Here is a 53375-nt window from a genome sequence, read left to right on the forward strand (position 1 = left end):
TTCCGCAATGATCTGCTCAGGGGTCTTGAGGCCAACGCCGTTCGCATCAACCCAGTTGCGGGCCGAGCCGGTGCCATTGTCAGGCGAAAGCGTCGGGGTCACACCGGCCATATTGGCAAGACCGCCCCAGCCGTGGTGCCCCGCACCGTACAGCGCCGTTTCGGCACAGAAGATGTCAGCGGACTGACGGGCAGCGATTGCTTTGCGAGCCGTGAGAGGCACGCCGGCAAACTGCGCCTTGCCGACCTCTTCCACATTGTAGCGGTAGCCAACGGCATACATCGCGAACTGGGACGTGACATTGATCAGCTTCACGTCAGCAAGCGGAACGTCCTTGCTGTAGCCCGACTGCCACTGTGCGGCGCCGGTCATGTCACCGATCTGGAAGTCAACGCCGGTAGCCCACTCGGGATAGTCGGTGTTAACCGGCACAAGCTCACGCCAGTTGATCAGGTCGTATTCCTGCTCAAAGGCGCGGCTGGATAGCACATGGGTCTGCTGGCGAAGATAGGCCAGGCCCTGTGCGTCTGTGATCTGCATGTTCATCGCAGAATGTCTCCTTTCAGGGACTGGTTAAGCCGCCGCAGCAACGGGGTCGTTGCCGGGGACGATACGGAGGCGCATGGGAACCGCCTGATCAGCCACGCCGTCCTGATCGAACTCGCAGTTCGGGAGAGGCAGACGACCGGTTGCAGAACCGCCGTAAAACTTGTTGTTGGACGGGTCGAAATAGACCTTCTGACCCTTGGTGACGGCTGCACCTGCAAGAACGAAGATGACACCCTCGTCAGCAACGCCGAGCACGTCGCCATCTGCATAGGTCGTGGTGCTGGCTGCATCGCCCGTGGTGATGTTCTCACGGGTGATGCCGGCAAACACTTCGCCGTCTGCAAGAGCCTTCACGGTTGCCGTGCCGTCACCGGCCTGACCGTTGATGGACACAGGATGACCGAAGCCAATGGCCTTGGTCGCGGTATCGGAAGCGAACGCGGTGAAGGCGTTCCACTCTTCCATGTTCTGGAACTGACCCGGCAGGCCAGCCACAGGCTTTGTCTTGGGAGCGGGCATAAGAGCCATGATGGTTCTCCTTTCGTGCCGCTGGTTAAGCCGAACGCTTGGTCATGCGGTCCACGTAGGACTGCTGAGCCTTGCTGGAATCGGTGGTGACAGGCTTGAGATGCGAGATTGCTTCACGGACCTGCTCGGAACCCGCTGCATCCTCGACGAGAATGTCAAAGCGAGCATCGATATAGGCTTCCGCCTTGTCCTTCATGGCGTCACCGAGCTTGGCGACAACCACAGCCTTGCGGATTTCCGCATCGGACAGGCCGTCCGTTTTCACATCAGCCACGATGGACTTGGCCTTGGCGATCAGGTCGCCGCGGGCCTGCACACGTTCATCGAGTGCCGCGGTGTCGAGAACCTTGGACTTGAGATCATCAATCTCTGCATCCTTCTTGGCGATCTCGGCATCCTTGGCCTTGATGGCGTCGTTATGCTCGGACTTGGCGTCTGCCAGCTTGGCAGCAAGATCAGCCTTGTCCTTGGTCAGCTTTTCGATGGCCTGGGCACCTGCATCGGTCGTTTCGACCTGGAGCCCATCCACCATTACCTTGCGCAGAGTGTCAGCCATTGGGCTTCCTTTCGTGTCTGCAATGGAGGGAGTTACAGGGCTCACGCCCCATGTAGACGCACCGTCACCGATGCGAGCTTGTGAACCGGCGCGGCCGTTCTTCACGATTGCCACGTGGTTGATCTTGATATCCTTCTGGATGGCGTCGTATGGCTCGCCGTCCGGCGTCACACCGTCCTCGAAGGCAAGGTCGCAGGTGTAGCCAGCCGAAAGTTCCCGCTTGCCAGCCTCAACGGCCTTGATGGCCGCTGCATCCATGACAATGAGCGGAACGCGGACATATTCGCCGTCGCGGGCGATCTCGTCGCCGATCTGGCCCACCGCATAGTCACGCCAGTTGTCAGCCGTCACGGACTCGTCTGGATGGTCATTCGTAACAGGGCGATGCGCATAGGAGGCGAGGCTGTCCTTGGCGAATACCTGTTCCGCAGGACGGTAGACGCGCACAACCTGCTTTTCCGGCTTTCCAACCTCCCATCCGGCATAGTCCTGAAGGCCAGTGCGGGCGGTGCGGACCTCGGCCACAAGATAGCCGTCAGCGGTCCGTCGCGTTCCCGCGACAGATGCCGTGTCTAAGAATTTCATGGTGTCTATCCCTTTCGGACAGCGATCCTGACCGCGTTGGCGACCTTCTGGCCGACCTTCTTTCGGTTCTTTTCGGTGGCCGGCCTCATGAACGGGCGAGCGGCCATTTTGCTTGTGCCGTACTCCAAGGCGGCGCTGTAGGGCGCATGGCTCGTCACATGAACCGTTGGCGGGTTCTGCGCCACCACGCTTGTCTCGATGTTCGTATCCAGATGCCGCGTGTCTGCATTCGGGGGTTGACCGGGCAAGGAAGGCACATGCCCTGCCCCACTGATTGCCCCCTCCGTAATGGACTGTTCCGCGTCGATCTCGATATCCTGCCCGGCGCTGTAGAGCGCGGCGACGACCTGCTTTGATGACTTCGCCATGTTGCGCAGGCGCTTGGTGTGCCTGTCAGCGCCTTTGATCTTCGCCATGGCTAAAGCTCCAACACGCCCTTTGCCTTGCAACCACAGAAGGGCTGGAAGCCTGGCGGGTCTTTCTTGCCGATCTCACTGTTCCACGGGATCACCTTCCCGTTGCGGGCCAGATGCTCCGGGCGGTAATGGATCTTGCCGCTGTGAACCCACTCGAATTTCTTCATGCCAAGCTGCAATTGCCGGTCGCGGTCGAGCGATGCAGACAGCTTTTGCGTCTGGTCCATGGCGATACGCAGTGACCGTTTCCGACCCAGCTGCAGCGCCGCGTTGATCTCCTTGGCGACCTCGCGGGCTGGTGTCCGGCTCTGCAAGCCCCGGAAAACAATGTCCGCGATGCGACCCCGCGTCTGGTCGCTGACATTGCGCACCAAGGCGACATTGCGAGCAACCACGTCTTCCATGGTCTCCTGCACATCACCGGCGTGCATCTGCGTCGACAGGTCAACATTCGTCGCATAGCTCAACTGGCTGATGACCTTGCTCATGTGCCAGCGTTGAAGCGTATCGGCCCATGCCTGAAACAGACCGCGAAACGTGAAGATCGAACGGACGGCTTCACTCTCCACCGCCTCAATCTCGACTTCCACGTCTCCGGCTCTGTCGATGGTCAGCCCGTCAGATGCCCGCTGTTCGGCCAGAGAGCGGCTGTAGGCGGGCAGAATGCGTTCCTTGGCTCCATTGGCCCACACGCGAACAATCGCCACATAGAGCCTAGCCAAGTCCTTTTCCTGCGCCGTTGTCGGCTCTATGGCCTGCATGGTGATGCGATCAGCCTTCACACCGGCAGCGCGGGCCTGTGCGGCAAGGTTGATCTTCATCACTCGGCCTCAGCAATAGCGCTGGGGTCTTCCTCGCCTTCCTCAAGGTCAGGCACGTCAAGCGCAGCTTCAGAAGCGTCATAAGCCGTATCGGCGCCTGGCCATGATCCACTCTCGACCAGACGGTTCTGGACCATCTCTGCCAATGCGTCCTGTGGCACCAAACCAGAGCGGGCATAGATATCCGCAGCCTCGGCTTCCAGCTTATCCACTTCAGCCTGGGCCTTTTCATCCAGCGTCCAGAGCGGGTTCCAGCGATACCAGATTTCCGGAGGGCGCTGTCCAAGAGCCGAGCGGATCAGCATTTCATCCAGTGTCTGGAGGGCTGGCGTATATTCGAGCTCCTGAATGGTGCGGATGCTGTCGTAATAATGCCTCAGCGAACCGTCATCATTGCCGCTCAGGCCGGTTTGCTGCTCCATGAGCAAGCGCGTAACCGGGATATCAGCCGCACCTGCCATGATCGTGATAAGCGTTTGCGCAACGTCCGGCAGGCCCGTGAAGGTCTGTGTCTTCTGGCTCCACTCGTCTTCGCCATCCAGCATTAAGACATTGCTGATGCTTTTGAGGGCGGCAACCATGGTCCATCGACGGATGTAATCGCTCTCTGCCGCACCGGAGGCCATCTGTGCGACCATATTCTTGATGCGCACAACGTCGATCTTGGCTTCATGCAACAGCGCGTCGATCACGCCGGCAGCGTTGTCAGCAGATCGAATCGAGTCCGCCATCTGCAGCCAGATGCTGTCACCCCAGAACTGACTGCCATTGCGGTTCGTGATTCCGGGAACAGTGCGCCCATTGATGACCACGACGCGGGACGGGTGAATATCTACCGTCACGCCATCTGCATTGATGTTCCACTTCTCCGGCTGGCCACGCCACTCTGAAAGCGGATCGCGAATGATCTGCCCCGGCGTGATTTCATCGCGCCCTAGGATGGTCAGGAACTTGATAGAGCCCTTGCCGATACGGTCCAGATTGAGCGGCTGCGAGGGAAGGCCAGGAAGCCCGCCCGGAACAATCACAGCGCCGCCTGTATGACGGGCAGCCAGAAGCGCCTGATAGACCATCACGCGGACCTTGAGGCGCTGTTCCTCGGCTTCGATAGCCTCGATCTGGTCTTTCTCAGCCTGCCATGCGCGCCATTCCCGCACCGCATCAGCGGCAGGGATGCGAACAATCTTGCCGTACCACGTCGAAGCCCGGTAGGCGTTATCGCGCTCCACCGGGTCTGTTTCGACCACGTAGCGCGTTGCAGCGCTCTTGACGTTGGCACGGCCCAGGCCAGTGATGACATTGGACATGCCGTCCACCATCAGGCCATTGATCGCCGTAATCTCGCCTTTCTGGTCAACCCTGATGCGGGGCTTGTCAGTCATGTGAATGCCTTTCGCATCTGGTCGAGGGTGTAGGCGGCATGAACCATATTCACGTTGTCCGCCGCGATTACCGCATCTGCGAGGTTGTGCGATTTCACGCCCAGATCCTTTTTGAGCTTAAGCTTGGGCACAACACGTTTTTTGCCCTCGCTCGCTAACCACCATGGCACGCAAAGCTCGGTGAACAGGGCGTCCAGCTTCGCCTCACCCATTTCGGACGAGAACGACAAGACATCTTCTGGCTTGATCGACTGGCCACGCGTGACCGCATTGAACGTCAGCATCGCCTTTCGGGCCGTGTTTGCCCAAGCCTGCGCCTTAAGGTTCAGATACTCGTCTTTGTTCAGCGGGCTGTTGCTGTTCTGCGGATCGCTCGGCTTGTCTCCATCCATGACGCCGCCGCCTGCATGAAAGGCGAAGTGCTGCACTTCGGCACCGTTTAGCTCGTTCTGCTCATCTATATAGCCGCCGACAAAGGCACCCACGCCGATGGTGTCGTATGAGACCAGCGCGTTACGGTGCTTCGCCTTCGCCCAGACCCTCCTGGCGTTCTGGACCAGTTCGTCCTTGCCTGACGCCCAGTCCTCGGCGTCTTCGAACACGCCCGCAATCTTGTCAGCCGTGGCGCACCTGTCCTCGCCGTCATCTGCCGGATCGAAACCGATAACGTTCCGGCCAACCAGATTGAGGCCAAGAACCTTGTGTGCATCGACACAGGCATCCAGCCAGCGGCGCTTGAAGATAGAAAGTTCACTATCACCCAGAGGCACGCCCAGATAGACATGCTCGAACATCTCCGGGTCGCGTTCCTGCATCAGGGCGATATCACGCAACGCCTTCTGCGATAGGAATGGGTTTTCGGTGTAATTGATGCGCCTGACTACCGTGTTGGGCGGCACATTGACCACGAAATTGCGCCAAACATAATCTGTCACAAACTTCGGGTTGAAAAGTAGGATCGCGAGGCTGTCTTCCTTTCGGATCGTTGGGCCGATGATCACCCACTGTTCCTCAGTGAGCTTTTCCGCCTCCTCGACCCAAAGGATGTCGATGTCCGAGGTGCCTTTGATCTCATCAATGTTGCGCTCGATACCGTAGAAGATGAATTCCGACCCGGTCGCGCGGTGGATGATCGTTGTCTTCTGGATATCGAACGCGTCATTCAATCCGAGGTGGCTGATCGCCCACTTCAACTCGGTGTAGACAGACTCCTGAATGCGGTTCTGATAGCGCCGGACACACATCACGCGCATCCGAACCGGGATATGATCAACCAGCCGGACGAGCTGGCAGGCCGTGTCTCTGGTCTTCGAACTGGACCGGCCACCGTGAAGAACGGCGGTGTCGGCCTGCCCTAGGAATACCTGCTCCCAGAAATCATAAAGGGCCGGGTTTGTGAGAGCGACATGCACATTCACTCGCCACCCTCTTCCCTCAACACCTCACGCCAGGTTTTGGTTTCGGTCTGGATAGGCCCGCCATCCCTGCCTGTGTGCTCGATGCGATCGATGAACATGCCGAGATGCTTGGCCATCTTCTCCAGAGCGCTGTTCTTGTCCCAGACCTTGATCTTGTGGATGTGCTCGACCTCGCCATCTCCAATGCTACGCTTGACCACCTCGATGGAGGAAACTGCCGCTGCGAAGTCATCATCCCAATCCTCGGGACGTTTCAGGTTCCCGTTCTCATCGAAGGCCTTGCGCATGTCGGAGAACCCGAGCCGGCGCATCTCTTCAAGAACGCGCGCAACGGTCGCCTCAGCCTTCACAGCCCCTCGCCCAACGATCTCATCAACTCTGGCCCGAATGCTTTCATTTGCTTTCAAGCGCGTGGCATTCCCCCGGTTCGGGCTGTATCCGGCCTTGTGGTACGCCTCATCCGCAGACAGGCCCTTTGCCAGCCCCTGCGCGAAGGCTTCATGCTTGACGTTCTTCAGGACGGGCATGGGAAGGCCTCAGAATATCAATGCCCAAACGAGCCAAGCCAGAAGCGATCCGATCACAGCTGCACCGAAGCGAAACAGTGGCATGATGTCGAAGCCGTAGTCTCCGCTGGGCTTCATTGGCGTGAAGACCGCCCACGAGAGCGACACAGCAGTGATCAGGGCCGGGATAGCCCACCATGCGAATGTGACTGTCATCTGCATCACCCTTTGATCAGATCGAGCGCCTGCACCAGTTCGCGGATATTATCGTCCGAGAGGCCAGACATGCGTTCGCCCTCGTCGCGCTGGTCCATCGGTTCGCTGCGAATGTCCCACACCGTCTTGCCGTCATAGGTGTGCTTTCGGGTGGCGGTTACACGCCTGCCGTATGCGTCCCGGCCGATATCCACCTTTTGTTCGACAAGCTGCGGCATCTCAGGTCTCCACATACGAGAAGCCCCAGCGCATGGCCGGGGCGTTCTGTGCATTATTTGCAAATTGCTCAGGACGGAACGGCCGGGATATCCCAACCTTCTCGACTTGCGCCGCCGTCCTGATCTGATCCCCCGCCTAACAGTCTTGTCGCTCGGCGGATAAGGATGCCTCTTCCTGCGTGTGTCGCTGAACCTAAGTCGCCCCGCCAACGCTTGTCGCTGAGCGCCATGTGTGCTTACCTTCCAACTTCGTCGGGTGGTCAAATCAAGAGGAACACAATGGTTCGGAATATGCTTGTCGTTGCGGTAGCGGCCATTGCCCTAGCTGGATGCACCACTACAGAACGGGACCTCAGTGTCGGAACGGCCGCAGGAGCAGTTGTAGGTGGACTGGCCGGAGGTGGTCGAGGTGCACTTATCGGCGCCGGTGCAGGAGCGCTTGGCGGCCTTCTCGTTCGTAACCTGCGCAATGGCTACTGTGAGTACCGTGGCCGCAACGGTCGGATATACAGGGCTCGGTGCCGCAGGTAGATTGCTGGCAGCAAGCGTTATTGATTGTGGTTGCAGGCCGAGGATTTGAACCTCGCAAGCTTGGCTTATGAGACCAAGCGGGGCACCAGCCCAGCCTGCCTTGAGAGAATTTTAACCGCGCTGCCCGACCATCCGAGCATGAGGGATAACGTCTACAAATTCCGCACCCTCAAGTGGGGTGATCCCAAGAAGTTCAAGGTGCTCGCAGAAGACCTTGAGCCGAAACGGCGGCCAATTGCGTTCATCGCCTTGGTCATAGTCGCTGCGATTGCGGCCTTCGGGGCCGCCTACCTCTATTTCTAAGCCGCTTCCTGCTTCCGCTTCTTGGCTTCCCTCTGCCTCCGGCGCTCGTTGCGCCGTTCAGCCCAGGAGAAGTCCGCTGGATCGTTTGAGAAGTAGCTGGTGAATGCCTCGTCTGAGGCCCATGACGTGACGCCTCTTTCTTCAGCGCGCTCGTCTTCGATGTTGGGCTCAATATGCCCGTTTTCCGGGGGAACAGGGAACCCCTCACATTCAGGGTTATTGCAATTCTGCACACTCCTGCGAGCCAGATGTGCAAGAATTGATGCCAGAGCGCGATTTTTCCGCGCCCTCCCCGTCTTCGGCGTGATGTCCTGACCGGCGCACCAGTCCTTGAAGAACAGCCGCTTGTGGTCGGCCATGCAGCGTACCCAGGCGGCGAGCGCGGCTCTATTGGCCTCGTTGTCGACCAGCGCATACCAGCCCTGCGCCTCTTCGGCCTCCGAGATGTCTCGTGCAGTGTATTCAGTCTTCTCGAAGAACTCCCGCCGATAGAGCGCATGTGCGTCCTGATCTTCAAGGTGAAGGCGGCAGGCATCGGCCCGAGGATCGCGGCTGCGGCGCTCCCCTCGCCTGTGGCCCCAATTCCTCATGTCGTCGTCGGAATGGACGTAAGGGAGCTGCTGGGCGCGCAGCGGGGCCGGTCCCACGCGGTTGCCGACGCTCTCGATCTCTGCCGCCCGGATAAGGCGCTCTGCGATCTGAGAAGGAGTCATTTTCATTCTCCCTGATCCTTGCCTTCTGGTCTTCCGCCAAACCCCTTGACCACCCAGAGAGCTGCCAAACCCAACAACAGTGTGATCACGGGCACTGCGACTATGCGAAAAAGCAGTTCTGAATAGTACCGCCAGGGTTCGGCATTTTGAAAAGCACACCACGGGCCAGCACCCGTTTCGATACCAACAAACTCAAGCGGACAGGATAGGTCGCTTCCCCAGAGTTGATAGAGCGCCCAAACAACCGAGGAGACAATCCAAAGTCGAAGTAACCCACTCTTCCAGTTCACCTTCATGGCCTCCCAAGTTGTCTACGGTCATCCAGCAGATCCAGTTGATCCGCATGCGGTCCAAGCTTACGGAATATCCGCTCGTAGACCATCCCACCGAGGGCAAATCGTGTCGGGACAACACTCCTTAGTTCCTGCGCCACAAACTGCAGTTCACCGCCGGGGATCATGTCCCAGGTCTCAAGCCATGCGCTTGCGTCACGTTCGATGATGCCCTGACAGGCCCTCACCATGTCCGAAACCATCCAGAAGCCCTCCTTATCCAAGAGTAGCTTGTTGTTGCCGGCCTCGATGATCGTGGTCATCACCATGCGGGCATGCCCGATGCCGTAGCGGTCGATGATGCGTCGAAGGGTGTCCGGCGCACGGGTCTGGCCGACCTCCGGGTATCTGGTACCGGGGATGATCTCGACGTTGAATTCCCGGCAGAGCTCTATGACGCGCGGATCGATCATGCCTTGACCACCTCCACAGGCCGCTTTCCGGCTCGAAACAGCTTTCCGGCTTCCCAACGGTGCTCCGCCTTGGCGCGCTCGCTGGTGTAGTTGCCGTTCATGTAGGCTATCAGGGCAGCATGAGCACCCTCCCTCGCCTCTCTGGCATTCCGGAATGGCTTGATCTCGCCATTCTCCATCACGGGCTTGTAGGCGCCGTGTTCGCCGGCTCGGAATTCACCGATCCAGATAAAGCCATTGTGCCGGGCGCGGGCGTCGAAAGCGTTCAAAGCATTGCCTCCTGAAGCTCTGCATCGTTTTGCCGTTCCGATTTGTAGCGAGTGAACCGCGCTTCGAAGATCAGGTTATTCTTCACCGCGGCATTCCCGAAGCGAACCTTGATCGCGCCGATCTGGGCAATGTCCTCACCCTCGATTACCGCGGACGGGAAAGCTTTGTGAATCTTCTTCCAGTCAGAGTCCGACGCGGCGACGGCTTTCCGCTCCTCTAGGAATTTGATGTAGCGATAGACATAAAAGATCGCATCATAGGCCTGCTTGGCCGGATCGCCGCCAAACAGATCGGCCGAGATAGGCCGTGGATTGTCCCGCTTCATGCCGTAGCTGTTGCGCTGGTTCAGAACGAGCCATGCCGCGCCGGTTTGCTCCGCGCCGGCCTTGAAGACCTTGTTGATATCCTTGGCCTTTGTGCCCTCATCCGAGAGCCGCTCCTGTGGCGTCACGGCTCCAATGTGGTCAACCACCACCAGCGGGACATTCCCGTTGCCGTAGCGCTTCACGAATGAGCGGGCAAAGGAAAGCAGTTGGGGCGCGGTCTGGTCCGTGCATTTGACGACCTCGAAAGGCTGCCGGTCGATCCAGGTGGCAAAGTCGACCACCTTTCTCATTTCCTTCTCGGACACATCGCCGGCCCGTTGGCGCCGCGCTTCGATGTCGTGCTCCTGTGCGATCATCTGCCGGATGCACTGCTCACCCGACTGATCGTAGCTCATGAACAGGACCGGGTGCCCGCGTTTCAGGGCATGCGTGATCATCTGGAGCGTGAGGCTTGTCTTGCCTTCTCCTGAGCTGGAAAGCAGCCCGTAGAGGTTCCCGGCCTCGAAACAGGGTTCGGAGATAACTTCTGCGATTTCATCCAGGCAGATCGGAACGCCCGCGATGCTCTTGCGCTGTTGGGCGGCGGTCATGGCTTCCAGGTACTGGTGTCCAAGATTACCCGAACCACCACCGATGTGGTCGCCACGAAGCTTGGCAAGATGATCCTCCAGCGCCGCGGAGGCTGAAAAAGGATCCACATCAGGAGACCGTGCATAAACGCCAGCAATGGTTTCCTCGCAGCCGGCGATGATCTGGCGATCGATCCAGTGGTGCAGGACACCAAGGGCATAATCGCGGGCCTGAACCGGTGCCACGGCCTCCACGGCAAGCCGAACCAGGTATTCCCCCAGTGTGATCTCGCCGACGCGCTCGCCCTCAGGCAGGTAGCTCTTGACGGTCTTCGGATCGGCCTTCCGCCCGACAGAGACCATTTTGCCGATCACCTCAAACACCTTGCCATGCAGAGGCTCGAAGAAGTGGTGAGGCTGGATCACCTTGGATACGAGGTCAAAGCAGTTGTTGTTGACCAGCACCGCGCCAAGGATGGCTTGCTCGAGCTCGATGTTGTGAGGGAGTGGCTTCTGGATATCGGTCATGCTGCGGCTCCTGTCCGGCGCGCCTGAACGATCTTGAACGTCTGGCAGGACGGTCCAGCGAACGCCAATCCAACCGCGTCTGCCTGATCGTCATTGGTGACAGTGATGCGAAGCTGCCGGCATCGATCCCGCGCCGCCTTCTTCCAGTCCTTCCGGCTCCAGCCCGGCCGCCGTCCAAATCCAAGGAACTGCTTGCGCCAAGTTTCCGGCGCAACGATCTCGAACGGGATCTGATAGGCCCGAACGATGGCTGAGGCTGCGCCCGTAAGCTGGTTCAGGAGGAGTGCCGTCCCGGCGTTGATCGTCATCTCTTCATGCTCGCCGGCGAAGTCGTTTGTTTTCTTCCGATGCTGCATGACGTTTCGTGCCGGACGCTCGATCACCACGAAATCCGGGCGGGTTTGCTTCACCATCTTGATGATGCGTTGGCCCATCTCGCCGGCGCGAACCTCGTAGCATTCACCGTCGATCTTGAACGATCCGGGCCTTACAGCTGACAGAGATGCATCTGTGTCGTACCAGGCGAAGCCAGTCGTCGTGGCGATATCCAGTCCGAGAATGAGTGCCATCTACGCTGCCTCCCCAAATTTGCCTGCTTCATCGCCCCAGACTGTCCAGCCCGGCCGGTTGGTGCGGCTGAAAAGCTCGATCCGGCGCGCGCGGGGCATCAACTGCTCGGCAGCCCGGTAAGCTTCTTCCGGTTTGCGGGAATGCTCTCTGGCCTGCCCCATGATCAGCGACCGGACGGACTTGGTGGTCTTTGGCTCACCCCTCGTTCCGATCAGAACGGGTTCGTGTGCGCTGCGGAAGATGTAGCCGGTGCCGAAGGCGAGTTTGCCGTTGACCGTCGTCTTGCCCCACGCCCCGGCAGTCTTAAAGGTGAAGCCCCAGGCATTCAGGACATCGAGCGCCTGCGGCAGCATTGGATTGGTGGCCCAGAGCCACAGGAGCGCGTCTGGTGCGGCCAAATCGAGAACCGGCAGCGCTTTGATCTCGTCAAGGCTCTGGCACCGGTACTGCGCCTGCGCAGACTTGCCCTCGCCCTTCTCCGAACGAAGCTCGAATGACCAAGCAGGGTCTGCCATAATTAGATCGAAGGAATGCGGGTTGATGTCGCCAAATGGCCAGTCGAACAATCGCATCACTCCCCTCCCCACATAGCCGCGCCAAGGATGAGAATGCCCGCAATGGCGATGGCCCAGTTGATGATCAGAAAACGGGTGCGCTCGGTCATGCTGCGGCTTCCTTTAACGAAGAAGAAGGCAGGTTTTGCTTTGCTGCGATGAAGACAGATCGGGAGGGAGCCATATGACCTGGGGATATGAGGCTGGACGCGTCTATAATCGAACCAACGACATTCATGGACGGTTCAAGGGCGAAGGCAGCCGGCAAAGCGGGATCATCACGTTCGCTACTCATCCAGTCGTAGTGATAATCTCTGGAAAAACCGGCATCGCACACGGATATGCCGATCGATGGCGAACAGATGGAGCATTCGAGTACTTTGGTGCAGGCCAGATCGGTGACATGGTCATGTTGCGCGGCAACAGGGCCATTGCTGACCATTCCGCTGACGGAAAAAGCCTTCTGCTCTTCTTCGACACCGGAAATGGTCTTCGCTTCCATGGCGAGATGGTATGCGAAGGATACCATATTGAACGCGCGCCCGATCAGAACGGAGACAAACGCGATGCAATCGTGTTTGAACTTCGCGACCTGGAGGCGGTTGCCATAAAAGCAGTGGACGCGGACCTTCCGACCGATGTTTCCCTGGATGAGCTGCGAAAGCGCGCGTTGGCAGCAGTGGAGACCCCGACTTCGACGAGCGAATCCAAAGCCCGCACCGTCTATCAGCGCAGCCGCGATGTCAGAGCCTACGTTTTGGCTCGTGCGAATGGTGTTTGCGAAGGTTGTGAAAAAGAGGCGCCGTTTATCCGGGTTGACGGGACACCCTACCTGGAACCGCACCATCTGCGACGTATCAGCGATGGTGGACCTGATGATCCGCGGTTCGTCATTGGGATATGCCCGAACTGCCACCGCCAGGTGCATCACGGCATCGACGGGGTCGAATACAACACCGCACTGCTCAAAAAGATGAAATCGATCGAACCGACAACTTGATTTGCGGCGATGCATCGGAACCTCCAAGGAACGAGTTGAGCGGCTAAGCGGCCGCTTCGGGCTCTTCGTCGGGAAACTCGGGATCGCCCTCATTCAGGACGTGCGACAGATCCTTGTTGGCGAATGCGTGCCCGTCATTCAGGCCGCGCTGCCACTCCTGCCCTGCCTTGCTGTCGGCGCCATATGGGTTCGTCGCATCCTTGCGAAGCTTGCCGGCCGCAAGGCCTTCCTCGTATGCGCGCTCTTCAATGGGAGTGCGGTCCTCGTCGAACATGTCAAACTGGCGGGCAAGACCGTGGCCGAACATGCGAGCAATGCGCAGGCGGCGCTTCATCGTAGCGACGATCTCACCAGCGTCCTTATCCTCGAGCTCCTTTGCCCACTTCACGTCGGCTTTTGTGAAACCCAGGTTCTTGATCCGGTCGTAGATGCCGGCCATCTCGCCTTTGAGACCGGCCATGTCGGAGTCGTGCTCCTTGATCTGCCGGAAGGCATTTAGGAACTGCTGTTCCTCAAACTGCTCGCGTTCGGAGTTGTGTCCTATTTCAGTCATAGCTGGTCCCTTTCCGCGCTTTGCGGCGGCGTCTGATTGCCTTCCAGAGCCGCTTGATCCCGCGACATAGCCGCATTGCTTTCCTCGATTGATTGGGCTTCCCGCTCGATGCGGTCGGCGGTGTTTTCGATCAGTGCGCAAAGGTGGCCGTAGGTGTTTCGAAGCCCGCGATAGACGTCAGCGTTCATCGATTTCATCTCATGCCAGCGCTTCCACACACGTTCGGCTTGAGCCGGTGTAATCCCGGCTTTTCTTGCCGCCCTGTCACGCGCCGCGGTCTGAGTGTCACCCCAGCCGCGATACTCTTGTCTCGTTGCAGCGTTCAGCATCCGGAACGCCTCCTGAGCAGCCATACTCGTACTCATTGGCTCGTCCTCAATGGGTGCGGATCCGCACCGTTTCGGGTCACACATGACCTCTCTCCGTCGCTACATTCACACTCGTAGCAACGGGGATTTCCGGGCCTGTAGGGCTCGATCTCGAAAGGAAGGAAAGGAACGACGAATGAGCAGGACGACGCGCAAACATCAGCCTGGTCAGCTCGATTTGTTCCCTGAAACATTGCGGAGGTCATTTGCGCCTCCGCTGAAACGGGCTCATGGCAATGGCGGCTGCAACCGCCAGAGGCCAGACAACGCAAACTGCCCATTCACGGAGGCCCGCGGGCGCTTCCCGCTTTACGGCAGCAATCGCGCCTATGACGCCCAGCCCGTATAGGGTGATAGCGAGGATCGTCATGCTGAGCTCTCCAGAACCGGAACTCTGGCATTCCTTAGAACGCGCTCAACCTCACAGGGAGCGCAGGGCTTGCCGGTCACATTCCGGACGGTCTTCGCAATTTGAGGAAGAGACTGACCGCGCCGCGCTGCCGCAAGCATCAGGTCGGTGTCGGCAACGGTCCACTTGAAGTTCCACAAAGGGCGCTGGGTCATGCCGCCTCCGAAAGGATCGGCGCCAAGCCTTCGGCGGTGCGGAACTCATCAACCAGTTCCAGCACCTGCCGCCATGCAACGACCTTGGGGCGCCCGCGCCCGTTGCTGATGCTGTACTTGGCCCTCTGGAAATTCAGCCGATAGCCCCATTCCTCCAGGTAGGCCTTGATCGAGAGGTAATCCGTGTTGGCGCCTCTCTCGAACCTGCGAGGCTCGCCATGCTTTGCCTTCCAGTCTGCAATCATTTCCTCGAGCGAGTGCGCCGGCCGGACTTCACCACTGCGATTTTCCAATTTGTCATCGAGAGGACGCGAGATGCCGGCCGGCTGGCCCTTGGATACCGTCTCGCACCCGAAGATCGTGCTGGAAGCCGAAGCCCCGCCACACCCAAGGGTTTTTGTGAATTCGTTGGCGGCTTGCAGCGATTTGCGGTGATGGCTAACGCCTTCGGCGTCCCGGCCTCTGACGGAAATTCCGGTCCCGCCAAATTTTTGCGCCCGCAGAGCATCGCTGCTTGTTGTGCTCGGTATGCCGCCGGATACCGCCGAAGTGCGCGGGCCGGGGAAATTCGTGTCATTGCCGCTCGTCATCCCGCCAGCCTCTCAATCCATTCTGCCACACCGGAGATCGCCAGGAGCATCACCCACCAGCCTGCGAGGGAGGTGAGAAGAAGCGAGACCAAAAAGGCCCAGACCAGGATGATCTTGCCGGTGCTGAGATGAAGGGTTGCCGGAGAGGATACGGGAGGAGGTGCACCCTCCCCGGCTTCCGCCGCGCGAGGGTGGGATGGGACGCGGCGTTCTTGTGTCTGGTGGGAGGTCATGCGGCGCTCTCCCGTTCTGGGGTGGGGGATGGGGTGCGGGCAGATGCTTCCATCTCAGCTACACGCCGCTGCAAATCCTTCCGCAGCGTCTCAAGGCGCTTCACGTATTCCTCGGTCGCGCTGCCATGATTCTCAGGGAAAAACACGTCGCGCAGCGCGTTCGCGCATTCAACCAGCCGCTCAGGGCCACCGGGGAGTGTCATCACGTCCCTGCCCTTGCCGTCCAAGATGCGGGTAACTTCACCGATCTGGCCGACATGGTAGCGGCCCTTGGGATAGGTCTTGGCTTCGCTCATGCCGCTGTCTCAGCGTTATCGTTCGGGAGAAAGTCGTCAGCGGAAAGCGCGACGTTCTTCTCCTTCGCTGCCGCCAGAAGAGCCGGAACGTGCTTGAACGGGATAATGCCGCCCGTGCCGCCCTTTTCTTTGGCGCGAGACCAATTGGAAACACGGGTGCGATGAACGCCGGCGATTTCAGCGACCGCGCTCGGTCCACCCAGGTTCTTGATGATTGACTGTGCAGGTTCCATGGCCGTGATTGTAGCGATTATAGAAACATCTGCAAGTGATTTTGTAGCGAATACAGAAAATGCACCCATTCGCCGTTCGCGCTATGGCTTCTGGATGTTGTCCAGATGGCTACAAGAGGCGCTTGAAGCGTCAGGGGTTTCGCAGTCCGAGCTTTCGCGTCGTCTGACCGAAATGCTTGGCCGGTCTATTGATCGTGCTGCGGTGAATAAGATGGTGAAAGGTGCGCGGGCTATAGCTGGCGACGAGTTGATTGCCATTCAGACGATTACAGGAATGGAAGCTCCGTCCGAAATCCTTGTCCCGCTGAAGGGGCGCGTCGGAGCCGGTCAGCAGGTCGAAGCAATCGACAACGGTGACGTGGATAGCGTCCCGGCGCCAAGGGATTCGCGACCGGGAACGGTTGCCGTTGAAGTGTCAGGTACATCGATGTTCCCTGCGCTGGAGGACGGCTACCTGCTCTACTACTCGAAACACCTGCCGCCTGCCGAAATGGTGAACCGCCGAGCTGTGGTGCAGTTGGCCGATGGCCGAATATTCGTGAAGATTATCCGACCTGGGTCGGCTCCCGATCTTTGGACGCTCCAAAGCGTGAACGCCATGTTCGAAGATATGATCGATCAGGTTGTTGAATGGGCCGCACCTATCGACTGGATACGGCCACGTTAAAAGGGGGAGCTCTATGCGGGGGATTTTCGTCGGTGCGGTCGTTCTGACTACGACTTGCGCGCCGGGGTTCGCGGCCGGAGAAGGCTGCATCCAGATTTCGAACGATCTGGATCGATTGGCTTGCTACGACAAAGCGCTTGGACGGACACCAGAACAGAAGACGGAGCCGACTGCAAAAGGCAATTGGTCGGTCACGTCTGAAACGTCCAAACTCACCGACCAAACGAATGTTTTCCTCCGCGTGGAGTCTGACGAAACGGTCAATTGCGGATGGAACAGAGGCGGGAAAGTCACGCTCTACGTGCGCTGCGTTGAAAACAAGACCGGACTGATTTTCGCCACCGGCTGCCACATGACTTCCAGCCAATACAACGACTATGGTGACGTAACCTATCGCTTGGATGACGAGAAGGCGAAGACTGTTGGAATGCAGGAATCAACCAACAATCGATCGCTGGGCCTTTGGAGTGGCGGGCGCTCAATCCCGGTCATCAAGCAGATGTTCGGCAAGTCACAGATCGTTGTGAGGATGACGCCATACGGCGAAAACCCTTTCACCGCGACCTTCGACATCACTGGCTTGGAAGAATCCATCAATCCATTGCGGGAAGCCTGCCACTGGTAGCAGCATACCGAGACAACTCAAACTGAGGGCATAAAGGGGTAATTCATGCGGGGGGAAATCATCGCGGCAATGTTGGTTGTCAGTTTGGCAGGTTGCGCCAAAAATCCGGAATCTATCGCCGCCTCAACCATGCCAATGAACGCGTATTCTGGTCTCTCCTGCAATCAGTTGGCCATGGAGCACCAACGCAGCTCGCTCGCGCTCCAGCAAGCCGAGGCAGCACAAAGACAGGCAGTTCAAGGCGATGCAGTTGGCGTATTCCTGATCGGCGTGCCAGTAAGCAGCCTCAGCGGCGCCGACAAGGAAGGCATGGTCGCACAACACAAGGGTGAGATCATCGCCATCAATGCAATGCGCAGAAACAAGGGCTGCTGAACATCCGGACATAGGAGGCAGGCATGACGCCGCCGAGATTTCTGGAATGCCTCGCATATCTGTTTTGGACGTGAGAAACACTCGCTGAGGTGCTGGAATGCGATCCAGCGCTTATCAATGCTTGGGCGACCGGTCGGGAGGAAATCCCGGCTGGGCTGGCAACATGGCTCGAGACATTAGCCAAGGCACACGAAGCGGCCGGCATACCCACCACCTATCGGAAAGCGCGGTTCAGCGCTGAGCAGTGGAAAGATCGGGAAGAAAACGACCAGTAGCGGAACCGCGTTCGCATGTATCGGCGAATTCTCACCGTGTGCGTGGTCGGGTGTGCAGTAAACATCGGCGGGATGTATGCGGAAATATTTGCGTGCTGACGTGATATGACCGTCAACTTCACGCTCAAAGACTCGGCTGCCGGGATGGGAATCTGGGCCAGGAGCGCGTTTTGATTATGAACATACAATTGCGCCCAACAAAGGTCACAGATCCACTTCCCCCTGCTCTTGAAGAAGCTCAAACTCCCGCGGGAAGAATGCCTTTTCGGCTGCTGCGACAGTCCGTCCGCAAACAATAGCGGCCGAAACCTCGAATCCCCTCTCTTCAAGCCGTTGCTTCGCGGCGAGGATGGTACCGCCGGTTGTGATTATGTCGTCGATCAGCACAACGGGGCGCGGTTTGAAATGTTCCGAGACCATCAGATGCGGATAGACCGCGTCGACTCCCCTTAAACCGCCTTGCGAAGCAGGCAGGAGATTGCTGACAAACCGTACCGCTGGGACTATCGGGTTATCCAAATCATCAGGTACCGCACTCTGCAACATCGTCAGAGATCGGAAGTCATCCTGACTGAATGAGTCCTTTGAGGGCACCGGTACGAGGGCGTTGCCTTGGTAGTGCAATCGAACCGTTTCAGCGATGAACCGCCCAAAGATCAGTCGTGTCTTCGCGGCATCCTGCTCATTGATGCGTTGTGGCCCCTTCTTAAACGGAACTGTGAGATAGCCGTTCATCTTTCCATGCTTCACGGCTCCGCAGAATTTGTAGGATTGCCAAAGCTCATTCGGCCGCGGAGCTAGATTGATGTGCGCCCATTGGCTGTAGTATGCGCAAAGGTAGTGGATCTTCACCGCTCACCCAATCGCGCTGAGGATATCGCCAACATCCGATAACACTTTGACCTTTGGCTCTTTCAAAAATTTCTGCGGCCATTGCAAGTCGGGGTTCTCAGCCACAGAACGCATGATGAAAAGCCATCGTCCTAGACGGACGCACTCAGTGGCTTGGTGCAGTGTACCCGACGTGTCGGATGCTTCGACAATAACACTCGCATCGGTGAGCGCAGCCATAAGTTTATTGCGCTTTGGGAAGTCGGACGGGAATGTTCTTTGGCCCGGTCGGAACTGAGAGATCAGAAGATGATCGCTATAAATTTCCTCTTGGACCTCGGCGTGCTCAATCGGATAGGCTTTGTTGATAGGTGTCCCAATGACAGCGATTGTATTGCCGCCAGCGCCCATAGCGCCTAGGTGCGCAGAGATGTCGACACCTTTGGCCAAGCCGCTTGTGACAACGACACCTGCATCGCTGAGTTCGCGCGCCACTCTTCGTGCGCGCGCTCTGCCAGCTTCTGAAACTGAACGTGCGCCGATTACACAAACGCATTTACCTTTGAGCAGTGTCAGGTCACCGGAGTAGTAGATCTCGTGATCGGTGTCGGGCTGATCGCGGAACAAGCTTGCCTGGGTCTCTGAAAATGGGCGTTCAGTGTATTTCAGGAGTTCATTCAGCCTTATTGTCGTCACGCTCGCTGGTGGAGTATACCGTGCGCGCCGGGTCATCGATTTGTCGTTGCTGTCCATGCGTAGCAACACCGGCTCCATCTCCACCTCCCCTATCAATTGACGAATATCGCGATTCGTTCTCAACCGAGAACCCAAGCCAGCCGACACCTGTGGAAAATAAGCCAAATTCCGGCAACTTGAAATGTTCTCTTTGCCACAACTGTCGCTTCCCTTCTACGTTTGAGAGGTAGGGCTTCGGAGATATAATACTCCCTCTCAGAGCCCTATATCCTCCAATCATAAACTACCGTTATTATGTTCTACCGTTATTAGGGGTATCACTGGTGACACCCAGTCTAAGTGTCACTGGTGACACCTAGGACTGCCATGGAAAGACCAGCCAGTAGTGATTCACGGCCCGGTTTCGGCGTCCTCGCGTGATCTGATCTCGGTCAATCAGCCCTTCCTCTCGCAGCTTCTTTGCCGACCGCTTCACGGTCTCGATGCTGAGGTTCAAATCCTTGGCTATCGTCTTCTGCTGATGCTTCGTGTGGTTATCCCGCCGGTTCATGTGCATGGCGATGAAGATCGCGACCCGCTGGCAATCGGCGGTCAGATAATCCCTCCCAAGAACATGCCTGATCCATTCATCCCGGTTTCGATACCACTGCCCGGCCGGCGATAATTCCGTCTCGTCGTTCATTGATTTTCCCTGAAATCCTGCCGCTCGCGCCATCGCGAGACACGCCCATTTGTACGGCGCGCGGGCGGCACTGTCAAAAAATGTTTCTTATATCGCTACAATCCAATTGACAGGCTGTAGCGATTACCGCTACATTCCCCTCACACACCGAGCACGAAGACGGCCCTGCCAGATCTGCCGGACACAATGGAGAGGAAGAGAACGATGAGCCGATATGACTTCTGCCATACGATCCATGACGAGAAGCTTGGAATTGGCGTCGTCTATGACCTGGAATGCGAGGTTGAGCTGTCCGTCGAACTGGATGCAGGCGTCCCGTTGATCTCGGTGGATGCCGTCTACATGGACGGAAGGAACCTGTTTGACGGGACTGCGCTCACTAAATCCATTGCTGCCGAAATTGCGAACGCGGCCGAGAACGATGAGGTCTTGAAGGCGCTTGCCGTTGCCGATGAAGGATTCGTCTACCGCGGTCTTGGCGGGAACGATCCTGAAGGCCGGTTTGTGAGGGCACTGTGATGCTCTCCTTCGAATTCTCACGCCAGCGCGCCGATTTGGAGCACGAATACCGCAAGGCCATGCGCCGCGCCCTCGTGCTGATCGATGCCGGCGAACTCTCTCACGCAGAAGCGGAGATCAGAGCCGCGAACGACTTCCGGGCAGCGATCAATGCGCTTGAGGCAGAAAGGAAGGCCGCGTGATGCTCGCCCTCCTCCCATTCCCCGAACACCCGACGGCCCGCACTCTGGCTCTGATCGTCATCGGCGCCCTGCTCGTCGGGTTCTTTGAAACGCCCCACTGAGAATTGAACCATGACCGATCTCGACACAGATGCGATGCAGTCCATCGGTGACCTTGCCTCGCGGATCGTTGGAGGCCTTTCCCAGGAGAGACAGTGGGACGGCAAGACGATCACCGAACCGGGTGTCTATTCCGGCATCACGCTCGACCAGTATCACCAGAAGCGCGATTTGCTGGATGGACCGTCTATCTCGAAATCTGCCCTGAAATGGCTCTTGCCGGCTTACGGCGGCTCTCCCAAGGCATTCTGGGGCCGGTGGGCGTGGAACCCCGATCACGTCCGGCAGAATAGCACCAAGGCTATGGATTTCGGCAAGGCTGCTCATGCACTCCTGCTTGGCGATGAAGTGTTCTCGGCGAAGTTCGCGGTGCGGCCAGAGAAAGCCCCGGACGGCAGGAACTGGAACGCCAACAATTCATCGTGCGCCGCATGGATGGACGAACACAAGCACCTGACAGTCATCACATCAGACCAGATCGAACGCATCAAGCGCATCGCCGAAGACGCTCAGAATTATCCGCTCATTCAGATGGGTGTCCTCAATGGCCGCGTTGAGCGATCGATGTTCTGGAAGGATGAGGAAACCGGAATCTGGCTGCGCAGTCGCCCCGATGCGATGCCGAACGCAGATGGTGTGTTCGCGGACCTAAAGACCGCATCGAAGTTTGACGAGGATTTTCTGGAGCGCCAGATCTTCGACGCCGGCTATTTCCTCCAGGCAGCCATGACGCGGATGATTTGCCGTTCGCTCGGGATCCCCTTTGAGACGTTCGTGCTCGTCTACGTGCTGAACGACGACGTTCCGGACACGGCACATGTCGAAATCTCAGCCCATGACATCGACCGTGGCGAACGCGTCATCCGGTGGTGCCTGAACACAATCCGTCATTGCCTTGATGCCGACAACTGGCCGGGCGCGCGTCCGTTCGCGGGCGGTGAGCGGCACATCCAGATGAAGCCGTGGGCCAAATCCCGGCTCGATGACTTCCTCGACCATCAAGACCAGATCGCCCAGCAGGAGGCCGCATGAAGCGCAAATACCAGCGCGGGTCGGTCATCCGCGACCCCGATCTCGTCATTCACATCATCCGCCAAGGGCGCCATCTCTACTGGAGGGACAAGGTACAGAACGCCGGATGGATGCAGAACCAGACAATTCGGTCAATCGAAGCGCATGCCCGCGCCGGCTACTTCGCCTTCGCCCATCCGATCAGGGAAAGGAAATCCGCATGATCATCGATCCAGACTTCCGCAAGGTCGATGAACCCGTCGTCACGCTCGAATTAAGCATGCAGCAGGCCGAGTGGGTCTCCAACGGCCTGTCTGACCTTCTTTGTTGGGCGCGGGGCTTCAACGCAGCCCTTTCACAAGACGACCACGACCGCAGCCCAATGGGCGTTTCTCAGGCACGCGAAATGAACATCGCCCTGAAGCGGGCAATTGAAAGGGCCGAAAAATGAACCAACTCGTCTCGCAACAGAACACTTCAATCAACCAGGTCGGCATCGCGTCTGGCAATGGCTCTAAGATCGCGCCGCAAACGCTTGGCGAGGTCGTTCGCTTCGCAGAGGTCATGTGCAAAGCAGACATTGCGCTGCCGAAGCACCTGCGCGGCAACGCCGGGGCATGTATGGCCGTGGCGCTTCAGGCTCTCGAATGGGAGATGAGCCCGTTTGCGGTCGCGTCGAAGTCCTATTCGGTCAATGGCCAGATTGCATATGAAGCCCAGCTCATCATGGCTGTGATCAACACACGATCCGGCATTGAGGGGCGCTTGAAGTTCCGCTTTGAGGGCGAAGGTCCGGAACGGGTCTGCATCGCCCACGGGAAAATAGACGGCGAAGAGCTTGAGGTTCGCTCTCCGAAGTTCAAGGACATCACTCCGAAGAACTCCCCGCTCTGGAAGTCCGATCCCGATCAGCAGCACTGCTACTACACCGCTCGGGCGTGGGGCCGGCGACACACGCCAGAGGTGATCCTTGGCGTCTACGACCGGGACGAAGCAGATCAGTTCCGCGGGCCCGACAACGCCAAGGACGTAACGCCTCCGTCGCTCATGTCACGCTTGCAGGCTCAGAAACCGTCTGGGGACATGCAGGAGGCGCGCGAAGGCTTCGACATGTCCAACGTGACGCGCGAGACCGAAGGGCTCTCCAGCGGTCAGGAAATCAATCACGAACACAGTTCACCGGCAGAAAGCCCCACCGGTGACGGCAGTGGGTCACTCGCCGCCTCTCCATCAGAGCGGTCCACTGCCGACAATTCACCCGCCACGGCGGACCAGGCCGGCTCGCAAGACATGGGAGAGAGCGAAAGCGAGCCGGCTTCCGTCGATCCGGATTGGCTCAAGACGTTCGCCAAGGCGATCATAGGCGCCATCGGTGAGGATGAGGTTGTCGTCGTCAATCAGTCCAAGGGGCTCTTTGTCGAAGGCCTGAGCGACGATGTGCGGGCCAAGGCGAAGTCGATAACGAATTACGCGCGCGCCTGCTGCCGCAACGAAGTCGAACTCTCGGACTGCATCGACATGATTGCTGGCGTGGCTGGCGTCGACCCGAAGGAGCTGGTGGCATGAGCAAGAAAGCGCATACGCCGGGACCGTGGGTTGCAGAGCCACGGCAAGGATGGGGTCACGATCCAGTAATTAGCGCAGCCGGCTGGCCTAAGCCAATTGCAACGATGGTCCCGCACCCAGATCGCTACTACCGCCATAAAACGCGGGAGGTTGATGGGGAGGAAATCACAACCTTCACCCCCGAGACAGGCGATGGCGAGGCCCGCATTGCGGAAGTTGACGCAGAACTGGAAGCCAACGCCCGCCTTATAGCTGCCGCTCCTGAAATGCTGGAAGCGCTGGAGGCATGCAAAGAGATGGCGCGGGTCATGGAAGGCCTGTGTGCCTGTCGTGGCGATGATGACTGGGTATGGGGCATCCAAGCGAAGATCGACGCCGCTCTCTCCAAAGCCACAGGAGGCGTGTCATGATCTCCATCCGCCTCATCCGTCGCGTGATCTGGGGCTGGCAGGACTGGCGGTACCAGAACAAGCTCGAGAAGATCATCCCAGGCTACCGGGAGCGCCGCGAAGAGCTTTTCAAGGCCAAACGCCAGCATCGTCCCACACAGGCGCTCTACAGGGAGCAGCGTGACGCCATGTCCCGGCTGCTTACCAGATACGCAAGGAGGGCTCGCTGATGGCCTATGCTGCGACCACAAGCGTTTCCGTAAGCAAGACCAAGGGCGAGATCGACGGACTGCTGAGGAAGCACAAGGCCGCCGGTTTCGGCGTGTTCGAGGAACGGACGCGCGCGATGCTGGTCTTTGAGATGTCAGAGCGCAGGATTGTCTTCCACCTTCCGCTCCCCGACCAGCTCGACAAAGAGTTCGTGATGACTGCCCGTGGCAAGGCCCGGTCTGCCGACGCAGCTCTTGCAGCATGGGAGCAAGCCTGCCGGTCACGATGGCGGGCATTGTTTCTCTGCATCAAGGCAAAGCTCGAGAGCATCGAAAGCGGCATTGAGAGCTTTGAAGATGCATTTCTCGCACACATCCAGATGCCGGACGGCCATTCGGTGTCTGAGCATGTCAAACCGCGGATCGCTCAGGCCTATGAGACCGGCACAATGCAGCCGCTCTTGCCGGCGCCGAAAGGTGGTGCGTGATGGCAGTGCCCATGATCGACAACCCGCTTGGCGGCCGCAGTGTCGAGGAGTGGATCGGCTCGAGCCCGGATGCCAAAGTCCCGCAGCGTGTGATTGATCGGGTCTGGCTCCGACACAAAGGCCGCTGTCACCTGACCGGCATCAAGATAACTCCGCGCGATCAGTGGCACGTTGAGCACGTCAAACCGCTGTCCATGGGCGGCGAGCATCGAGAAAGCAATCTCGCTCCCGCTCTGGTGCCAGCTCACAAACTCAAAACCGCCGAAGAAGCCGGCGACCGCGCCAAAGCTGACCGCATCCGCAGGAAGCACAACGGAACGTGGCCTCGCTCCAAGGCGAAGATCGCCGGACGCGGGTTCCAGAAGACGCGAGGATGAGATGACAAAGCCCCTCCGTCACCGTCGATGCGAGATCGAGAACGCCGGTCGCGTAGCCCGCGATATGGGCCTTACCGTGCGCCTTGAGGTGGATGGAGCGATTACGCTTATCCCCGATACTCACAATGACCGATTTGACAGCGCGCCTCTGAATGGCGGCAATCCCCTCCGCGCATGGAGGGACAGACACAGTGCGGGTAAATCTCGTGGGCGTTCATAGCGTCAGGAAGAGACTGGCCGACGGATCGGTCAAAACCTATCACTATGCGTGGCGAGGCGGCCCGGCAATTAAGGCCGACCCAGAAACAGAGCACCGAAAATTCACCGAGGAATACCTGCGACTAACGCGCGACCGTGAAGACGCGCCGTATCAGGGCTGCATGGCCGAGATCGTTCGCGGCTACCTGAAATCCCCGCATTACAAAGACCTGAAGCCCAGCACTCGCGAAGGCTATGACCTGGCGATCCGTGCAATCGAGGGTGAGTTCTACGACATGACGGCCGAGCGCATTTCCGGGGCCGGAAGCCGAACCCTTTTTCTCGAATGGCGTGACGAGATGGCAGAGACGCATCCCCGCAAGGCCGATCTCTACATGAGCGTTCTGCAGCGTCTGTTCTGGTTCGCCCTAGACCGGGAAATGATCGAGCGACACCCGTTGGAGCGGATCACCAAGGTAAGCGATGGCACCAGACGGGACATCATCTGGACAGATGCCGATATGAAGGCGTTCAGGGAAAAGGCACGCGAGCCACTGGTGCGAGCAATGATGCTTGCAGCATGGACCGGGCAGAGGCAGGGAGATCTACTCGCCCTCACCTGGTCAGCCTACGACGGGAACGCCATCAGGCTCCGGCAGTCCAAAACCGGCGCCCATGTCGCCGTGAAGGTGTCTGCCGAGCTTCGCGCCATTCTGGATGCAGCCAAGGTCGAGAACGCCAAACGAGACACGCCTGCAGCGACGATCCTCACGAATCGCAGTGGCAAGCCGTGGACCTCCGGTTTCAAGTCTTCTTGGAGAAAGGCGGTTGCGGCTGCCGGGATTGAGGGAAAGACATTCCACGATCTGCGTGGGACGTTTGTCACCCTCGCCTATCGGAACGGCGCTTCAATTCGGGAGATTGCCGAGATCACGGGGCATGCGGAAAAGGACGCTGAAGGAATAATTCGCAAGCACTATCTGGTGTCGAGCGCGGCTGTGGAAAAGATCGAAACAGGAACGCGATCTGTAAACTAGCTGAAAAGCTGTAAACCGGCAGGCCACGGCTCCAAATAGGGAGCCATCCAAACAACTGAAATAAAAGAGAGAAATGGTCGGAGCGGCGGGATTCGAACCCACGACCCCTTGACCCCCAGTCAAGTGCGCTACCGGGCTGCGCTACGCTCCGAACCGGCGCAAGGGATATAGTTTCCTCTTCCCACGCGCAAGGCCTAAAAACCGCTCAGGGACAAAAAGCCGTGTGCGAGGCCAACTTTCTCCACGAGCCATTCCAGGAATGGAGAAAAGAAGCTACCGCACCTGATCAAGCAGGCGCTTGCATTCCAGAAGATCGAACAGCGCCTCCTGAAGAAGTGCCCGGTTGTCGCGCGAAAGGCTCGTGGCATCGGCGGCGACAGGTCCATCCTGCTCGCCACGACCCAGACCAAAAAAACGTTTGCTCGGCTTGGCTTTCGGCGTACCGACCAGGACCTCCTCTTCGGAGGCAGCCTTCTCGGCCTCGGCCTGATGACTCTGGGCGATCGCTTCGACAGCGGCCACATCGCCCCGACCGATGGCCACGACAAACTGGTTGCCGTTTTCGCGCAGAAGCTTCTGCACACCTTTGATCGTATATCCCTGATCATACAGCATATGACGAATGCCCTTGATCAGGTCTATGTCCTGCGGCCGGTAATAGCGGCGTCCGCCGCCCCGCTTCAGCGGCTTGATCTGCGAGAATCGCGTTTCCCAGAAGCGCAGAACGTGCTGAGGCAGATCGAGTTCTTCAGCCGCTTCGCTGATGGTGCGGAAAGCGTCGGGGCTCTTGTCCATGATCGCGCAATCTCCTGAAGGCCGGCGCCCTGCGCCATCCCTTTCAAACCGGGCGTTCCGACCCACGTTCTTGAAGCGTCAGAACACCCCACCGATTCGGAAGTCTAAACCACTTCCCGGCCAGGAAAAATGAGAGCGGGGCGGTTTCCGAAAAATGCGGGTCAGGCGCTCTTGCGCATCCGCCTTGCCTGGTGCGCCTTCAGAATTTTTTCCTTGAGCACATTCGAAGCCTTGAAAGTCATCACACGACGCGGAGAGATCGGCACTTCTTCGCCGGTCTTCGGATTGCGGCCGATGCGCTCGTTCTTGTCACGCACCTGAAAGGTGGCAAAAGAGGAAAGCTTCACCGTTTCGCCGCGGACCACCGCGTCACAGACTTCCTGAAGAACCATTTCGACAAGCTGAGCGGATTCGGTTCGTGACAGTCCGACCTTCCGATAGACGGCCTCAGCCAGCTCGGCACGCGTCAGTGTCTTTCCCCCCATAGGGCTACCCATCCAGATCTTGAAAATGCATGTGATTTCAATACGCGGCGCTGACGTTACAAAAATTGCTTCGCAACGGTCAAGGACGATACACGTGATTTACGTCCGCTACCAGCGTACCAGCACCGCACCCCAGGTAAAACCGCCGCCCATGGCCTCCAGAAGCACGAGATCGCCCTTCTTGATCTGGCCGCGTTCGACTGCAACTGACAACGCCAACGGCACAGAGGCTGCCGACGTGTTGCCATGGAGATCCACCGTCACGACAACCTTCTCCTCGGCAATGCCGAGTTTCCTGGCCGAAGCGTCGATGATCCGACGGTTGGCCTGGTGCGGAACGAACCAGTCGATATCGTCGGCGGTGATGCCGGCCTTGGCAAAAACGTCCTCGATCACATCAGTGATCATGCCGACTGCGTGTTTGAACACTTCCCTACCCTGCATCCGCAGATGACCAACCGTGCAGGTCGTCGAGGGTCCACCGTCAACATAGAGTTTGTCTCGCTGGCTGCCGTCGGAACGCAGCGATGAAGCGATTATACCGCGCTGGTCCAGTGCGGCTTCACCGTCTTCGGCCTCCAGAACCACCGCGCCCGCGCCATCTCCGAACAGCACACAGGTCGTGCGGTCATTCCAGTCGAGAATGCGCGAGAAGGTTTCAGAGCCGATCACCAGCATCCGTTTTGCCTGCCCCCCACGAATGTAAAGATCGGCCGTGGTGATGGCATAGACGAAGCCGCTGCAGACGGCCTGCATGTCGAAGGCGAAGCCGCCCGGCATGCCGAGACGCTCCTGGATTTCGACGGCTGTTGCCGGAAAAGTATTGTTGGGGGTGGAGGTGGCCAGAATGATCATGTCGACGTCGGCGGGCGTCAGTCCCGCGCTATCGAGAGCGGCGCGTGCCGCCGCCTCTCCCAGCGATGCGGTCGTCTCATCTTCCGATGCGATATGACGCTGGCGGATGCCGGTCCGCTGGACGATCCACTCATCGGTTGTGTCGACAAGTTTCTCGAATTCCGCATTCTTCATGATGCGGCGTGGCAGGGCGGAGCCAATGCCACGCACAACGGATCTAGTCATCACAGCGTCCTATTCATTCACGGCTGTAACGCCGGCAGCCGCTTGCGGCTTGCGGGCGTGATAGAGGTCCAGGGTGGCGCGCGTTCTGTCGAGCAGATGACTGCGCGCCATTTCATATCCAAGCTCGACGGCGGCAGCAAATCCCTCTGCATCCGCCCCGCCATGGCTTTTGACAACAATTCCGTTGAGGCCCAGAAAGACACCGCCATTCACCTTGCGCACATCCATCTTTTCGCCGAGGCGCCGGAAGGCGCCGCGCGCAAAAAGATAACCGATACGCGCCATGAGCGTACGCCCCATGGCCTCGCGGAGATAGCCGGCAATCTGTCGCGCTGTGCCTTCAGCGGTCTTCAACGCAATGTTGCCGGCGAATCCTTCCGAAACCACCACATCGACCGTGCCCTTGCCGATATCGTCACCCTCCACGAAGCCCTCATAGCGCATCGTGTTGAGTGCGGCCTCGCGCAGCATGCGCCCAGCCTCTTTCACCTCTTCCTGCCCCTTGATCTCCTCAACCCCCACATTCAGGAGGCCGACCGTGGGGCGATCAAGATCGAAAAGCGCGTTGGCCATGGCAGCACCAAGGATGGCGAAGTCGACCAGTTGCTGCGCATCGGCACCGATGGTCGCGCCCACATCCAGCACGATGCTTTCGCTGCGCATGGTCGGCCAGATTGCCGCGATAGCCGGTCGTTCGATATCGGCCATGGTGCGCAGGCAGAATTTGGACATGGCCATGAGCGCACCAGTGTTGCCGGCAGAAACACAAGCATCCGCCTCGCCGTTCTTGACCGCTTCGATGGCTTTCCACATGGAGGACTTCCAGCGCCCCTGGCGCAGCGCCTGGCTTGGCTTGTCGTCCATCCGCACCGCCACCTCGCAATGCGTGAAGTCGCTCACGTCCTTCAGGCCTGGTAAGCCGTCGAGAACCGGCAGGACAGCATCCTCCCGGCCATAAATGAGAAAACGGGCGTCGGGACGTCGTTCGATAACCTTGGTCAGGCCACGCAGCGTGACCTCGGGACCATGATCCCCACCCATAGCGTCAATCGAAATGCGTACCACGCGTGATGTGCCTCAATGGTTGATCGGGCGCCGGTATCGGCTCAAATGTGCGGCGAAAATAGCGTTTTTGGCCGGAGGCACAACCTCGTTTCGCGCCTTCAACATGCAATTCAGGACTTTTGTCCAAGCTTTCGCAGCCCTTCATACAGCGGACCGGGCTCTTTCGGCGCTTCGTCCTGAGGCTGCCCGGCTTCCATAACAGCCCCTGCCTTGCGCGGATAGGGGTCGATGCCGAGCGTAAAGAATTCTTCTGCGAGCGCACCCACGTCAATGATGCTGCCGTGAAAAGTGTCAGGCATGTCCGGACCTTCCGCGTCGAGCACGAATTCTCCACCGTCCACTTCGTTGCGCGCCAGCCGAGAACCTTCTGGCACAAGCGTGGCTGACACGTCTTCCCTGATATGGCTTGAAACGGGCTCAAGCGTCACCACGCAGGCCTGAGTTATCTCCGCCTCGACCGTACCGGTAATGCGCACCCCGTCAGCCTTCCACGGCCGCACGGTGAGATCCGCGACAAAGCGCTCGACAGAAAGAAGATCGTGCTCCTCAGCCAGGGCTCCGCGTTGGCCTGCATCGGCCTCGATCGATACCGGCATGCCCTTTCGGGCAAGGCGATGAACATTCACCTGGTGTGAGACCGGCGTTTTCCTGGGTTTGTCTGTCATGGTCCTGTCGATCATGGATCAGCGCTCCCTTTCTGCATCAGGGAATGAAATGTCGGCGGCGATCAGGTGTTCCACCTTCTGCGTTTCCAGCAAGGCCGCCGCCTCAAGCGCATAGCGGGCAAGCGGTTCGGCACCCATCCAGTTTTCGTCGTCCGGACGGATATTGCGCCGCATGGCCGCAGCCAGCGCCTCGGCATCATTCGCGTCGATGGCTTCACCATAGGTGGCGGCGCGGCCATAGAACATGCGCGCCAGCTTCTTGATCCGCTTGGGAACCCCCATGTCGCCAATGCCCAATTCGCGGATAGCGTGCTCCACATCAGCGAAGAATACGTCTGTGACCTCCTGCGCCACCTCGCGAACGGCCGCCCCATCCTCTTTGCGTACCCGGCGCAGAAACAGAATCATATGAAGTGCAATCATCTCAAAACGCCCAAGTGGCGTGTCGGGCACATCCCAGCGCGCATAGAAGACAGGCTGCCGCGAGGCCGCCACGATTCGTTCATACAAGCCGTCGATGACCATACGGCGCGAGCGCTGTCCAAAGCCAAACAGCTTCTGGAACATGAGAATTGCCCTCCCTTGGGGCCGGTTTGGGACAGGATCAGGTTGCATCGGCGCTTAAGCTGGTTTACCCGTTTTGCCGGCGGGGACAAGGGTTTTCGATCGAAAGCCCTCGCGCCGGGGACGCTATGGAGATGTCGTTGCAGGTGAAGAAAATCAACAGTTATCCTGTCGGACGCACAATTTTGGCTGCCGGTCTCGCCGGCGCTGCGGCTGCATTGTCCGGCTGCAATGTCGCTAACACGCTCGATGCGCGCGAAACGCTTACCCAGGGTTACGTCATCGACGAGCAGGCCTTGGAGCTGGTTCCCGTGGGTTCCAGTCGCGAGCAGGTGCTGCTGGCGCTCGGTTCGCCGTCCACAACAGCAACCTTCGACAACGAAGCCTTCTACTACATTTCGCAGAAACGCGTGCGCGGGGCCGCCTTCATGCGTCCGCGTCTCGTCGAGCAGCAGGTTCTCGCCGTTTACTTCGGCGACGACGAACGTGTCTCGAAAATCGCCCGATACGGAATGGAAGACGGCAAGGTGTTCGATTTCATTTCCCGCACCACGCCGACAGGCGGCAAGGAACAGACGTTTATCGGCCAGATTCTCGCCGGCGCTTCCAAGGGCGGCCCGCCTTCGGGCCTCTTCGGCGGCGGCGGCTGACCAATCACGGATCTCAGGCAACAACAAAAGCCCGCGAGCCATGCTCGCGGGCTTTTTCATTGACGGCTGCAAATGCAGCCCCTGTCAGCCTGTCAGTGTGCCAGAACCGCCAAGAGCAACAGCGCGATGATGTTGGTGATCTTGATCATCGGGTTCACAGCCGGCCCTGCGGTGTCCTTGTAGGGGTCTCCCACCGTATCGCCGGTCACCGAAGCCTTGTGGGCCTCCGATCCCTTCTCGTGCTTGGTGCCGTCAGCATCCACGAAACCATCCTCGAAGGATTTCTTGGCATTGTCCCAAGCGCCGCCTCCGGCGGTCATGGAAATTGCCACGAACAGACCTGTCACGATGACGCCGAGGAGCATCGCACCAAGGGCCGAGAAGGCCTCGCTCTTTCCAGCAATGGCGTAGACGACCGCAAACGCCACCAGCGGCGATAGTACCGGCAGGAGCGAAGGCACGATCATTTCCTTGATCGCCGCCTTGGTGAGAAGGTCGACCGCCGCGCCATAGTCAGGCTTCTCCCTGCCTTCCATTATGCCCGGCTTCTCACGGAACTGCCGGCGCACTTCCTGCACGATGGCACCGCCGGCGCGGCCCACCGCCGTCATGGACAGACCGCCGAAGAGGAAAGGCAAAAGGCCACCGAAGAGAAGGCCGGCGACCACATAGGGGTTTGAGAGCGAGAAATCGACGCTTACGCCCTCAAAGAAAGTACCCGGCTGCGCATTCGCCGCGAAATATTTCAGGTCTTCCGTATAGGCCGCGAAAAGCACCAGCGCGCCGAGACCGGCAGACCCGATGGCATAGCCCTTGGTCACCGCCTTGGTGGTGTTGCCGACCGCATCGAGCGCGTCGGTCGTCTGGCGAACTTCGCTCGGCAGATCCGACATCTCGGCGATGCCGCCGGCATTGTCCGTCACCGGACCGAACGCATCGAGCGCCACCACCATGCCTGCCAGCGCAAGCATCGTTGTCACGGCGATGGCGATGCCGAAGAGCCCCGCCAGATTGAACGACAGGATGATGCCGGCAATAATGACGATAGCTGGAAGCGCCGTTGCCTCAAGCGAAACCGCCAGGCCCTGAATGACATTGGTGCCATGGCCGGTCACCGATGCCTGGCTGATGGAACGCACCGGCCGATAGCCGACGCCGGTATAATATTCGGTGATCCAGATGATGAGGCCGGTCACGCCGAGCCCCACAACGCCGCACCAGAAGAGCGACATGCCGGTAAACTCGGCACCATTGCTCGCCGAGAAGGTTGTGGAAGCGCCGAGCCAGCCCCAGACAATGCCGCCAAGCGCGACAACCGAAAGAGCGGCGGTCGCCCAGAAGCCTTTGTAGAGCGCGCCCATGATCGAGTTGTTGGAGCCGAGCTTGACGAAAAACGTCCCGATAATCGACGTCACCACGCAGGCAGCGCCAATGACCAGCGGGAAGAGCATGAGCGTCAGCGCCACCTCGCCGGTGAAGAAGATCGAAGCGAGCACCATGGTGGCGACGACCGTCACCACATAGGTCTCGAACAGATCGGCAGCCATGCCCGCGCAATCGCCGACATTGTCGCCCACATTGTCGGCGATGGTGGCCGGGTTGCGCGGATCGTCTTCGGGAATGCCCGCTTCCACCTTGCCCACCAGATCGCCGCCGACATCCGCACCCTTGGTGAAAATGCCGCCGCCCAGACGCGCGAAGATGGAAATCAGCGAGGCGCCGAAACCAAGTGCCACCAGTGCGTCGATGACGATGCGGTCCGTTGGCGCATGGCCTAGCGGCCCTGTGAGAACCCAGAAATAGACTGACACGCCCAGCAGCGCGAGACCCGCCACCAGCAGGCCGGTGATCGCACCAGACTTGAAGGCGATGTCGAGGCCGGCGGCGAGGCTGTTGGATGCTGCCTGCGCCGTGCGCACATTGGCGCGCACCGAAACGTGCATGCCGATGAAGCCGGCTGCAGCCGAGAGCACCGCACCGATGAGGAAGCCGATGGCCGCCACGCCGGTGAGAAGCCACCATGCGAGAATGAAGACCACGACACCGACAATGGCGACAGTGGTGTACTGCCTTGTCAAATAAGCCTGCGCCCCCTCCCGGATGGCACCGGCGATTTCCTGCATGCGTGCATTGCCCTGATCGGCGGCCAGCACCGACCGGGTTGCCCAGATGGCATAGAGTATGGAAAGCACACCGCAGGCGATGACCACGTAAAGCATGTTCATTGCCAATCTATCCCTTGATTTCGACCCGCGACTGGAACCCCCTCCCGGGTCACGCTGAAAAGGCCGGCGGCATTCGCGCCCCTCCCGGCCCAATGCGCGCAGCTTGGGCGAAGCCGCGCGGAGACGTCAAGCGTGTGCTGGGATAAATTGTCGCAGACCCGGAGGGAATCAGCCTCGGGGCCTTGTGCTGACCGGCATTGCCGGCTCAGGCAAGCTGACGTCTACGCCGGCTGATCGCCATGACTCCCAATGCCAGAAGGCAGGAACCGGCAACGGGAATCACAATCCATGCGAGCATATTCCAGCCGAACGCATTGTAGATCTGGCCCGACATAAGCGAGGAGAAGGCAGTGGTCGAAAACAGCAGGAAGTCGTGCACACCCTGAACGCCGTTCTTCTCCGATGGCCGGTAGCATTCGGCCACCATCGCCGTTGCTCCGATAAAGCCGAAGTTCCAGCCTATGCCAAGCAGGATCAGTGCAGTCCAGAATTGCCACAACGCAATGCCCGACAATGCCACGATGGCGCATGCAATCAGGGTCAGCAATCCCGTAGCCACAATGGTTTCCTTGCCGAAGCGAGCGATCAGCCGGCCAGTGATGAAACTCGGCGCAAACATTGCCATCACGTGCCAGGAAATGCCGAGCGTGGCCTCGTCAGGCGTAAAACCGCAGCCAACCATGGCAAGAGGCGCACCCGTCATGACGAAGCTCATCAGTGCATAGGAAGCAATGCCGCAGAAAAGCGAGACCAGAAAGCGGGGCTGCAACAGAATCTGGACCAGCGGGCGGGCCGGTTCTTGATCATCAAGCACCGACGACGGTGTTTCCTTCGGCAGGCGCAGGAAAGAGAGGATGCACGATCCCAAAAGTCCCAGCACGACGAGGGCTGCAAAAGCGCCGGCAAACTGCACCGGAGCAAAAAGGTCCCGGGTGTAGATGACGGTTTGCGGGCCGATGATTGCGGCAAAAATGCCGCCGCCAAGAACCCACGAAATGGCGCGGGGCTTGAAATCGGCCGGCGCGTTGTCGGCGGCGGCGAAACGGTATTGCTGCAGAAAGGCATTGCCTATGCCCGTGAGAAGGAGGCCAATTGCAAAAAGCCAAAAACTGCTTTGAAACAGGGCTGTTGCGGCCACGAAACCGCCGCTTGCCGTGACAAGTCCGCCGGCCATAAAACCGTTGCGACGCCCCACCGCGCGCATCAGGGCGGCAGCGGGAAGCGCGCCAAGCGCGATGCCGACATTGAAACCCGTTACGGGCGCCGTTGCGAGCGACTTGTCGCTGCCGAGCAGATAGAAACCGGCGAGACCGCCCATGGAGATGGCGATCGGGGCAGCGGAGCCGACGATGGCCTGTGCGGAGGCAAGAATCAGTGCGGTGCGTTTTGCCTCGCGGTACAGGTCATCGCGCGTGCCGGTCATTCCGGGTCTTTCCCCCTGCCCTCATTGCGGCTGCGCCGGGCAACCCGGTCGAGCACGGCATTGACGAGTTTTGGCTCGTCCTCGGTGTAGAACGCCTTTGCGATGTCCACATACTCCGAGACGATCACGGCCACCGGCACATCCTTGCGCCGTGTAAGCTCATAGACGCCGGCGCGCAGGATGGCGCGCAGCGTTGAATCGAGACGCGAGAGCGGCCAGTCCTCCGTCAGCGCCTTGCGGATCACCGGGTCGATCGTCTTCTGGTCCTCGACAACGCCCGACAGAATGGCGCGAAACCATTGCGGATCGGCATCGCGGTAAAGCTCGCCGTCGATCTCCTTGCCAAGGCGGAAAAGCTCGTATTCCGCCGTGGTCTCGAGCAGGCCCGTGCCCGCCACATCCATCTGGTAAAGCGCCTGAACGGCTGCAAGGCGGGCTGAACCCCGTTTGTTGGCCGGGCGAAAGCCGTCTGCGGTCGGTTCGGTCACATCAAGCTCCCATGCGCTGCTTGAGCGCAATCATCGTCAGTGCCGCTTCGGCGGCGAAATATCCCTTGCCCATGCTTTCACCGCTGGTGCCTTCGCTCTTCTCGATTCGGGCCAGCGCCTGGGCCTCATTCTCAACGGTCAGGATGCCATTGCCGATGGCGAGATTCTTCTGCACGGCCAGATCCATGAGGGCGCGGCTCGATTCATTGGCAACCACATCGAAATGATAGGTCTCGCCTCGAATGACGCAACCGAGAGCCACATAGCCGTGATAAAGCCCGCCTCCATTGCCGGAGGCGGCGAAGGCGATGGCTGCCGGGACTTCCAGCGCACCTGGCACGGTCACTACATCATAGGATGCACCGGCGGCATCCAGTGCTGCCTTTGCACCTTCAAGAAGGCCATCGGCCAAATGGTCGTAAAAACGGGCTTCGACGATCAGCAACCTAAAGGCGCGCGCATCGGCCATGGACACTCTCCACACGGCATTAAATTTAGAATGAGAGCGCTGCCTTAAGCCTCTTTGGCGGCATCCGCAAGCCGTGCGGCGTATCGCGCCATCGTATCGACCTCGATATTGACCCGGTCGCCCACCTTTCGCTCTCCCCAGGTGGTGACGGAAAGCGAGTGGTGAATGAGCAGGACATCGAATTGCGCGCCGTCAACGCTGTTGACCGTGAGCGACGTGCCGTCCAGCGCCACCGAGCCTTTCGGCGCAATGAACTTCGCCAGTTCCTTCGGCGCTTCGAGCACGAAGCGAACGGCCTCGCCTTCATCCCTGCGCTCGACGATTTCCGCCATGCCGTCCACGTGACCCGAGACGATATGTCCCCCCAATTCGTCGCCCACCTTTAGCGCGCGTTCCAGATTGATGCGCTGTCCTTGCTGCCAGTCGGAAACCGTGGTCAGCCGGAGGGCCTCTTCCCACGCCTCCACCTCGAACCAGCGCGTGTTCGCGCCCGCTTCTGGCAGTGCGACGACAGTGAGGCACACACCGGCGCAGGCGATGGACGCACCGATATCGATGGTCTCGGGATCGAAATTGGTTTCGATGCGCAACAGCACCCCTTCGTCGCGCGGTGTGACGGACTGCACCACGCCTATGTCCGTGACAATGCCGGTGAACATCGCTCGCCTTTCACATATTCCAGGTACACATCGTCGCCGAACCGCGTCTCGCGCAGCAGGCGAAAACCTTCCGGGATATGGTCGCGATCAAGAGGCGCGGCAATCCCGCCAGGGCCGATTTTCGATGGCCCAGTAAAGAGTGCAAGCCGGTCAACCAGCCCTTCCTCGAGGAACATCCGGGCCGTGTAGGCTCCACCCTCCACCATCAGGGTGAGGATGCCCCGCGCTGCCAGATCTTCCAGAAATTCCGGCAGCGCGATCTCTCCGTCATGGAGCTCGACACCGAGAAAATCGACGCCGGCTTCTGCCAGTGCCTTTCGGCGTTCCGGCTGGGAGTCTTCCGCCGCTGAAACCAGAACCGGCACATCGCGGGCGGTCCGTGCCAGAGCGGACTGCACCGGAAGCCTCATTCCCCGGTCGAGCACGACGCGCAGCGGCGAGCGATGTTCAAGCCCCGACAGCCGGCAGGTCAGCGACGGATCGTCCGCCAGCGCCGTACCGATGCCGACGAGGATTGCGTCGCTCTCCGCGCGCATCATGTGCGCCTGCCGGCGCGACACGGGACCGGTGATCGCGACCTGCCCCTCGCCTGTCCGCCCGATCATGCCATCGGCGGATATGGCAAGCTTGAGAGTCACTTCCGGCCGATTCTTCTCGGATCGCGTGAGATACCCACGCAGCATGTCGGCCGCCTCTTCGGCCAGTACACCCTCGACCACCTTGATGCCCGCCTCGCGCAGAATGGCGTAGCCCCTGCCGCTCACGCGCGGATCGGGATCGCTCGCCGCCCCCACCACACGGGTAACACCGGCGGAGACAAGCGCATTGGCGCAAGGGGGGGTACGACCGTGATGGGCACAAGGTTCGAGCGTGACATAGGCGGTCGCACCACGTGCCGCCTCACCAGCTTCCGCCAGCGCCTGCGGCTCGGCGTGCGGGCGCCCGCCAATCGCGGTGACGCCCCTGCCGACGATGCGTCCATCGCGCACGATGAGCGTTCCAACGGAGGGATTGGTGCCGGTCAGACCGAGATTGCGGCGCGACAGCCGGATCGCAGCCGCCATAAAGCGCCGGTCGAGCTCGCTTGCCGGCCCGCTCTCCATTCTCAGTCCTCTTTGCCCTTCAGCTCGCCCAGCACGTCCTGAAAGTCCTTCGCTTCGCGGAAATTGCGGTAGACCGAGGCAAAGCGCACATAGGCCACGTCATCCAGCGCCTTCAGAGCATCGATGACCAGCAGGCCGATGTCGTCTGATGGGATTTCCGTCTCGCCCGAGCTTTCGAGCTGGCGCACGATGCCGGTCACTGCGCGTTCCACGCGCTCCGGCTCCACATTGCGTTTTCTGAGCGCGATGTCGAAGGAGCGCATCAGTTTGTCACGGTCGAATGGCACCTTGCGGCCCGACCGCTTGACCACCACCAGATCGCGCAGCTGAATGCGCTCGAAAGTGGTGAAACGCCCGCCACAATCGGGACAGGCGCGCCGTCGCCGGATCGCCGCCCCGTCTTCTGCGGGGCGGGAATCCTTTACCTGTGTGTCTTCCGACTGGCAGTAGGGACAGCGCATGTTGGGCCCTTGTTCACGAATCCGTTCGTGACTGCTTACCCCAGATAGGGGTAGAGCGGAAAGCGCTCGGTGAGTGCGATCACCTTGTCCTTCACAGCCTGTTCGACCTTGGCATTGCCCTCGTCAGAGTTCGCTGCCTTGAGACCGTCGAGCACCTCGGCGATCAGCTGGCCGATTTCGCGGAACTCGGCCGTGCCAAAGCCACGCGTGGTGCCGGCAGGCGTGCCAAGACGGATACCTGACGTCACGAAAGGCTTTTCGGGATCGAACGGAATGCCGTTCTTGTTGCAGGTGATGTTGGCGCGGCCAAGGGCAGCCTCGGCACGCTTTCCGGTGGCGTTCTTCGGACGCAGGTCCACGAGCATCAAATGGTTGTCGGTGCCGCCCGACACGATGTCGAGGCCGGTCTCCTTCAGGCTTTCGGCCAAGGCACGCGCATTCGCCACCACATCGCGCGCATAGGTCTTGAATTCCGGCTTGAGCGCCTCGCCCAGCGCAACCGCCTTGGCGGCAATCACATGCATAAGCGGACCGCCCTGAAGACCGGGGAACACGGCCGAATTGAACTTTTTCGCCAATGCTTCGTCATTGGTCAGGATCATGCCGCCGCGCGGACCACGCAGAGATTTGTGCGTCGTGGTGGTGACCACATGGGCATGCGGCAGCGGCGACGGGTGCTGGCCACCGGCAACGAGGCCGGCAATGTGCGCCATGTCGACCATCAGATAAGCGCCGACCTCGTCGGCGATCTCGCGGAAGCGCTTCCAATCCCAGACGCGTGAATAAGCAGTGCCGCCAGCCAGAATAAGCTTCGGCTGGTGTTCCTTGGCGAGCCGTTCCACCTCGTCCATATCGAGCAGATGGTCGTCCTTGCGCACGCCATAAGAGATGGGGTTGAACCACTTGCCGGACATGTTGACCGGAGAGCCATGGGTCAGGTGGCCGCCCGAGTTCAGATCCAGCCCCATGAAGCTGTCGCCGGGTTGCAGGAGCGCGAGGAACACGGCCTGGTTCATCTGCGAACCGGAATTGGGCTGCACATTGGCGAACTCGCAGCCGAAAAGCTTCTTGGCACGCTCGATAGCCAGTTCCTCGACAATGTCGACATACTGGCAACCGCCATAATACCGCTTGCCCGGATACCCTTCCGCATATTTGTTGGTCAGAACCGTGCCCTGCGCCTCCATCACGGCGCGCGAAACGATGTTTTCCGAGGCGATCAGCTCAATCTCATGACGCTGGCGGCCAAGTTCCTGACGGATTGCGGAAAAGATTTCCTGGTCGCTGTCTTCGAGCGGCCGGGTGAAGAATGCGTCGGTCTCGCTGGAAGCGGCGGCGGTCGCAATTGCCATGGCGGTGTGTCCCCTTCGATGATGGATCAAATGCGGAAGTGGCGCATCTAGCACTTTTCCCCCGACCTCACCACGCCTGCCGGCGAAATTTTATGCTCCAAGAACGCAACAGCCGCCCGTTTCCGGGCGGCTGCGGCAATTCACCATGGGTGGATGGATCAGAGCGCCGTCGAAATCTGCAATTCGCTCGCCCCGTCCCGTCCATAAATGTCGTCGCGCAGATGCACGGCACCGTCGCCCGTCGACCAGGCCGAGATGTAGGTGAAATAGACCGGTACCGGATTACTGAGCGCCACCCGTACATCTTCCTCCGTCTGGATCGTCTGCTCGATGCGCCGGCGGTCCCAGCCATCGGTCTCGCGCAGGAGCCAGGTGACCAGGTCGCGAACGTTCTGCACACGCACGCAGCCCGACGAATAGAAACGATCCAGATCGCGGAACAGGCCCTGCTGCGGCGTGTCGTGCATATAGACCGCATGCGGGTTCGGGAAATTGATCTTGATTGACGCCATGGCGTTGATCCGGCCCGGATCCTGGCGGAACCGGTATTTGGCCGCGTCGTCTGTCGACCAGTCTACCGTCAACGGATCCACCTCGCTGCCATCGGGCGCAATCAGGCGGATATTGTTGTCGGTGAGATAGTTCGGGTTCTTGCGCATCAGCGGGATGATGTCCTTGCGGACAATCGAAACCGGCGCATTCCAGTAAGGATTAATGATGATTTCGTTGATCTTGGAATTCAGGATCGGTGTCTGGCGGTCGACCTTGCCGACGATCGCCGTATGGCGCAGCATCACACGGCCGTTGTCCACCGCTTCAATTTCGGCAGCGGGAATGTTCACAACCACATACCGGTCGCCAAGGAAGCCGGACATGGACCGGAGCCTGACCAGATTGGTTTCGAGCTGGCCAAGACGGATTGCTGCGGGAACATTGAGAGCAGCGAAGGTATGGCGCCCGGTCACCCCGTCCGCCGGAAGACCATGTCTCGCTTGAAAACGCTTTACTGCGGCATCGACGTAGGAATCGAACGATTGGGAAATCCCGGCCCGCTGGGAAAGATCGCCGGAAATCATGAGACGGCGGCGAAGGATCTCCACATTGGGGTCAACGACACCGAGTTCCAGTTTCTTATCGTCGGGCACACGGGGCCAGCCGCCCTGCGCGACAATGTTGGAATACTCCATGATCGCGCGCTCGAGATAGGCGACCGTTTCCTGGCTGAAGATCGGAAGGTTGGTTGCCACCTTGCCGCCGCTGCTTGCCCGTGCATCGAACTGGTCGTTCCAGGCCCCGCGCCGCGGCGAACGGATGATTGCCTCAATCAGATCCTGCGCGTTGGCGGCTCCGGTCATCGCTGCCGTTGCGGCCGCGCCGGCTCCGGTTAAAAACATGCGGCGGTTCGTGTTCATACGCGTATCCGTGCTCTCTAGGGTCGTCAGCCCCTTCAAAGGTGCTGCATGCAGTCCTGCAGCCTTACATGCCGCAACTGCGTTAAGAATCCGCGAACCCTGATGATAAATTGGCAAATTCTGCCACGCGGTCTTCAGGAGGCTCAATTCCACTGGATTATGACCTTAACGTGACCACACGTCACTTTGAGCCTGATAACAAACACGTGAAGGCCGGCGTCCCGCCACGCCGGCCTTCATTGGCTGCACACCGGCGCGCAGCCAGGTGATCAAGATGAGACTACATGCGATATGCGATCGAGTCGTTCCAGAAGCGATCCAGCCGCTGCAGGGCGCGATTCATCTGGCTGAACTCGTCGGGGCTGATGCCACCCACCTGCTCGATGGAGCCGATGTGGCGGTTGTAGAGCCCCTCGACCACCTTGGCGACCTGCACACCCTTGGGCGTCAGGCTGATGCGCACCGAACGACGGTCCACACGCGAGCGCTGGTGGTTGACGAAGCCGAGATCAACCAGCTTCTTGAGATTGTAGGAGACGTTGGAGCCGAGATAGTAGCCGCGAGAGCGCAGCTCGCCTGCTGTCAGTTCCGTGTCACCAATGTTGAAAAGCAGCAATGCCTGAATGGCGTTGATGTCGCTGCGTCCGTTGCGCTCGAACTCGTCCTTGATCACGTCGAGCAGACGGCGGTGCAGTCGCTCCACAAGCTGGAGAGATTCGAGATAAAGAGAACGCAGTGCATCTTTGCGTTCATCATTGTTAGCGGCAGGTTTCGCCGCGGGTCGCGAAGTATTCATAAATAAAGCCTCTCGTTTGACGCCGGTGATTTTTGTTTTTTGTCTCACCTTGGCCTGACCCTATCGAATGCTTCTAAAATTCGACTTAAACACTAGCCTTAACAACGCCTTACAAAAGTCGACCCTGCAAATACAGCTAACAGCCGGTAAACCGGACCGCAGACATTCGATGAAAGCTTGAGAGGAGAATGGACCCGCCACTGAAGACGGCGCGCGCTACTGCAGGGCTTTGCGCCTGCTGTGATAACGGACAAACCGCAACGCGCCATAGCTGACGGCCACCAGAAGATGAAAGCCGATCAGTGGATAATTGTCTCCAAATAGATCCGATAATGGGCCGTACATCACCACTTCGGCGGCCGCGCACAAAAACCAGATGACGGCACCCCATGGGGCGATCAGCCAAAGGCCAACCGAAGCAAAGGGATAGATGACGGCTAAAATGACGCTGGCAATCTGCCAGTGGACCGGCATCAGATCAAACCGCCACATCAGCCCGGGATAGAAACCCAGAAGGCGCACCCAATAAAAAATGCCCATGGCCAGGCAGGCGGCCGCTATGGCGCGATGAAACCCGGAATAGAGAGTGTCGAGCTGGGACGGTCGGGAAGGCGCCAGGCCCGATAGCGTCTCGCCGTTCACAAGCTCAGCTCCCCGCCGGTCAATGGCGCGAAATACGCGTTGATGTGGTCTTCACTGATCTCGTCCAGCGTTTCGGGCTGCCAGCGAGGGGTGCTGCCCTTTTCCACCAGGACGGCGCGTATGCCCTCGTAGAAATCATGCCCTGCAAGCATCCGGTTGAGGATTCGGAACTCCATGGTCATGCATTCATCCATTTCCAGCATGGCGCCTGCCCGCAACTGGCGGAACGCGACGCAAAGGCTGGTGGGGGAACGCTTTTCAATCGTCGCCAGGGTCTGACGCGCCCAGTCGTCCTGATCCTGGGACAACGATTCCAGAATTTCGGCCAGGCTTTCGAAGGAAAAATGGCGCGCTATTGCATGTCTGATGCCCTCATTCAGTTCCGGCTCGGCAGCGACACCAAAAGAGGAAAGCGTGCCGTCCACATTGTCGGCATCGCAGAGTGCTTTGGTGAGTGCCGCAAGGCTCCCGGCATCGACCGAATGCGTTGCCAGCCCCGCCGCGCAGGCATCGCCACGACGAATGCGGTTTCCGGTCAGGGCGAGGTACATGCCCAGTTCGCCGGGCAAACGCGACAAAAGATGACTGCCGCCAACATCGGGGAAGAACCCGATTCCCACTTCGGGCATTGCGAAAACCGCATTTTCGGTCATCACGCGATGGGAGCCATGGAAGGAGACGCCGACCCCTCCGCCCATGACGATACCGTCGATCAGCGCAATATAGGGTTTTGGAAAACGGGCAATCGCGGCGTTGAGCCGGTATTCGTCAGCAAAGAAGTCAGGGCTGGCTCTGCCTTCGAGGCCGGCACGGTACACATCCAGAATGTCGCCGCCCGCAGAGAAGGCCCGCCCCTCCCCGCGAATGATGACGCGTTCGACTGCATTGTCGGATTCCCAGGCCGAAAGCGCCCGTGCAAGCGCGCTGACCATGCTGTGATTGATCGCGTTCAAGGATGCAGGCCGGGAAAGGGTCACAATGCCGGCACGCCCGACCTGTTCGAACAGGATATCTCCAGCGCCACCGAAATCGACCTTCACCGGAACCCCCAATCGTTGCAGAAGCAGCAAACCCTTTCAGGTGATTATTCGCCGCTACCCGGGCCGTCAATGCTATAAGCGGATGCGACCACAGGACACCGGACGCGGACTTGGTCCGATTTCACCAGCATGATAGAGAGACGCCACACTGGAGTCGAAGCCGTGAACAAGTTTTCCAGCACCATCAACAGCCTGGGCACCCGCCGCACCGTGGATGAGATCACGGGTGGCCGCCGCCTGCGTCGCACCCGCAAGGCCGACTGGTCGCGCCGCCTTGTGCGCGAGACCCACCTGACGGTCGATGACCTTATCTGGCCGCTGTTCCTGATGGAGGGCGACAACCGGCAGGAACCACTCGAGGCCATGCCCGGTGTTATGCGGCACACCGTCGATCATGCGGTGAAACAGGCTGAACGAGCGGCGAAACTCGGCATCCCTGCCATCGCCACCTTCCCCAATATCGATCCGGTACGCAAAGATGAAACCGGGTCACACAGTCTCGACCCAGACAATCTGATCAATCGGGCCACGCGCGCGATCAAGGATGCGGTGCCGGAAATCGGCGTGATAACCGATGTCGCACTCGACCCGTTCACCAGCCACGGGCATGACGGGATTTTGCGCGATGGCGAGATTGTGAACGACGACACAGTCGCCCTCATCGCCATGGCAGCCGTGGGCCAGGCCGCGGCAGGCGCCGACATCATCGCCCCCTCCGACATGATGGATGGGCGTGTCGGAGCCATCCGAGATGCGCTCGATCAAAACGGCTTCCAGAATGTTGCGATCATGTCCTATGCGACCAAATTCGCTTCCGCCTTCTACGGACCATATCGTGAAGCGATCGGTACGGGCGGCCTTCTGAAGGGCGACAAGAAGACCTATTATATCGACCCTGCAAACAGCGACGAGGCCATCCGGGAAGCCGAGCAGGATCTACTGGAGGGAGCGGACATGCTGATGGTGAAACCGGGCCTTCCCTATCTCGACATTGCCCGCAGACTGAAAGACACGTTTGCCGTTCCGACCTTCGCCTACCAGGTTTCCGGAGAGTACGCGATGATCAAGGCTGCAGCGGCCAATGGGTGGATTGACGGCGAGAAAGCCATGATCGAAAGCCTTCTTGCTTTCAAACGCGCCGGTTGCGACGGAATTCTCACCTATTTCGCCCCGGAAATGGCGGAATTGTTGTGATTCCACACCGAAAAGCTTGAACCACAGGCAAGGCTCCCCATCTGTGCGCTGAACCAACCGAAAGGCATTGTTCATGACAGCCCGGCCTCTTGATGGCGAAATCCTGAATACCGCACAGGATGACGGATATCTTTATCGCGGTGTTCGCACACGCCGTATTGTGGCGTTCTTCATCGACTACCTGCTGATCGGCCTGTTGATGATCCCCGTCGCAATCGTGGTTGCCCTGCTCGGTGTGATGACATTGGGCCTCGGCTGGCTTCTGTTCGGCATTCTCGCGCCCCTTACCGCCCTTCTCTATGTCGCGATGACTTTGGGAGGCCGCCGACAGGCGACGCTTGGCATGCAGTTCATGGACATTCGGCTTGCGCGTCTTGATGGCGGGCGCGTCGACGCACTTCTGGCTGTGGTGCATACCGTGCTTTTCTGGGCGGGCAATGCGATCCTGACCCCGCTTATTCTTCTTGCGAGCCTCTTTCTCGATCACAAGCGCACCGTGCACGATCTTCTATTGGGAACCGTTGTCGTTCGCTCGAGCTGAATACTCCTAAAAGTTGCATTATTAACGCAATCATATACTTTAGATTTATGCGCTATGGGCGCCGCTGTATATTGATACCTCTACGGGGGCGTATTCGATACAGTGAGTATTTCGATGACCGATACTTTTGACGACGCCCGCAGGTGGGAGATCACTCCTGAGAGCCGCAGAACGGAAATTCACATTCGGCAGGGAGGTTGGCTGCACCTCCGCCGCGTTCTCGCGCTGTTCATCGATTATGCTCTTTATGTCGCTTTGGCTTTCGCCCTCGCTGTCGGTACGACGTTGTTGATGGAAGATCTGACCGGGGTCGGCGGAACGCAGGGGCTCACGACGCATGGATTTTCCGAGCAATCCGTCAATGCCTTCTATACGATGTCCGCAGCGATTGCCTCTGTGGCGACGCTGGCCATAGTCCTGTTCTATATCGGCATCACCTTGGGAGGGCGTCGCCAAGCGACTCTCGGGATGCGCGTTCTCGGGCTGCGGCTTGAGCGCCTCGACAACACGAAGATTACGGCCCGCTACGGCATAGCCCATTTTCTGTTGTTTTTGGCGACCTCCACGATCTTTACACCGCTCGTCCTGTTTGCGCCTTTCGTTCTGGCCAACAGGCAAACCCTCCATGACCGCTTGCTCGACATTGTCATCCTCGGCTCGGCCGAAAACCTGATACCGGGCGCGAAGCCCTGAAACCTGACCATCAGCCGACGGCAAGCAAAAATCTTTCCCAATGGAGGCGACCGGTTCCTCTCATTTGTTCGGCTTTTCACTGCACGAAACAAATCCATGCTTGCGGCGCGCCTGCCCGTGCTTATTCTCCTCAGCAGATTGCAGGCGCAAATCATCGCCTGCGCTGACAGCGTCAAGCGACGGGACCTGCATGGCCGATTTTCACCTCTGGGCGACCTACGCGATCATTCTCGTGACTGTCGCCGCCTATGTCAGTGAGCGCTTCACCCTAGAGAGCGTCGCCCTTGGCAGCCTGGTCGCCTTTCTGGCGCTCTTCGCGTTCTTTCCCTATGAAGGCGCCTCCGGTGCGTTGCCACCCGATGAGCTTCTGTCGGGTTTTGCCAATCCGGCACTCGCAACAGTTCTGGCATTGCTTATCGTCGGACAGGGGCTGTTCGCCACGGACGCACTCGATAAACCAGCACGCATATTGGCAAAGTCCGCCGGAAGTTCGAGCACGCGGACCATCATCATAACGCTGATCACGGCGGCGATGCTGAGCGCCATTCTCAACAACACCCCTGTGGTCGTCATCTTCATTCCGGTTCTGATCGTCTTTGCTGCACAGCGCAATTTCCCCGTCTCCAAAGCGCTGATGCCCTTGTCCTTCATGACCATTCTAGGGGGCATGACAACGCTGATTGGCTCTTCCACCAACCTGCTGGTGGCTGGCGTTGCGGGCAAGGCCGGCATTTCGATCGGCTTCTTTGACATCACCATGCCTGGTATGCTTTTGGCGGCTGCAGGGGCGCTCTACGTCTTTTTCGTCATGCCGCGAATCCTGCGCGATTCGAGCAGTGAAAAAACATTCCGCCAGATGCAGTCTGGAACCCAGTTCATCGGCGAGATCCGCGTGGTGCCGGGGCATCCATTCATAGGCAAGGAATCGAAGGCCGGCCTGTTCCAAGGTCTCGGCGATCTTACACCGCGCCTTATCGTTCGGCGGGGAATGAGTTTTCACCCCCCTTTCGAGAATGTGGTCCTGTCTGAGGGGGACCGTCTTATGGTCACGGCCACCCGCCGGGCCTTCACGCAGGCGCTTTCCCACGGGGCGGCAGGACACATTGCCGAGGCGGACACAGCCACCGTCGGGCCCGATTATCACATCGCCGAAGCAGTTATTCCGCCGGGTTCCCGCCATGCCGGACGGACCATTCGGAACGCAGGGATCGAGACCGAGCACAGTGTTCACATGCTGGGTGTGCAACGGAAAAGCCGAATGGGGCGCACCCCGGTTTCCGACATACGGCTCGAGCCAGGCGACACCATCCTCGTCGGCGGCACAGACAGGGCACTGGAGGATCTGCGGGAGAGCCATGACCTTCTTGTCCTGGAATGGTCGGCAGAGCCCGTTCCCCAGCGCCGCAAGGCCTGGATCGCCTTCGTGATCTTCGCCGGAATCGTCGTTACGGCAGCACTCGATATCGCTCCCATCGTCGCCACGGCCGTCGCCGGAGCCTTTGCGATGATTGCGACGGGCTGTCTGACGCTCGCACAGGCCGGCCGTGCTTTCGACCGGCAAATTTTCCTGCTGGTGGGTTCGGCCATTGCCGCCGCAACGGCGCTGGAGCGCACAGGTGGTGCCCAACTCATTGCCGATGCCGCCGTTTCTGCACTCGAAGGTCAGGCTCCCGCCGTCATCCTGTCGGGATATTTTGCCGTCGTTGCGATCCTCACGAATTTTCTTTCCAACAACGCCACCGCGGTCCTCTTCACCCCCATCGCTTTGGGAATTTCGTCTGCAATAGGTGCGCCTCCCGAGGCCTTCATTGCTGCAACGATCTTCGCGGCTAACTGCTCCTTTGCAACCCCCATCGGCTACCAGACCAATCTGATGGTCATGGGTCCCGGTCACTACTCCTTCCGCGATTTCATCAAGGCTGGAACACCTCTGGTCGCGATAATTTGGTTGACGTTTTCGTTTGTCGGCCCATGGTATTATGGGCTTTAGGATCAGGAGTGACGCCCTACCGACATGACGCAGCAACCCGCCCAATCGCCACAGTTCTTTCTGACCGCGCCCTCCCCCTGCCCTTATCTGGAAGGACAGTTTGAGCGGAAGGTCTTCACCCATCTGGTGGGGGACAAGGCCCCTGAACTGAACGATTTGCTAACCCAGGGCGGCTTCCGTCGCTCGCAGAACATCGCCTATCGCCCTGCCTGCGAAACCTGCCGGGCCTGCGTTTCGGTGCGCATCCTTGCGCAGGAGTTCCAGCCGACAAAGAACATGAAGCGCATTCTCAGACAGAATGCCGATCTCATCGGCACCGCGCACGAGGCCGAACCGTCCACGGAGCAATACACGCTTTTCCGCTCTTATCTCGACGCCCGACACAAGAAGGGCGGCATGTCGGACATGACCGTTCTCGACTACGCGATGATGGTTGAGGACACCCATGTGAGTACGCAGGTCATCGAATATCGCCGCCGCGGACCCGACAGTTTCATCACCGGCAAGGGACAAGGCGAATTGATGGCCGTAGCCCTCACCGACACAATGGGTGACGGGCTTTCCATGGTCTATTCCTTCTTCAACCCGGAGCTCACTGACCGGTCGCTCGGTACCTTCATGATCCTGGATCACATCAACCGAGCGGTTGCTGCCGGTCTGCCGCATGTCTATCTGGGCTACTGGGTCAATGGCTCGCGCAAAATGGCCTATAAGGTGCGCTTCAAGCCACAGGAGCACCTTGGCCCGCAGGGTTGGGAACGCGTCGACTGAAGGTCGCATCCACCGCCCCCGCCTGCATCCGACACGCCGTCCCGGAAGGGTCCTTCATGCCCACTCCCTCGCCATCTTCCCACGCCAAGGGACTTGCGCTGACCGCCTTTGGCGGCATGGCGCTCACCATCGACATTCCGCTGATCCGGCTGGCCGATGGCGACCCATGGCCGATCCTGATGGTGCGCAGCGCCTTGACGGTCGCGGTGGCGCTTATCGTATGGTTCGTATGGCGGCTTTTTACGCGCAATGTCCCGCCGCTCGTCCCCGGTCGCGTGGGCCTTGTGGTCGCCGCCCTTTATGCGCTTTCGGCACTCTGCTTCATCACCGCCGTCTACAACACCTCTACCGCCAATCTGGTCTTCATTCTTGCCTTCAACTCCATGTTTGCCGCGCTTCTCTCATGGTTGTTCCTCAAGGAAAGACCAAGACCCGCCACGCTGATAGCGATGGGCGTTATGCTGATCGGTGTCTTGATCATCGTCGGCGGTGGCATCGGGGCGGGAAACCTGTTCGGTGACGTGATGGCGCTGAGCGCCGCATTCCTGCTCGCCACGGCGATCACCATCACACGTGGCAGCGGTCGCGATATGGGCTTTGCCGCGCTGGTGGCCGTGGCGCTTCCCTGCGTCGTCGCGGCGATCATGACCGCCAGAACCGGTTATCGCATCGAAGCCCCGTGGTGGATCATCCTCAACGGGGCCGTGATCATGCCGATCTCGTTCTTCTGCCTGTCCAACGGCCCCAAATACATTTCAGGGCCGGAAGTGGCGATGTTCTATCTACTCGAAACGGTGCTGGCGCCGGTCTGGGTGTGGCTGATCTTTTCCGAGGTGCCCAGCCGTGCCACCCTCATCGGCGGCACGATCCTCATCGTCACACTGGTCGTGCACTCGCTGTGGCAACTCCATTCAGGCCGCAAGCGGCGATTGGCGCAAGGCGTGGTGCGTCACCCGCTATGAGGGCGGAATGACGAACGCCCTCTATTTCTTCTTCATGGCCTGAGCGAGCGCTGCGGCCAGCGCGCCCTGCGGTTCGCTGCCGCGTCCGCCCGGCTTGCCGCCGCCATTGCGTGGCATCGCGGCACGGGCGGGCTTGCCCTGATCGCGCGATCGACCGGCACCGGTTCCTGCGCCTGCGCCGGCCCCAGTTGCGCTGCCGCCATCCTTGCGCATGGAAAGGCTGATACGCTTGCGCTTGATGTCCACCTCAAGCACCCGGACCTTCACCACGTCTCCGGCCTTCACCACCTCATGAGCATCCTTCACGAAGCGGTCGGCAAGCTGCGAGACATGCACGAGCCCGTCCTGGTGCACGCCGATGTCAACGAAGGCGCCGAAGGCGGCGACATTGGTCACCGTGCCTTCAAGGCTCATGCCGGGCTTCAGGTCCTTGATGTCGTCAATCCCCTCGGCAAACGTCGCCGTGCGGAAGGCCGGGCGCGGGTCGCGCCCCGGTTTCTCTAGTTCGGCGATGATATCGCGCACCGTCGGCAGGCCGAAACGCTCGTCCACGAAGACGCGCGGATCGAGCGCCTTTAGCGCCCCGGCATCGCCCATCAACGCGCGCACGTCGCGGCCGCATGAGGCGACAATCTTGCGTGCCACACCATAGGCTTCCGGATGGACGGCGGAGGCATCCAGCGGCTCCGTGCCGTTCTGGATGCGCAGGAAGCCGGCACATTGCTCGAAGGTGCGTTGACCAAGCCGCGCCACCTCCAGAAGCTGCTTGCGGCTGGAGAACGCGCCATTGGCATCACGATGCGCGACAATCGCCTCGGCGATCGATTCTCCGAGGCCGGAAACCCGCGCCAGAAGCGATTTCGATGCCGTGTTCAGGTCGACGCCCACCGCGTTCACTGCATCTTCCACCACCGCATCGAGCGCCTTTGCCAGACGATACTGGTCCACATCGTGCTGATACTGACCGACGCCGATGGACTTGGGTTCGATCTTCACCAGTTCGGCCAGCGGATCCTGAAGCCGGCGCGCGATGGAGACCGCCCCGCGCAGCGACACGTCGAGATCGGGGAACTCGGCAGCCGCCGTGGGCGAAGCCGAATAAACCGAGGCCCCCGCCTCCGACACCACCACCTTGAGCGGCTTGGGTGCCGGCATGTCGGAGAGCATGTCGGCCACCATTTTTTCCGTCTCGCGGCTGGCGGTGCCATTGCCGATGGCAATGAGTTCCACCCCATGTTTTCGCACAAGCGCGGAAAGTGCTGCCTGGCTGCCGCGCAGATCGTTGCGCGGCGGGAACGGATAGACCGTTGCCGTATCGAGGAGCTTGCCGGTGGCATCCACAACCGCAACCTTCACGCCGGTGCGGATGCCCGGATCGAGCCCCATCGTCGCGCGTGTGCCGGCGGGAGCTGCCAGAAGCAGATCCTTCAGATTGCGCGCGAAGACGTTGATTGCCTCCTCCTCGGCCCGTTCACGCAGATCACGCATCAGATCGAGGCTCAGATGCAGGAAGAGTTTTACACGCCATGTCCAGCCGGCGACGTCCAGCAGCCATTGGTCGCCGGGGAGCTGCCCGCCGATCTCGTAGGCTGCCGCAATCATGCGCACGGCCGGTTTTAGCGGGCTCGTGTCGTCGGCATCCACTTCCAGATCGAGTGCCAGAATGTCCTCATTGCGGCCGCGCAGCATGGCAAGCGCGCGGTGGCTCGGCACGCCTGCCCAGCGCTCTGAATGATCAAAATAATCGGAAAATTTCGCGCCCGCCTCTTCCTTGCCCTCAACCACCCGGGAACGCAGCACGGCGCGCTCCTTCATGTGGTTGCGCAGTTTTCCAACCAGGTCGGCGTTTTCCGCAAACTGCTCAGCCAGTATGTCACGCGCGCCCTCCAGCGCGGCCTTTTCATCCGGCACCTCTTCGCCCAGATAGTCCTTTGCGAGATCCGCCGGCACCTTTGAGCGGTCCGCCAGAATGGCCTCTGCGAGCGGCCCCAGCCCGCGCTCACGCGCGATCTGCGCCTTGGTGCGCCGTTTGGGCTTGTAGGGAAGATAGATGTCTTCAAGCTCTGCCTTGGTGGCGGCGGCGGCGATCTTCGTCTCCAGTTCCGGCGTCAGCTTGCCCTGCTCGCGGATGGACCCGAGGATCGTGTCGCGCCGCTGGTCGAGTTCGCGCAGATAGGAAAGCCGCTCGGAGAGCGTGCGCAATTGCGTGTCGTCGAGCCCGCTGGTCACCTCCTTGCGGTAGCGCGCGATGAAGGGGACGGTCGCCCCCTCATCCAGAAGCCCGATGGCGGCTTCCGCCTGCTCGGGTCTGGCGCTGATCTCGGCGGCTATGAGGGTGGCAATGCGTTTGGCGTCTGCGGACATGGAATTCCCTGAATCGATTGGTGCGGCGAAGATAGTGTCATTCGCCCCAGCCTGCCGCTCACAAGAAGCGCTTTTCCACAATCGCGGACGTGAAGGGACAATGTGCGCTGAAAGGGAGTGCGTCCTTCGACAAGCTCAGGATGAGGGGCGCAAGGAGCCAGTCATCTCATGTCGGGATGGCGTGCTCCATCCTCCCTCATCCTGAGCTTGTCGAAGGACGCGATGATGGCGCCCATGGCACGCGCCAAGCTCTCACATCCCTCATCCTGAGCTTGTCGAAGGACGCACGGCGCAGAAGCAGGCATCCACGCCGCGGCGCAAATCAGCGCGGTGCGAGATCGGCGATGAGGTCGTTCACCACTTCGGCCATCAGCATGGAAGCGGCGAAATCGAACTCGTTGATGGCGACGAACACGCCCACACCACGCGCGGGGGCAAAGGCGTGATAGACGAACATGCCCTGCCGCCCCCCGGCCTTTTGGAGCAGGAGCGGGCGATCACCTTCCGGCTGCATCACAACCCAGCCAAGCCCCATCGCATCCATATGACCGGATTCGTCAAATCCATAGGTCGGATCGAGCGCATCGCGCTGCACATAAGAGGCATGGTTGAGCATCCGCATTTCCGCCATGTCCGGCGAAAACCGGTCGAGATGCCACTCAAGCCATTTCAGCATGTCATTTGTGGTCGTGTAGAGGCCGCTTGCTCCGGCCATGACCGGCGTGTTGGGAACATCCGGCAAGGGCGAACCATCAAAATTGTGTCCCTGCATCAGGCGATGGCGATCAGCCTCACCGGGTGCGAGCGTGGTGTCTTTCAGCCCCATCGGCTCCAGCACACGCTCGGCAAGCAGCTCGGCATAGGGCTTGCCCGCAGCTGAGCCAAGAGCAACGGCCAGCATGTCGAACCCGAAATTGGAGTAAAGTCCGCCCGTTCCGGCGGGGAAAAGTTGCGCCCCTTCCGCAAGCGCCTTCGAATAGGCTTCCTTCGTCACGGTGGAGAACGGGTCATCGTCCGGGCCGCGCTCCACATCCACCTCGCGCGGCAGGCCGGACGTGTGGGTCGCCAGATCGATCAGTCGAATGGGTTTGCCGTCGAGAACGGGGACCTCCACGTCCC

General features: G+C 59.6%; 71 protein-coding genes and 1 tRNA gene (2 of these 72 only partly in view). 24 read left to right on the plus strand and 48 right to left on the minus strand.

What is annotated here, in order from left to right; all coding sequences use genetic code 11:
* The 10 genes in view from H7H48_RS02245 to H7H48_RS02290 are tightly spaced (at most 27 nt apart) and all read right to left on the minus strand, a layout consistent with a single transcriptional unit that may run on beyond the window.
* On the minus strand, positions 1-546 hold the 5' portion of the coding sequence (locus tag H7H48_RS02245) for a major capsid family protein (RefSeq protein ID WP_229447187.1). The gene continues 444 nt to the left of window position 1, outside the view; 546 of the gene's 990 nt are visible here — the first part of the coding sequence; it begins with the start codon at positions 544-546; the stop codon falls past the left edge of the window.
* A 27-nt stretch (positions 547-573) separates the two neighbouring features.
* Positions 574-1077, minus strand: coding sequence for a hypothetical protein (locus H7H48_RS02250; protein ID WP_229447188.1), 504 nt, complete (start codon positions 1075-1077; stop codon positions 574-576).
* A gap of 25 nt (positions 1078-1102) precedes the next feature.
* Positions 1103-2218, minus strand: a complete 1116-nt coding sequence (locus H7H48_RS02255; protein ID WP_229447189.1) for a DUF2213 domain-containing protein — start codon at positions 2216-2218, stop codon at positions 1103-1105.
* Positions 2219-2223: 5 nt separating this feature from the next.
* Entirely contained in the window at positions 2224-2634 is a 411-nt protein-coding gene (locus H7H48_RS02260; RefSeq protein ID WP_229447190.1) for an HK97-gp10 family putative phage morphogenesis protein, read from the minus strand.
* A gap of 2 nt (positions 2635-2636) precedes the next feature.
* A complete protein-coding gene (locus H7H48_RS02265) occupies positions 2637-3455 on the minus strand; it encodes a phage minor head protein (RefSeq protein WP_229447191.1) in 819 nt (272 codons plus the stop codon).
* Positions 3455-4837 (minus strand): DUF1073 domain-containing protein, encoded by a 1383-nt coding sequence (locus tag H7H48_RS02270; protein WP_229447192.1) that lies wholly within the window; start codon positions 4835-4837, stop codon positions 3455-3457. The genes H7H48_RS02265 and H7H48_RS02270 overlap by 1 nt, the downstream gene beginning before the upstream one ends.
* Positions 4834-6255, minus strand: coding sequence for a PBSX family phage terminase large subunit (locus tag H7H48_RS02275; RefSeq protein ID WP_229447193.1), 1422 nt, complete (start codon positions 6253-6255; stop codon positions 4834-4836). The genes H7H48_RS02270 and H7H48_RS02275 overlap by 4 nt, the downstream gene beginning before the upstream one ends.
* The gene (locus H7H48_RS02280; RefSeq protein WP_229447194.1) at positions 6252-6782 is read right to left on the minus strand and encodes a terminase small subunit; all 531 of its coding nucleotides are present in this window, start codon (positions 6780-6782) and stop codon (positions 6252-6254) included. The genes H7H48_RS02275 and H7H48_RS02280 overlap by 4 nt, the downstream gene beginning before the upstream one ends.
* A 9-nt stretch (positions 6783-6791) precedes the next feature.
* A complete protein-coding gene (locus tag H7H48_RS02285; RefSeq protein ID WP_229447195.1) occupies positions 6792-6977 on the minus strand; it encodes a hypothetical protein in 186 nt (61 codons plus the stop codon).
* Between the two features lie 5 nt (positions 6978-6982).
* Positions 6983-7195, minus strand: coding sequence for a hypothetical protein (locus H7H48_RS02290; protein WP_229447196.1), 213 nt, complete (start codon positions 7193-7195; stop codon positions 6983-6985).
* A 291-nt stretch (positions 7196-7486) separates the two neighbouring features.
* Here H7H48_RS02290 and H7H48_RS02295 point away from each other — a divergent pair, with 291 nt between their 5' ends.
* Positions 7487-7726: a YMGG-like glycine zipper-containing protein gene (locus H7H48_RS02295; protein WP_370633321.1), complete on the plus strand. Its 240-nt coding sequence runs from the start codon at positions 7487-7489 to the stop codon at positions 7724-7726.
* Positions 7727-7750: 24 nt separating this feature from the next.
* Positions 7751-8029, plus strand: a complete 279-nt coding sequence (locus H7H48_RS02300) for a hypothetical protein (protein ID WP_229447197.1) — start codon at positions 7751-7753, stop codon at positions 8027-8029.
* Here H7H48_RS02300 and H7H48_RS02305 read toward each other — a convergent pair.
* Genes H7H48_RS02305 through H7H48_RS02335 form a run of 7 tightly spaced genes read right to left on the minus strand, consistent with a single transcriptional unit; the run spans position 8026 to position 12322 of the window.
* Positions 8026-8742, minus strand: coding sequence for a hypothetical protein (locus tag H7H48_RS02305; protein ID WP_229447198.1), 717 nt, complete (start codon positions 8740-8742; stop codon positions 8026-8028). The two genes, H7H48_RS02300 and H7H48_RS02305, sit on opposite strands and share 4 nt — an antisense overlap.
* A gap of 2 nt (positions 8743-8744) precedes the next feature.
* Positions 8745-9038 carry a hypothetical protein gene (locus tag H7H48_RS02310; protein ID WP_229447199.1) on the minus strand — a complete coding sequence of 98 codons (294 nt, stop codon included), beginning with the start codon at positions 9036-9038 and terminating at the stop codon, positions 8745-8747.
* A complete protein-coding gene (locus H7H48_RS02315; RefSeq protein WP_229447200.1) occupies positions 9035-9487 on the minus strand; it encodes a hypothetical protein in 453 nt (150 codons plus the stop codon). The genes H7H48_RS02310 and H7H48_RS02315 overlap by 4 nt, the downstream gene beginning before the upstream one ends.
* Positions 9484-9756: a hypothetical protein gene (locus tag H7H48_RS02320; protein WP_229447201.1), complete on the minus strand. Its 273-nt coding sequence runs from the start codon at positions 9754-9756 to the stop codon at positions 9484-9486. Before H7H48_RS02320 ends, H7H48_RS02315 begins: the two co-directional genes overlap by 4 nt.
* Complete coding sequence (locus H7H48_RS02325) at positions 9753-11180, minus strand: DnaB-like helicase N-terminal domain-containing protein (RefSeq protein WP_229447202.1); 1428 nt, start codon at positions 11178-11180, stop codon at positions 9753-9755. The genes H7H48_RS02320 and H7H48_RS02325 overlap by 4 nt, the downstream gene beginning before the upstream one ends.
* The gene (locus H7H48_RS02330; RefSeq protein WP_229447203.1) at positions 11177-11749 is read right to left on the minus strand and encodes a hypothetical protein; all 573 of its coding nucleotides are present in this window, start codon (positions 11747-11749) and stop codon (positions 11177-11179) included. The genes H7H48_RS02325 and H7H48_RS02330 overlap by 4 nt, the downstream gene beginning before the upstream one ends.
* Complete coding sequence (locus tag H7H48_RS02335) at positions 11750-12322, minus strand: MT-A70 family methyltransferase (protein WP_229447204.1); 573 nt, start codon at positions 12320-12322, stop codon at positions 11750-11752.
* 166 nt (positions 12323-12488) lie between these two features.
* Between H7H48_RS02335 and H7H48_RS02340 the strand changes: the two genes are divergently transcribed.
* Positions 12489-13304, plus strand: coding sequence for an HNH endonuclease (locus tag H7H48_RS02340; protein WP_229447205.1), 816 nt, complete (start codon positions 12489-12491; stop codon positions 13302-13304).
* Between the two features lie 43 nt (positions 13305-13347).
* Here the strand turns inward: H7H48_RS02340 and H7H48_RS02345 are convergent, their stop codons facing one another.
* From H7H48_RS02345 to H7H48_RS02375, 7 genes are all read right to left on the minus strand, one after another.
* Complete coding sequence (locus H7H48_RS02345; protein ID WP_229447206.1) at positions 13348-13857, minus strand: hypothetical protein; 510 nt, start codon at positions 13855-13857, stop codon at positions 13348-13350.
* A complete protein-coding gene (locus tag H7H48_RS02350) occupies positions 13854-14222 on the minus strand; it encodes a hypothetical protein (protein WP_229447207.1) in 369 nt (122 codons plus the stop codon). Before H7H48_RS02350 ends, H7H48_RS02345 begins: the two co-directional genes overlap by 4 nt.
* Before the next feature lie 205 nt (positions 14223-14427).
* Positions 14428-14595 (minus strand): hypothetical protein, encoded by a 168-nt coding sequence (locus H7H48_RS02355; RefSeq protein WP_229447208.1) that lies wholly within the window; start codon positions 14593-14595, stop codon positions 14428-14430.
* Positions 14596-14785: 190 nt separating this feature from the next.
* Positions 14786-15379: a hypothetical protein gene (locus tag H7H48_RS02360; protein ID WP_229447209.1), complete on the minus strand. Its 594-nt coding sequence runs from the start codon at positions 15377-15379 to the stop codon at positions 14786-14788.
* A complete protein-coding gene (locus tag H7H48_RS02365; RefSeq protein WP_229447210.1) occupies positions 15376-15612 on the minus strand; it encodes a hypothetical protein in 237 nt (78 codons plus the stop codon). The genes H7H48_RS02360 and H7H48_RS02365 overlap by 4 nt, the downstream gene beginning before the upstream one ends.
* A complete protein-coding gene (locus tag H7H48_RS02370; RefSeq protein ID WP_229447211.1) occupies positions 15609-15908 on the minus strand; it encodes a hypothetical protein in 300 nt (99 codons plus the stop codon). The genes H7H48_RS02365 and H7H48_RS02370 overlap by 4 nt, the downstream gene beginning before the upstream one ends.
* Positions 15905-16141: a helix-turn-helix domain-containing protein gene (locus H7H48_RS02375; RefSeq protein ID WP_229447212.1), complete on the minus strand. Its 237-nt coding sequence runs from the start codon at positions 16139-16141 to the stop codon at positions 15905-15907. The genes H7H48_RS02370 and H7H48_RS02375 overlap by 4 nt, the downstream gene beginning before the upstream one ends.
* Between H7H48_RS02375 and H7H48_RS02380 the strand changes: the two genes are divergently transcribed.
* From H7H48_RS02380 to H7H48_RS02390, 3 genes are read left to right on the plus strand one after another with little or no spacing between them, the layout of a single operon-like run.
* Positions 16140-16808, plus strand: coding sequence for a LexA family transcriptional regulator (locus H7H48_RS02380; RefSeq protein WP_229447213.1), 669 nt, complete (start codon positions 16140-16142; stop codon positions 16806-16808). The two genes, H7H48_RS02375 and H7H48_RS02380, sit on opposite strands and share 2 nt — an antisense overlap.
* Before the next feature lie 13 nt (positions 16809-16821).
* Complete coding sequence (locus tag H7H48_RS02385) at positions 16822-17433, plus strand: type VI secretion system-associated protein TagO (protein ID WP_229447214.1); 612 nt, start codon at positions 16822-16824, stop codon at positions 17431-17433.
* A 45-nt stretch (positions 17434-17478) separates the two neighbouring features.
* A complete protein-coding gene (locus H7H48_RS02390) occupies positions 17479-17808 on the plus strand; it encodes a hypothetical protein (RefSeq protein ID WP_229447215.1) in 330 nt (109 codons plus the stop codon).
* Between the two features lie 479 nt (positions 17809-18287).
* Here H7H48_RS02390 and H7H48_RS02400 read toward each other — a convergent pair whose 3' ends face one another.
* From H7H48_RS02400 to H7H48_RS02410, 3 genes are all read right to left on the minus strand, one after another.
* Complete coding sequence (locus H7H48_RS02400; protein ID WP_229447216.1) at positions 18288-18818, minus strand: phosphoribosyltransferase; 531 nt, start codon at positions 18816-18818, stop codon at positions 18288-18290.
* 120 nt (positions 18819-18938) lie between these two features.
* A complete protein-coding gene (locus H7H48_RS02405; protein WP_229447217.1) occupies positions 18939-19688 on the minus strand; it encodes a DNA-processing protein DprA in 750 nt (249 codons plus the stop codon).
* A 277-nt stretch (positions 19689-19965) separates the two neighbouring features.
* Positions 19966-20292: a helix-turn-helix domain-containing protein gene (locus H7H48_RS02410; RefSeq protein ID WP_229447218.1), complete on the minus strand. Its 327-nt coding sequence runs from the start codon at positions 20290-20292 to the stop codon at positions 19966-19968.
* Between the two features lie 204 nt (positions 20293-20496).
* Here H7H48_RS02410 and H7H48_RS02415 point away from each other — a divergent pair, with 204 nt between their 5' ends.
* The 11 genes from H7H48_RS02415 to H7H48_RS02465 all read left to right on the plus strand — a co-directional run bounded on the left by H7H48_RS02415 (position 20497) and on the right by H7H48_RS02465 (position 26367).
* A complete protein-coding gene (locus H7H48_RS02415; RefSeq protein WP_229447219.1) occupies positions 20497-20811 on the plus strand; it encodes a hypothetical protein in 315 nt (104 codons plus the stop codon).
* Complete coding sequence (locus H7H48_RS02420) at positions 20811-20993, plus strand: hypothetical protein (protein ID WP_229447220.1); 183 nt, start codon at positions 20811-20813, stop codon at positions 20991-20993. Before H7H48_RS02415 ends, H7H48_RS02420 begins: the two co-directional genes overlap by 1 nt.
* A gap of 111 nt (positions 20994-21104) precedes the next feature.
* On the plus strand, positions 21105-22124 hold the full coding sequence (locus H7H48_RS02425; protein ID WP_229447221.1) for a PD-(D/E)XK nuclease-like domain-containing protein: 1020 nt from the start codon (positions 21105-21107) through the stop codon (positions 22122-22124).
* On the plus strand, positions 22121-22327 hold the full coding sequence (locus tag H7H48_RS02430; RefSeq protein WP_229447222.1) for a hypothetical protein: 207 nt from the start codon (positions 22121-22123) through the stop codon (positions 22325-22327). The genes H7H48_RS02425 and H7H48_RS02430 overlap by 4 nt, the downstream gene beginning before the upstream one ends.
* Positions 22324-22554: a hypothetical protein gene (locus tag H7H48_RS02435; RefSeq protein ID WP_229447223.1), complete on the plus strand. Its 231-nt coding sequence runs from the start codon at positions 22324-22326 to the stop codon at positions 22552-22554. Before H7H48_RS02430 ends, H7H48_RS02435 begins: the two co-directional genes overlap by 4 nt.
* A complete protein-coding gene (locus H7H48_RS02440; protein ID WP_229447224.1) occupies positions 22551-23669 on the plus strand; it encodes a recombinase RecT in 1119 nt (372 codons plus the stop codon). The genes H7H48_RS02435 and H7H48_RS02440 overlap by 4 nt, the downstream gene beginning before the upstream one ends.
* Positions 23666-24079: a hypothetical protein gene (locus H7H48_RS02445; protein ID WP_229447225.1), complete on the plus strand. Its 414-nt coding sequence runs from the start codon at positions 23666-23668 to the stop codon at positions 24077-24079. Before H7H48_RS02440 ends, H7H48_RS02445 begins: the two co-directional genes overlap by 4 nt.
* Positions 24076-24288: a hypothetical protein gene (locus tag H7H48_RS02450; protein WP_229447226.1), complete on the plus strand. Its 213-nt coding sequence runs from the start codon at positions 24076-24078 to the stop codon at positions 24286-24288. The genes H7H48_RS02445 and H7H48_RS02450 overlap by 4 nt, the downstream gene beginning before the upstream one ends.
* A complete protein-coding gene (locus tag H7H48_RS02455; protein ID WP_229447227.1) occupies positions 24288-24755 on the plus strand; it encodes a hypothetical protein in 468 nt (155 codons plus the stop codon). Before H7H48_RS02450 ends, H7H48_RS02455 begins: the two co-directional genes overlap by 1 nt.
* Positions 24755-25132, plus strand: coding sequence for an HNH endonuclease (locus tag H7H48_RS02460; RefSeq protein ID WP_229447228.1), 378 nt, complete (start codon positions 24755-24757; stop codon positions 25130-25132). Before H7H48_RS02455 ends, H7H48_RS02460 begins: the two co-directional genes overlap by 1 nt.
* A gap of 191 nt (positions 25133-25323) precedes the next feature.
* A complete protein-coding gene (locus H7H48_RS02465; RefSeq protein WP_229447229.1) occupies positions 25324-26367 on the plus strand; it encodes a tyrosine-type recombinase/integrase in 1044 nt (347 codons plus the stop codon).
* Positions 26368-26441: 74 nt separating this feature from the next.
* Here H7H48_RS02465 and H7H48_RS02470 read toward each other — a convergent pair.
* From H7H48_RS02470 to H7H48_RS02500, 7 genes are all read right to left on the minus strand, one after another.
* A tRNA-Pro gene (locus H7H48_RS02470) sits at positions 26442-26518 on the minus strand.
* Positions 26519-26640: 122 nt separating this feature from the next.
* A complete protein-coding gene (locus H7H48_RS02475) occupies positions 26641-27162 on the minus strand; it encodes a MerR family transcriptional regulator (protein ID WP_229447230.1) in 522 nt (173 codons plus the stop codon).
* 161 nt (positions 27163-27323) lie between these two features.
* On the minus strand, positions 27324-27647 hold the full coding sequence (locus H7H48_RS02480) for an integration host factor subunit alpha (RefSeq protein WP_223020392.1): 324 nt from the start codon (positions 27645-27647) through the stop codon (positions 27324-27326).
* Positions 27648-27755: 108 nt separating this feature from the next.
* The gene (locus H7H48_RS02485; protein ID WP_229447231.1) at positions 27756-28727 is read right to left on the minus strand and encodes a beta-ketoacyl-ACP synthase III; all 972 of its coding nucleotides are present in this window, start codon (positions 28725-28727) and stop codon (positions 27756-27758) included.
* Between the two features lie 9 nt (positions 28728-28736).
* Complete coding sequence (plsX, locus tag H7H48_RS02490) at positions 28737-29792, minus strand: phosphate acyltransferase PlsX (RefSeq protein WP_223020390.1); 1056 nt, start codon at positions 29790-29792, stop codon at positions 28737-28739.
* A gap of 110 nt (positions 29793-29902) precedes the next feature.
* Complete coding sequence (locus H7H48_RS02495; RefSeq protein ID WP_229447232.1) at positions 29903-30472, minus strand: DUF177 domain-containing protein; 570 nt, start codon at positions 30470-30472, stop codon at positions 29903-29905.
* A gap of 3 nt (positions 30473-30475) precedes the next feature.
* Positions 30476-31024, minus strand: a complete 549-nt coding sequence (locus tag H7H48_RS02500; RefSeq protein ID WP_229447233.1) for a ubiquinol-cytochrome C chaperone family protein — start codon at positions 31022-31024, stop codon at positions 30476-30478.
* Positions 31025-31149: 125 nt separating this feature from the next.
* Between H7H48_RS02500 and H7H48_RS02505 the strand changes: the two genes are divergently transcribed.
* A complete protein-coding gene (locus H7H48_RS02505) occupies positions 31150-31671 on the plus strand; it encodes an outer membrane protein assembly factor BamE (protein ID WP_229447234.1) in 522 nt (173 codons plus the stop codon).
* 92 nt (positions 31672-31763) lie between these two features.
* On the opposite strand, the gene H7H48_RS02510 is transcribed toward H7H48_RS02505, so the two are convergent.
* From H7H48_RS02510 to H7H48_RS02565, 12 genes are all read right to left on the minus strand, one after another.
* On the minus strand, positions 31764-33896 hold the full coding sequence (locus tag H7H48_RS02510; RefSeq protein WP_229447235.1) for a sodium-translocating pyrophosphatase: 2133 nt from the start codon (positions 33894-33896) through the stop codon (positions 31764-31766).
* Positions 33897-34101: 205 nt separating this feature from the next.
* Positions 34102-35319 carry an MFS transporter gene (locus tag H7H48_RS02515; protein WP_229447236.1) on the minus strand — a complete coding sequence of 406 codons (1218 nt, stop codon included), beginning with the start codon at positions 35317-35319 and terminating at the stop codon, positions 34102-34104.
* Complete coding sequence (gene nusB / locus H7H48_RS02520) at positions 35316-35807, minus strand: transcription antitermination factor NusB (protein WP_065817708.1); 492 nt, start codon at positions 35805-35807, stop codon at positions 35316-35318. The genes H7H48_RS02515 and nusB overlap by 4 nt, the downstream gene beginning before the upstream one ends.
* A 1-nt stretch (position 35808) precedes the next feature.
* Positions 35809-36276 carry a 6,7-dimethyl-8-ribityllumazine synthase gene (ribH, locus tag H7H48_RS02525; RefSeq protein ID WP_229447237.1) on the minus strand — a complete coding sequence of 156 codons (468 nt, stop codon included), beginning with the start codon at positions 36274-36276 and terminating at the stop codon, positions 35809-35811.
* 44 nt (positions 36277-36320) lie between these two features.
* The gene (locus tag H7H48_RS02530; protein WP_229447238.1) at positions 36321-36935 is read right to left on the minus strand and encodes a riboflavin synthase; all 615 of its coding nucleotides are present in this window, start codon (positions 36933-36935) and stop codon (positions 36321-36323) included.
* Complete coding sequence (gene ribD / locus H7H48_RS02535) at positions 36908-38038, minus strand: bifunctional diaminohydroxyphosphoribosylaminopyrimidine deaminase/5-amino-6-(5-phosphoribosylamino)uracil reductase RibD (RefSeq protein ID WP_229447239.1); 1131 nt, start codon at positions 38036-38038, stop codon at positions 36908-36910. The genes H7H48_RS02530 and ribD overlap by 28 nt, the downstream gene beginning before the upstream one ends.
* Positions 38039-38040: 2 nt before the next feature.
* Positions 38041-38499: a transcriptional regulator NrdR gene (nrdR, locus tag H7H48_RS02540; protein ID WP_025031595.1), complete on the minus strand. Its 459-nt coding sequence runs from the start codon at positions 38497-38499 to the stop codon at positions 38041-38043.
* 35 nt (positions 38500-38534) lie between these two features.
* The gene (gene glyA, locus H7H48_RS02545; RefSeq protein ID WP_229447240.1) at positions 38535-39851 is read right to left on the minus strand and encodes a serine hydroxymethyltransferase; all 1317 of its coding nucleotides are present in this window, start codon (positions 39849-39851) and stop codon (positions 38535-38537) included.
* A 158-nt stretch (positions 39852-40009) separates the two neighbouring features.
* Positions 40010-41263: a murein L,D-transpeptidase gene (locus H7H48_RS02550; RefSeq protein WP_229447241.1), complete on the minus strand. Its 1254-nt coding sequence runs from the start codon at positions 41261-41263 to the stop codon at positions 40010-40012.
* A 280-nt stretch (positions 41264-41543) separates the two neighbouring features.
* The gene (gene ldtR, locus H7H48_RS02555; protein WP_229447242.1) at positions 41544-42059 is read right to left on the minus strand and encodes a transcriptional regulator LdtR; all 516 of its coding nucleotides are present in this window, start codon (positions 42057-42059) and stop codon (positions 41544-41546) included.
* A 216-nt stretch (positions 42060-42275) separates the two neighbouring features.
* Positions 42276-42701, minus strand: coding sequence for a DUF6163 family protein (locus tag H7H48_RS02560; RefSeq protein WP_229447243.1), 426 nt, complete (start codon positions 42699-42701; stop codon positions 42276-42278).
* The gene (locus H7H48_RS02565; RefSeq protein WP_229447244.1) at positions 42698-43741 is read right to left on the minus strand and encodes an enoyl-CoA hydratase/isomerase family protein; all 1044 of its coding nucleotides are present in this window, start codon (positions 43739-43741) and stop codon (positions 42698-42700) included. Before H7H48_RS02565 ends, H7H48_RS02560 begins: the two co-directional genes overlap by 4 nt.
* 162 nt (positions 43742-43903) lie before the next feature.
* On the opposite strand from H7H48_RS02565, the gene hemB reads away from it, so the two are divergent.
* The 6 genes from hemB (at position 43904) to H7H48_RS02595 (ending at position 49892) form a co-directional block, all read left to right on the plus strand.
* Positions 43904-44935 (plus strand): porphobilinogen synthase, encoded by a 1032-nt coding sequence (gene hemB / locus H7H48_RS02570; RefSeq protein ID WP_229447245.1) that lies wholly within the window; start codon positions 43904-43906, stop codon positions 44933-44935.
* Between the two features lie 73 nt (positions 44936-45008).
* Positions 45009-45476 carry an RDD family protein gene (locus H7H48_RS02575; protein ID WP_229447246.1) on the plus strand — a complete coding sequence of 156 codons (468 nt, stop codon included), beginning with the start codon at positions 45009-45011 and terminating at the stop codon, positions 45474-45476.
* A gap of 114 nt (positions 45477-45590) precedes the next feature.
* Positions 45591-46169, plus strand: a complete 579-nt coding sequence (locus H7H48_RS02580) for an RDD family protein (protein ID WP_229447247.1) — start codon at positions 45591-45593, stop codon at positions 46167-46169.
* A 190-nt stretch (positions 46170-46359) separates the two neighbouring features.
* A complete protein-coding gene (locus H7H48_RS02585; RefSeq protein WP_229447248.1) occupies positions 46360-48159 on the plus strand; it encodes an SLC13 family permease in 1800 nt (599 codons plus the stop codon).
* A 24-nt stretch (positions 48160-48183) separates the two neighbouring features.
* Positions 48184-48930: an arginyltransferase gene (locus H7H48_RS02590; RefSeq protein WP_229447249.1), complete on the plus strand. Its 747-nt coding sequence runs from the start codon at positions 48184-48186 to the stop codon at positions 48928-48930.
* Positions 48931-48986: 56 nt separating this feature from the next.
* Positions 48987-49892 (plus strand): DMT family transporter, encoded by a 906-nt coding sequence (locus H7H48_RS02595; protein ID WP_229447250.1) that lies wholly within the window; start codon positions 48987-48989, stop codon positions 49890-49892.
* Positions 49893-49913: 21 nt separating this feature from the next.
* On the opposite strand, the gene H7H48_RS02600 is transcribed toward H7H48_RS02595, so the two are convergent.
* Positions 49914-52256, minus strand: coding sequence for a Tex family protein (locus H7H48_RS02600; RefSeq protein WP_229447251.1), 2343 nt, complete (start codon positions 52254-52256; stop codon positions 49914-49916).
* Between the two features lie 322 nt (positions 52257-52578).
* A protein-coding gene (ampH, locus tag H7H48_RS02605) for a D-alanyl-D-alanine-carboxypeptidase/endopeptidase AmpH (protein WP_229447252.1) crosses the window boundary here: on the minus strand, positions 52579-53375 show its 3' portion. 361 nt of this gene lie beyond the right edge of the window; 797 of the gene's 1158 nt are visible here — the last part of the coding sequence; the start codon falls outside the window, past its right edge; the stop codon is at positions 52579-52581.

It is taken from the genome of Nitratireductor sp. B36 (genome assembly GCF_020833685.1).
Lineage (GTDB): Bacteria > Pseudomonadota > Alphaproteobacteria > Rhizobiales > Rhizobiaceae > Nitratireductor.

Bases quoted from the DNA above. Each gene is read 5' to 3' on its own strand.
- H7H48_RS02515 (WP_229447236.1), bottom strand. From the start codon at position 35,319: ATGACCGGCACGCGCGATGACCTGTACCGCGAGGCAAAACGCACCGCA.
- H7H48_RS02505 (WP_229447234.1), top strand. From the start codon at position 31,150: ATGGAGATGTCGTTGCAGGTGAAGAAAATCAACAGTTATCCTGTCGGA.
- H7H48_RS02415 (WP_229447219.1), top strand. From the start codon at position 20,497: ATGAGCCGATATGACTTCTGCCATACGATCCATGACGAGAAGCTTGGA.
- H7H48_RS02375 (WP_229447212.1), bottom strand. From the start codon at position 16,141: ATGGAACCTGCACAGTCAATCATCAAGAACCTGGGTGGACCGAGCGCG.
- H7H48_RS02255 (WP_229447189.1), bottom strand. From the start codon at position 2,218: ATGAAATTCTTAGACACGGCATCTGTCGCGGGAACGCGACGGACCGCT.
- H7H48_RS02450 (WP_229447226.1), top strand. From the start codon at position 24,076: ATGATCTCCATCCGCCTCATCCGTCGCGTGATCTGGGGCTGGCAGGAC.
- H7H48_RS02295 (WP_370633321.1), top strand. From the start codon at position 7,487: ATGCTTGTCGTTGCGGTAGCGGCCATTGCCCTAGCTGGATGCACCACT.
- H7H48_RS02530 (WP_229447238.1), bottom strand. From the start codon at position 36,935: ATGTTCACCGGCATTGTCACGGACATAGGCGTGGTGCAGTCCGTCACA.
- H7H48_RS02550 (WP_229447241.1), bottom strand. From the start codon at position 41,263: ATGAACACGAACCGCCGCATGTTTTTAACCGGAGCCGGCGCGGCCGCA.
- H7H48_RS02425 (WP_229447221.1), top strand. From the start codon at position 21,105: ATGACCGATCTCGACACAGATGCGATGCAGTCCATCGGTGACCTTGCC.
- H7H48_RS02265 (WP_229447191.1), bottom strand. From the start codon at position 3,455: ATGAAGATCAACCTTGCCGCACAGGCCCGCGCTGCCGGTGTGAAGGCT.
- H7H48_RS02460 (WP_229447228.1), top strand. From the start codon at position 24,755: ATGGCAGTGCCCATGATCGACAACCCGCTTGGCGGCCGCAGTGTCGAG.
- H7H48_RS02590 (WP_229447249.1), top strand. From the start codon at position 48,184: ATGACGCAGCAACCCGCCCAATCGCCACAGTTCTTTCTGACCGCGCCC.
- H7H48_RS02510 (WP_229447235.1), bottom strand. From the start codon at position 33,896: ATGAACATGCTTTACGTGGTCATCGCCTGCGGTGTGCTTTCCATACTC.
- H7H48_RS02435 (WP_229447223.1), top strand. From the start codon at position 22,324: ATGATCATCGATCCAGACTTCCGCAAGGTCGATGAACCCGTCGTCACG.
- H7H48_RS02380 (WP_229447213.1), top strand. From the start codon at position 16,140: ATGGCCGTGATTGTAGCGATTATAGAAACATCTGCAAGTGATTTTGTA.
- H7H48_RS02390 (WP_229447215.1), top strand. From the start codon at position 17,479: ATGCGGGGGGAAATCATCGCGGCAATGTTGGTTGTCAGTTTGGCAGGT.
- H7H48_RS02250 (WP_229447188.1), bottom strand. From the start codon at position 1,077: ATGGCTCTTATGCCCGCTCCCAAGACAAAGCCTGTGGCTGGCCTGCCG.
- H7H48_RS02335 (WP_229447204.1), bottom strand. From the start codon at position 12,322: ATGCGATTGTTCGACTGGCCATTTGGCGACATCAACCCGCATTCCTTC.
- H7H48_RS02440 (WP_229447224.1), top strand. From the start codon at position 22,551: ATGAACCAACTCGTCTCGCAACAGAACACTTCAATCAACCAGGTCGGC.
- H7H48_RS02305 (WP_229447198.1), bottom strand. From the start codon at position 8,742: ATGACTCCTTCTCAGATCGCAGAGCGCCTTATCCGGGCGGCAGAGATC.
- H7H48_RS02495 (WP_229447232.1), bottom strand. From the start codon at position 30,472: ATGATCGACAGGACCATGACAGACAAACCCAGGAAAACGCCGGTCTCA.
- H7H48_RS02580 (WP_229447247.1), top strand. From the start codon at position 45,591: ATGACCGATACTTTTGACGACGCCCGCAGGTGGGAGATCACTCCTGAG.
- nrdR (WP_025031595.1), bottom strand. From the start codon at position 38,499: ATGCGCTGTCCCTACTGCCAGTCGGAAGACACACAGGTAAAGGATTCC.
- H7H48_RS02325 (WP_229447202.1), bottom strand. From the start codon at position 11,180: ATGACCGATATCCAGAAGCCACTCCCTCACAACATCGAGCTCGAGCAA.
- H7H48_RS02405 (WP_229447217.1), bottom strand. From the start codon at position 19,688: ATGGAGCCGGTGTTGCTACGCATGGACAGCAACGACAAATCGATGACC.
- H7H48_RS02330 (WP_229447203.1), bottom strand. From the start codon at position 11,749: ATGGCACTCATTCTCGGACTGGATATCGCCACGACGACTGGCTTCGCC.
- H7H48_RS02340 (WP_229447205.1), top strand. From the start codon at position 12,489: ATGACCTGGGGATATGAGGCTGGACGCGTCTATAATCGAACCAACGAC.
- H7H48_RS02585 (WP_229447248.1), top strand. From the start codon at position 46,360: ATGGCCGATTTTCACCTCTGGGCGACCTACGCGATCATTCTCGTGACT.
- H7H48_RS02600 (WP_229447251.1), bottom strand. From the start codon at position 52,256: ATGTCCGCAGACGCCAAACGCATTGCCACCCTCATAGCCGCCGAGATC.
- H7H48_RS02345 (WP_229447206.1), bottom strand. From the start codon at position 13,857: ATGACTGAAATAGGACACAACTCCGAACGCGAGCAGTTTGAGGAACAG.
- H7H48_RS02360 (WP_229447209.1), bottom strand. From the start codon at position 15,379: ATGACGAGCGGCAATGACACGAATTTCCCCGGCCCGCGCACTTCGGCG.
- H7H48_RS02475 (WP_229447230.1), bottom strand. From the start codon at position 27,162: ATGGACAAGAGCCCCGACGCTTTCCGCACCATCAGCGAAGCGGCTGAA.
- H7H48_RS02455 (WP_229447227.1), top strand. From the start codon at position 24,288: ATGGCCTATGCTGCGACCACAAGCGTTTCCGTAAGCAAGACCAAGGGC.
- ribH (WP_229447237.1), bottom strand. From the start codon at position 36,276: ATGGCCGATGCGCGCGCCTTTAGGTTGCTGATCGTCGAAGCCCGTTTT.
- H7H48_RS02385 (WP_229447214.1), top strand. From the start codon at position 16,822: ATGCGGGGGATTTTCGTCGGTGCGGTCGTTCTGACTACGACTTGCGCG.
- glyA (WP_229447240.1), bottom strand. From the start codon at position 39,851: ATGGCAATTGCGACCGCCGCCGCTTCCAGCGAGACCGACGCATTCTTC.
- H7H48_RS02315 (WP_229447200.1), bottom strand. From the start codon at position 9,487: ATGATCGATCCGCGCGTCATAGAGCTCTGCCGGGAATTCAACGTCGAG.
- ldtR (WP_229447242.1), bottom strand. From the start codon at position 42,059: ATGAATACTTCGCGACCCGCGGCGAAACCTGCCGCTAACAATGATGAA.
- H7H48_RS02355 (WP_229447208.1), bottom strand. From the start codon at position 14,595: ATGACGATCCTCGCTATCACCCTATACGGGCTGGGCGTCATAGGCGCG.
- H7H48_RS02485 (WP_229447231.1), bottom strand. From the start codon at position 28,727: ATGACTAGATCCGTTGTGCGTGGCATTGGCTCCGCCCTGCCACGCCGC.
- H7H48_RS02400 (WP_229447216.1), bottom strand. From the start codon at position 18,818: ATGAACGGCTATCTCACAGTTCCGTTTAAGAAGGGGCCACAACGCATC.
- H7H48_RS02410 (WP_229447218.1), bottom strand. From the start codon at position 20,292: ATGAACGACGAGACGGAATTATCGCCGGCCGGGCAGTGGTATCGAAAC.
- H7H48_RS02365 (WP_229447210.1), bottom strand. From the start codon at position 15,612: ATGACCTCCCACCAGACACAAGAACGCCGCGTCCCATCCCACCCTCGC.
- H7H48_RS02350 (WP_229447207.1), bottom strand. From the start codon at position 14,222: ATGAGTACGAGTATGGCTGCTCAGGAGGCGTTCCGGATGCTGAACGCT.
- H7H48_RS02595 (WP_229447250.1), top strand. From the start codon at position 48,987: ATGCCCACTCCCTCGCCATCTTCCCACGCCAAGGGACTTGCGCTGACC.
- H7H48_RS02290 (WP_229447196.1), bottom strand. From the start codon at position 7,195: ATGCCGCAGCTTGTCGAACAAAAGGTGGATATCGGCCGGGACGCATAC.
- H7H48_RS02310 (WP_229447199.1), bottom strand. From the start codon at position 9,038: ATGAAGGTGAACTGGAAGAGTGGGTTACTTCGACTTTGGATTGTCTCC.
- H7H48_RS02430 (WP_229447222.1), top strand. From the start codon at position 22,121: ATGAAGCGCAAATACCAGCGCGGGTCGGTCATCCGCGACCCCGATCTC.
- H7H48_RS02575 (WP_229447246.1), top strand. From the start codon at position 45,009: ATGACAGCCCGGCCTCTTGATGGCGAAATCCTGAATACCGCACAGGAT.
- H7H48_RS02480 (WP_223020392.1), bottom strand. From the start codon at position 27,647: ATGGGGGGAAAGACACTGACGCGTGCCGAGCTGGCTGAGGCCGTCTAT.
- H7H48_RS02270 (WP_229447192.1), bottom strand. From the start codon at position 4,837: ATGACTGACAAGCCCCGCATCAGGGTTGACCAGAAAGGCGAGATTACG.
- H7H48_RS02370 (WP_229447211.1), bottom strand. From the start codon at position 15,908: ATGAGCGAAGCCAAGACCTATCCCAAGGGCCGCTACCATGTCGGCCAG.
- H7H48_RS02285 (WP_229447195.1), bottom strand. From the start codon at position 6,977: ATGACAGTCACATTCGCATGGTGGGCTATCCCGGCCCTGATCACTGCT.
- H7H48_RS02260 (WP_229447190.1), bottom strand. From the start codon at position 2,634: ATGGCGAAGATCAAAGGCGCTGACAGGCACACCAAGCGCCTGCGCAAC.
- H7H48_RS02445 (WP_229447225.1), top strand. From the start codon at position 23,666: ATGAGCAAGAAAGCGCATACGCCGGGACCGTGGGTTGCAGAGCCACGG.
- ribD (WP_229447239.1), bottom strand. From the start codon at position 38,038: ATGGAGAGCGGGCCGGCAAGCGAGCTCGACCGGCGCTTTATGGCGGCT.
- H7H48_RS02280 (WP_229447194.1), bottom strand. From the start codon at position 6,782: ATGCCCGTCCTGAAGAACGTCAAGCATGAAGCCTTCGCGCAGGGGCTG.
- H7H48_RS02500 (WP_229447233.1), bottom strand. From the start codon at position 31,024: ATGTTCCAGAAGCTGTTTGGCTTTGGACAGCGCTCGCGCCGTATGGTC.
- H7H48_RS02420 (WP_229447220.1), top strand. From the start codon at position 20,811: ATGCTCTCCTTCGAATTCTCACGCCAGCGCGCCGATTTGGAGCACGAA.